The sequence below is a fragment of the Micromonospora okii genome, from assembly GCF_020884795.1.
GTDB classification, from domain to species: domain Bacteria; phylum Actinomycetota; class Actinomycetes; order Mycobacteriales; family Micromonosporaceae; genus Micromonospora; species Micromonospora okii.
In genome coordinates this window covers 208,280-265,950 of the sequence record NZ_BBZF01000012.1, presented here as the reverse complement: position 1 = coordinate 265,950, position 57,671 = coordinate 208,280, and the positions used below count along the sequence as shown (strand labels likewise).

Genomic DNA, 57,671 nt, shown 5'->3' with positions numbered 1-57,671 from the left:
CGTACGGGCTGTCGTGGCCGATCACCTCGGCGGCGGCGGTGCGGATCAGGTCGACCAGCAGCCGGGTCTGCTCGGCGGTGGTGAGGTCGGCGAGCCGCTTGCGCAGGCCGGTGAGGGCCTCGTCGCCGCCGTCGACCGCCGTATCGGTGCCGGCGTGCAGGGCCGCCACCTCGGGCAGGTCGCCGATCAGCGGCCGGGGGCGGGCGGAGGCGAAGACGGGGGCGAAGCGCGCCCAGTCGACGTCGGCGACGGTGAGCACCGCGTCGTCGCCGGTGATCGCGGCGCGCAGCGCGGCCATCGCCGGCTCCCGGTCGAGCAGCGTGACGCCGCGCCGGCTCATCGCCACGGCGTGCTCGTCGCTGACCATGCCGCCGCCGGCCCACGGCCCCCAGTTGACCGTGACCACCCGGGCCCGGCCGGCGGGCCGGGACTGCGCGAGCGCGTCGAGGAAGGCGTTGCCGGCGGCGTACGCGCCGTGGTCGCCGACGCCCCACGCGGCGGCGATGGAGGAGAAGTGGACGACCAGCTCCAGGTCGTCGGGGTCGAGCAGCTCGTCCAGGTGACGGGCCCCGGCGATCTTGCCGGAGACCACGTCGGCGAGTTCGTCGGCGGTGACCGCGGCGACCGGGTTGAGGCGGCCGACGCCGGCGGCGTGCACCACGGCGCGCACGGTCTCGCCGTCGCGGCGCAGCCCGGCGGCGAGGGCCGCGACGGCGTCGCGGTTGGTCAGGTCGCAGGCGGCGACCGTGGCGTGCGCGCCGAGGTCGGCCAGCTCGGCGAGGGTGTCGGCGACGCCGGGGGCGTCCGCGCCGCGCCGGCTGACCAGGATCAGCCGGCGGGTGCCGTGCCGGGCGAGCCAGGCGGCGGCGTACCGGCCGATGGCGCCGGTGCCGCCGGTGACGAGCACCGTCTCGGGGGCCCGCCAGTCGGGGACGTCGGAGGCGCGGGCGGCCCGGGTCAGCCGGCGCAGGTGCGTCCCGGCGGGCCGGACGGCGAGCTGGTCCTCGGCGTCGTTGGTCAGCGCCCGCAGCAGGTGTTCCCCGGCGGCGTCGTCCAGTTCGGCCGGCAGGTCGAGCAGGCCGCCCCGGTGCGCGGGGTGCTCCAGCGCGGTGACCAGGCCGAGCCCCCAGGTGGTGGCCTGGGCGGGGTGGGCGACCGGGTCGCCGGGGCCGGTGCTGACGGCCTGCCGGGTCAGCAGCCACAGCGGCCCGGCGGGCGCGGCGGCGGTGACGGCCTGGATCAGGGCGAGGTTGCCGGTGAGCCCGGCGGGCACGTGCGGGTGGTCGGGGTGGGGGCGCTCGTCCAGGGCGAGCAGCGACACGATCCGGGTGGGCTGGTCGGCGGGGAGCAGCCCGGCCAGCTCGTCCCGGGTGGCGGCGGCGGGGTCGACGGGCAGGGTCCGCACGGTGCCGCCGTGCGCGCCGAGCAGCTCGGCGATCCGCCCGGCGGTCTCCCCCGCCGCGCCGGCCGGGACGACCAGCAGCCAGTCCCCGGTGGCGGGGCCGCCGGTGAGCTGCCGCTGTGGCCAGGTGATCCGGTAGCGCCAGCCGTCGGCCAGCGCGTCGGCCTGCCGGCGGCGGTGCCACTGCGCGAGGGCGGGCAGTTGGGCGCGCAGCGGCCGGTCGGGGTCGACGCCGAAGCGGGCGGCGAGCCCGTCGCCGTCGCCGTCGGCCACGGCCCGCCAGAACGCCTCGTCGGCGGTGCCGGGCGCGGCGGCGGCCGGCGCGGCGGCGCCGACCACGTCGCCGTCGGCGACGGGCCAGAACCGCTGGCGGCGGAACGCGTACGTGGGCAGGTCGACCGGGTCGGCGGCGGGCAGCAGCGCGGCCCAGTCGACGCGCACGCCGTGGCAGTGCAGTGCGGCCAGCGCGCCGAGCAGGGTGGCGGCTTCCCCCCGGCCGGGGCGCTGCACGCCGAGGGTCAGCGGGCCGCCGTCGGCGGGCAGCGCGTCGGCGGCCAGGGCGGTGAGCACCGTGTCGGGGCCGACCTCCAGGAGGGTGCCGACGCCGAGGTCGCGCAGGTGGGTGACGGTGTCGGCGAACCGGACGGCCTCCCGCACGTGCCGCACCCAGTAGTCGGGGGTGCGGAGCAGCTCGGGGTCGGCGACCCGGCCCGTCAGGTTGGACACCAGCGGGACGGCCGGTGGGGCGTAGTCGAGCGTGGCGGCGACGGCGGCGAACTCGGCCAGCATCGGCTCCATCAGCGGGCTGTGGAAGGCGTGGCTGACGGCGAGCCGCTTGGTGCGTACGCCGAGGGCGGCGAAGTGGTCGGCCAGCTCGTCGAGCGCGTCCACCGCACCGGAGACGACCACGGCGGCGGGGCCGTTGACGGCGGCGACGGCGACCCGCCCGGCGTACGGGGCGAGGGCGTCGGCGGCCTCGGCCTCGCCGGTGGCGACGGCGAGCATCCCGCCGCCGGCCGGCAGGGCCTGCATGAGCCGGCCCCGGTTGCCGACGAGGGTGCAGGCGTCGGCCAGGGTGAGCACCCCGGCCACGTGGGCGGCGGCGATCTCGCCGACGGAGTGCCCGGCGACCAGGTCGGGGCGCACGCCCCAGCCCGCCAGGAGCCGGTGCAGCGCCACCTCGACGGCGAAGAGCCCGGCCTGGGTGAACACGGTCTGGTCGAGCAGCGCGGCCTCGTCGGTGCCGTCGGGGGCGAAGAGCACGGTCTTCAGCGGCCGGGGCAGGTGGGCGTCGAGGTGCTGGCAGACCTCGTCGAGGGCCTCGGCGAAGGCGGGGAACGCGTCGTACAGCTCGCGGCCCATGCCGGCGTGCTGGGCGCCCTGCCCGGAGAAGAGGACGGCGAGGGTGCCGCCGGGGGCGGCGACGTCCCGGGTGAGGCCCGGGTGGCCCTGCCCGGCGGCGAGGGCCCGCAGCCCGGCCACGTACGCCTCCCGGTCGGCGGCGAGCAGCACGGCGCGGTGCCGCAGGTGGGAGCGGCCGGTGGCGAGGGTGCGGGCCACGGCGGCGTCGGCGGTGGTGGCGTCGGCCGCCCAGTCGGCGAGGCGGGCCGCCTGGGCGCGCAGGGCGTCGGCGTCCGCGCCGGAGATCACCCAGGGCAGCGGCGTCGCGGCGGGCTCGTCGCCGGCCGATCCGTCGCCGCCGGTCGGCTCGTCGGCGTCGGCCGGCGGGGCCTGTTCGAGGATGAGGTGGGCGTTGGTGCCGCTCACCCCGAACGCGGAGACCGCCGCCCGGCGGGGCCGGTCCAGCTCGGGCCACGGCCGGGCCTCGGTGAGCAGGGCGACGGCGCCGGCGGCCCAGTCGACCTGCGGGGTGGGCTCGTCGACGTGCAGGGTGGGCGGCAGCAGGTCGTGCCGGAGCGCCATCACCATCTTGATGACCCCGGCGACCCCGGCGGCGGCCTGGGTGTGGCCGAGGTTCGACTTGACCGAGCCGAGCAGCAGCGGCCGGTCGGCGGGCCGGTCCTGCCCGTACGTGGCCAGCAGCGCCTGCGCCTCGATCGGGTCGCCGAGGCGGGTGCCGGTGCCGTGGCCGTCGACGGCGTCCACGTCGGCGGGCGCGAGGCGGGCGTTGGCGAGGGCCTGCCGGACGACCCGCTGCTGGGCGGGGCCGTTGGGGGCGGTGAGCCCGTTGGACGCGCCGTCGGAGTTGACCGCGCTGCCGCGCACGACGGCGAGGACGCGCCGGCCCTCCCGCCGGGCGTCGGAGAGCCGCTGGAGCAGCACCAGGCCGGCGCCCTCGCCCCAGCCGGTGCCGTCGGCCGCCGCGGCGTACGACTTGCACCGGCCGTCGGCGGCCAGCCCGCGCTGCCGGGCGAACTCCAGGAACGGGCCGGGGGTGGCCATCACCGTCACGCCGCCGGCCACGGCGCTGTCGCACTCGCCGGCCCGCAGCGCCTGCACGGCGAGGTGCAGGGCGACCAGCGACGACGAGCACGCCGTGTCGACGGTGAGGGTGGGGCCCTGGAGGCCGAAGGCGTAGGAGAGGCGGCCGGAGACGACGGCGGCGGCGTTGCCGGTGGCCTGGTAGCCCTCGGTGTCGGCCCCGGCGGCCATCAGCAGCGTGGCGTAGTCCTGCCCGTTGGTGCCGACGAAGACGCCGGTGCTGGTGTCCCGCACGTCGGCGGGGGCGATGCCGGCCCGCTCGAACAGCTCCCAGGCGGTCTCCAGTAGCAGCCGCTGCTGCGGGTCCATGACCAGCGCCTCGCGGGGCGAGACGCCGAACAGGCCGGCGTCGAAGCCGCCGGCGTCGGCGACGAAGCCGCCCTCGCGGGCGTACGCGGTGCCGGGGGTGTCGGGGTCGGGGTCGTAGATGGCGTCGAGGTCCCAGCCCCGGTCGGCGGGGAACGGGCCGACGGCGTCGCGGCCGGACGCGACCAGCCGCCAGAGGTCCTCGGGGCCGGCCACCCCGCCGGGGTAGCGGCAGCTCATGGCGACGACGGCGATCGGCTCGTCCAGGGCGGCGGCGGCCGGGGCCGGGGCGGTGGCCGCCTCGGCGACGCCGAGGACGCGGTCGGCCAGCCAGCCGGCGAGCAGCGCCGGGGTGGGCCGGTCGAAGACCAGCGTGGCGGGCAGCGCCAGCCCGACCGCCTCGCCGAGCCGGTTGCGCATCTCCACGGCGCTCAGCGAGTCGAAGCCGACCTCCCGGAACGGCCGGTCGGCGTCGATCGCCTCGGCCGAGGCGTGCCCGAGCACGGCCGCGGCGTGCACCCGGACCAGCTCCAGCAGGGTGCGGCGGCGCTCCGGCTCGGCCAGCCCGGCGAGCCGGGCGCGCAGCGGGGACGCCTCGGGCCCGTCGTCGTCGCGGGCGCGGGCGGCCAGCAGCCGGGCCACCTCGGGGATCTGTTCGACCAGCGGCCGGGGCCGGGCCAGCGCGTACGTCTGGTGGAACCGGTCCCAGGCGACGTCGGCGACGGTGAGGGCGGCCTCGTCGCGGGCGAGGGCCCGGGCGAGGACGGCGACGGCCAGCTCGGGGCGCATCGGCCGGACGCCGGAACGGAACATGTGGTCCGCGCCCTCGGTCGCCATCATGCCGCCGCCGTCCCAGGCGCCCCACGCGACCGACGTGGCGGGCAGGCCGCGCCGACGCCGGTCCTCGGCGAGGGCGTCGAGGAAGGCGTTGGCGGCGGCGTAGCCGCCCTGGAGGCCGCCGCCCCAGACGCCCGCGCCGGAGGAGAAGAGCACGAAGGCGGAGACGTCGCCGCCGAACGTCTCGTCCAGGTTGACGGCACCCGCCACCTTGGCGCGCAGGGCCTCGGCGAGCTGCGCCAGGTCGATGCCGGCGAGCGGGGCGGCGTGGGCGGCCCCGGCGGCGTGGAAGACCGCCTCGACGCGCACGCCCCGCCCGGCGAGCCCGTCGGCCAGGGCGCGCAGCGAGTCGGGGTCGGCGACGTCGCAGGCCGCCACGGTCACGGTCGCGCCGAGGGCGGTCAGCTCCGCCTCCAGCTCGGCCGCGCCCGCCGTCGCGGGGCCCTGCCGGCCGGTGAGCACCAGGTGGGACGCGCCGTCGCGGGCCAGCCAGCGGGCCACGTGCGCGCCGATCGCGCCGAGGCCGCCGGTGATCAGGACGGTGCCGGCGGGCCGCCAGCCGGGGCCGGCCGGTGAAACGTCGGCGTCGGCGCGGGCGAGCCGGCGGGCGAAGAGGCCGGAGGGGCGTACGGCGAGCTGGTCCTCGGGCCCGGCCGCGGCGAGGGCGGCGGCGAGCCGGCCCCCGGACCGGCCGTCCAGGGTGGCCGGCAGGTCGACCAGACCGCCCCAGCGGTCGGCGTGCTCCAGGGCGGCGACCCGGCCGAGGCCCCAGGCGAGGGCCTGGCGCGGGTGGTCGAGGGGGTCGGCGCGGCCGGTGGAGACGGCGCCCCGGGTGGCGCACCACAGCGGCGCGGCGATCCCGGCGTCGCCGAGGGCCTGCACGAGCGCGAGGATGCCGGCGAGGCCGGCGGGCACGACGGGCCGGTCCGGGTGGTCGGCCTCGTCGAGGGCGAGCAGGGAGAGCACGCCGGTGAGGCGGTCGGCGTCGAGGTCGGCGAGGCGGGCGGCCAGCGCGGCGCGGTCGGGGTCGCCGACGGTCAGCGTCGCCACGTCGGCCCCGGCCTCGCCGAGGGCCCGGGCGACCTGCCCCACCAGCGGGTCGTCGGCGTGCCCGGCGGGCGTCACGAGCGCCCAGGTGCCGCCGAGGCGGGCCGCCGGGACGGTCAGCGGCTGCCAGCGCACCCGGTAGCGCCAACCGTCCACGGTGGACTCGTCGCGGCGGCGCTGCCGCCAGCCGGTCAGCACGGGCAGCGCCGCGCCGAGCGCGTCGGCCTCGGTCCCGTCGACGCTCACGGCGGCGGCCAGCGCGTCGGCGTCGGCGCGCTCCACGGCGTCCCAGAACCGCCGGTCGGCGGGGTCCTCGGCGGCGGCCCGGCCGACGCGCAGCGGCGCCTCGGGCCAGTACCGCTGCCGCTGGAAGGCGTACGTGGGCAGCGGCACGGCCGGCCCGGTCGCCGTGCCGCACACGGCGGCCCAGTCCGCGTCGACGCCGCGCACGTGCAGCTCGGCGAGGGCGGCGAGCACCCGGGGCCAGCCGCCCTCGCCGGGGCGCAGGGTGTCCACGACGGCCGCCTCCCGCGCGGCGGCGTCGACGGCCTCCCGCAGGCCGGGCGCGGGCGGCCCGACCGTCAGGAAGACCCGGTGGCCGTCGGCGAGCAGGCCGCCCACGGCGCGCTCCAGGTCCCCGGCCTCGCTGAGGTTCCGGCACCAGTGCCCGGCGTCGGGCGTGACGCCCTCGGCCGGCCGCCCGTCGGACTCGGTCGTGCCGGCCTGCCGATCGTCGGGGCCGGTCCGGTCGGCCTGTCGGTCGTCGGGGCCGGCCCGCCGGCCGTCGAGGGTGGAGTGGAACGGCAGCTCGGCGGGGCGGGCGGTGATGCCGTCGAGGTCGGCCAGGAACCGCTCCCGCGCGGCCTCGGGGCCGGCGGCGAGCGCCCGGCCGCGCAGGGCGGCGATCCGGGCGCCGTCGGCCAGGGAGAGGACGCCGGCCACGCAGGCGGCGGCGATCTCGCCGTGGGCGTGCCCGACGACGGCGGCCGGCCGTACGCCGAGGGAGCGCCACAGCCGGGCCAGGGAGAGCATGACCGCCCAGCCGGCGGGCTGCGCGACGGCGGGGTCGGCCCGATCGGGCGCGCCGTCGACGCCGCGCAGCACGTCGGTCAGCGACCAGTCCACCCAGGGAGCGAGGGCGGCCTCGCACTCGGCGATCGACGCGGCGAAGACCGGGGCGGCGTCGAGCAGCTCGACGGCCGCGCGCGCGTCGGCCCCGGAGAAGACGTCGGTGCCGGGGAAGACGAGGACGGGCGCGGGGTCGGGCAGGGCCGCGCCGGTGACCACGGCGGGGGCGTCCCCGCCGTCGGCGAGGACGGCGAGGCCCCGGGCCAGCTCGGCCCGGTCCCGGCCGAGCACGACGGCCCGGTGCGGGAACGTCGCCCGGGTGGTGGCGAGGGCGTACGCGACCTGGGCCGGCTCGGTCTCGGGGTGCGCGGCGAGGTGCGCGCGCAGCCGGCGGGCCTGCTCCCCCAGCGCGGCCCGGTCGGCGGCGGAGAGCGCGAGCGGGACGGGCCCGCCGACGCCCGGCCGGAACCCGGCGGCGGTGGGCTCGGGGGCCGCCTCCAGCACGACGTGGGCGTTGGTGCCGCTGATGCCGAAGGAGGAGACGGCGGCCCGGCGGGGCCGGTCCACGTCGGGCCAGGGCGTCGGCGCGGTGGCCAGGGTGACCGCCCCGGCCGTCCAGTCGACGTGCGGGGACGGCTCGTCCACGTGCAGGGTCGGCGGCACGAGGCCGTGCCGCATGGCCAGGACCATCTTTATGATGCCGGCGACCCCGGCGGCGGCCTGGGTGTGCCCGATGTTCGACTTGACCGACCCGAGCAGCAGCGGCCGGTCGGCGGGCCGGTCCTGCCCGTACGTGGCCAGGAGCGCCTGCGCCTCGATCGGGTCGCCGAGGGTGGTGCCGGTGCCGTGGGCCTCGACGGCGTCCACGTCGGCGGGGGTGAGCCGCGCGTTGGCGAGGGCCTGCCGGATGGCCCGCTGCTGCGCCGGGCCGTTCGGGGCGGTCAGCCCGTTGGACGCGCCGTCGGAGTTGACGGCGCTGCCCCGCACCACGGCCAGGACGCGCCGGCCCTGCCGACGGGCGTCGGAGAGGCGCTGCACGAGCAGTACGCCGACGCCCTCGCCCCAGCCGGTGCCGTCGGCCGACGCGGCGAACGACTTGCACCGCCCGTCGGCCGACAGGCCGCGCTGCCGGGAGAACTCGACGAACGTGCCCGGGGTGGCCATCACGGTCACGCCGCCCGCGAGGGCCAGCTCGCACTCCCCCGACCGCAGCGCCTGCACGGCCAGGTGCAGGGCGACCAGCGACGACGAGCACGCCGTGTCCACGGTGACGGCCGGCCCCTCCAGGCCGAACGTGTACGCCACCCGGCCCGACAGCACGCTGCCCGAGGTGCCGGTGCCGATGTAGCCCTCCACCTCGGCGGGCAGGTCGAGCAGGCGGGAGGCGTAGTCGTGGTACATGACCCCGGCGAAGACGCCGGTGCGGCTGCCCCGCAGCCGGTGCGGGTCCAGCCCGGCGGACTCGAACGCCTCCCACGACGTCTCCAGCAGCAGCCGCTGCTGTGGGTCCATCGCCAGGGCCTCGCGCGGGCTGATGCCGAAGAAGGCGGGGTCGAACTCCGCGGCCCGGTGCAGGAAGCCGCCGTGTCGCGTGTACGAGGTGCCGCTGTGGTCCGGGTCCGGGTCGTACAGCGAGTCCAGGTCCCAGCCCCGGTCGGCCGGGAACTCGCTGATCCCGTCCCCGCCCGTGGCCAGCAGCTCCCACAGCTCGTCAGGGTTGTCGACGCCGCCCGGGAACCGGCAGGCCATGCCGACGATCGCGATCGGCTCGTCGAGCCCGGCGGCGGTCGCCGTCGCGGCGGCGGTGGCGGCGACGGCCCGGCCGCCGGCCAGCTCGGCGTGTACGTGCTCGGCGAGGGCGCGCGGCGTCGGGTAGTCGAAGACGAGGGTGGACGGCAGCCGCAGCCCGGTGGCCGCGTTCACCCGGTTGCGCAGGTCCACGGCGGTCAGCGAGTCGAAGCCCAGCTCGCGGAACGCCCGGTCGGGGGCCACCGCGTCGACGCCGCCGTGCCCGAGGACCTGGGCGACGAGGCCCCGGACGAGGGCGTCGACCTGGTCGCGGGCCTCCTGCGGGTCCAGCCCGGCGATCCGGTCGGCCCAGTCGCCCCGCCCCGCCTGGCGGCGCGCGGGGCCGCCGCCGAGCAGCGCGCGCAGCAGCGACGGCACCCGGCCGGCGACGACCTGCGCCCGCATCGCCGGCACGTCGATCACGGCCGGCACGAGCGCCGAACGGTCGGCGGCGAGGGCGGCGTCGAAGAGCGCCAGGCCGGTTTCGGCGCTCATCGCGGCCAGGCCGCCCCGGGCGGAGCGGGCCCGGTCGGCGTCGGAGACCGAGGCGGCCATGCCGGGGGTGTCCCACATGCCCCAGGCCAGGCTGACCGCCGGCAGCCCGGCCGCCCGGCGGTGCGCGGCGAGCGCGTCGAGGAACGCGTTCGCGGCGGCGTAGGCGGCCTGCCCCGGGGAGCCGAGGACGCCCGCGACCGAGGAGAAGAGCACGAACAGGTCGAGGTCGAGGCCACGGGTGGCCTCGTGCAGCCACCAGCCGGCGGTGGCCTTCGGGGCCAGCACGCGCGCCAGCCGCTCCGGGGTGACGGCGGTGACCACGCCGTCGTCGAGGACGCCGGCGGTGTGCACGACGCCGGCCAGCCGGCCCGGGACGCCGGCGACCAGCTCGGCGACCCGGTCGCGGTCGGTGACGTCGGCGGCGACGACGTCGACCCGCGCGCCGAGGCCGGTCAGCCGCTCGGCCAGGGCGTCCGCGCCGGGGGCGGCGGGGCCCTGCCGGGACACCAGCAGCAGCGACCGCGCCCCGTGCCCGGTGACCAGGTGCTCCGCGACCAGCGCGCCGAGCGCCCCGGTGCCGCCGGTGACCAGCACGGTGCCGTCACCGAGGGCCGACACAGCGCTGAGGACCGGCGCGGTGCCGTCGCCGAGGGCCGGCGCGGCGTTGTCGTTGCCGGCCGGCACGGTGCCGTCGGCGAGCGCCGGCCCGGCCGGGGTCGGCGGGAGGGCGGCGCGGACCAGCCGGGGGGTGAGCACCGCGTCGCCGCGCAGCGCCACCTGACCGCCGGTGGCCGCCGGGTCGGCGGCGACGCCGGCCAGCACGGCGAGGGCGGCGGCGTCCGCGTCCCGGTCGAGGTCGGCCAGGACGATGCGCTCCGGGTGCTCGGAGCGGGCCGAGCGGAGCAGGCCCCACCCGGCCGCGCCGGCCAGGTCGGTGACCTCGTCGCCGTCGCCGGCCGCCACCGCGCCCCGGGTCAGCACCACGAGGCGGGTGTCGGCGAGGGCGTCGGCGGCCAGCCACGCCTGGACGGTGGCGAGCACGGCGGAGGCGGTCGCCCGGACGGCGTCCGGCACGTCGGCGTCGGCCGGGGCGGCCACGGGCAGCACGAGGGCGCGCGGCGGGGTCGCCGCGTCGAGCACGGCCGCCACGTCGGCGTACGCGGGCAGCCAGCCCAGGCGGGGCGCGTCCGGGCCGGCGAGCAGCGCCCAGCCGGAGAGGTCGTCGACGGGGGTGACCGCCTCGGGCTGCCAGTCGACGGCGAACATGGACCGCTCGGCGACGCCGGGGGCGGACACCCCGGTCAGCTCCCGCAGCACGAGGGAGTCGACGGAGACGACGGGCGCGCCGGTGGCGTCGGCGGCGACGAGTCGCACGGCGGAGCCGGCGCGGGTCAGCCGCACCCGCAGGGCCGCCGCGCCGGCGGCGTGCACCTGCACTCCCTCGAACGCGAACGGCACGCGGGGCCCGCCGCCGGTGCCGGCGTCCAGCAGCCCGATCGGGTGCAGGGCGGCGTCGAGCAGCGCCGGGTGGACGGCGAACGCGGCGGCGTCCGCGCCGTCCTCGGGCAGGGCGACCTCGGCGTACACCTCGTCGTCGCCGGCCCAGAGCCGGCGCAGGCCCCGGAAGGCGGGGCCGTAGGTCAGGCCGCGCGCGGCGAGGGCGTCGTACCAGTCGGTGAGGTCGACCTCGGCGGCGGCGGGCGGCCACGCCCCGAGGCCGGGCTCGTCGGCGGCGGCGGGTTCCAGGACGCCCTCGGCGTGCCGCACCCAGCCGGCGTCGGGGTCGTCCTCGGGCTGGGCGTGCACGGTCACCGCGCGGGTGCCCGCCTCGTCGGCCGCGCCGACGCGCACCTGCACCCGCAGGCCCCCGGCGGCGGGCAGGGCCAGCGGCGCGGTGACGGTCAGCTCCCGTACCCGGGCCGCGCCGACCTCGTCGCCGGCCCGCACGGCCAGCTCGACCAGCGCGGTGCCGGGCAGCACGACCACGCCGCCGACCGCGTGGTCGGCCAGCCACGGGTGGGTGGCGAGGGAGAGCCGGCCGGTGAGCAGCACCATGTCCTCGCCGGCCACGGAGACCGCCGCGCCGAGCAGCGGGTGCCCGGCCGCGCCGAGGCCCGCGCCGGTGACGTCGGCGATCCGGCCGACGGGCTCCAGCCAGTACCGCTCGTGGTCGAACGCGTACGTGGGCAGGTCGATGCGGCGCGCGGCACCGGCGGAGAGGCCGGACCAGTCGACGGCGAGGCCGTCGGCGTGCAGCCGGGCCAGGGCCTCCAGGGCGGCTCGGGGCTCGGGGCGGTCCTTGCGGGACAGCGGCACCAGCACGGCCGCCGGGTCGGCGAGGCAGCCCTGCGCCATGGCGGTGAGCACGCCGCTGGGGCCCAGCTCGACGTACGTGCCGACGCCCGCCTCGGCCAGGTGCGCGACGGCGTCGGCGAAGCGGACGGCCTCGCGGACGTGCCGCACCCAGTAGCCGGGGTCGCAGAGCTCCTCGGGCCCGGCGACGCGGCCGGTCAGGTTGGACACGATCGGCACGGTCGGCGGCCGGAACGTCAGCCCCTCGGCGACGGCGGCGAACTCGGCGAGCATCGGCTCCATGAGCGCGCTGTGGAAGGCGTGGCTGACCCGCAGCCGGGAGGTCGGCGCGCCCCGGTCGGCCCAGAGCGCGGCCAGCTCGTCGATCGCCCCGGCGGCCCCGGAGACGACGACGGCGGCGGGGCCGTTGACGGCGGCGATGTCGACGGGGCCGGCGACGCCGGCCAGCGACCCGGCCACGGCCGCCTCGCCCGCGCCGACCGCGAGCATCGCCCCGCCGGCGGGCAGGGCCTGCATGAGCCGGCCCCGGGCGGCGACCAGCGCGGCGGCGTCGGGCAGGGAGAGCACCCCGGCGACGTGCGCGGCGGCCAGCTCGCCGATCGAGTGGCCGGCGAGGAGGTCGGGGACCAGCCCGAACGAGCGGGCGAGCCGGAACAGGGCCACCTCGACGGCGAAGAGCCCGGCCTGGGTGAAGACCGTCTGGTGCAGCAGCTCGGCCTCGGGCGTGCCGGCTTCGGCGAAGAGCACCTCCCGCAGCGGCCGGGGCAGGTGCGGGTCGAGGGCGGCGCAGGTCTCGTCGAGGGCGGCGGCGAAGACGGGGAACGCCTCGGCCAGCTCGCGGCCCATGCCGGCGCGCTGCGCGCCCTGGCCGGAGAAGAGGAAGGCGACCCGGCCCCGGGCGGCGGCGGTGCCGGTGACCACGGCGGGGTGCGGTTCGCCGTCGGCGAGGGCGTTCAGCCCGGCGAGCAGTTCGGCGCGGTCGGCGGCGAGCACGACGGCCCGTTGGCCCAGGTCGGCGCGGTCGAGCGCGGCGGCGGCGACGTCCACCGGGCGGGCGGAGTCGTCGGCGGCGAGGTGGTCGGCCCAGCGCCGGGCCTGCGCGGCCAGCGACCCGGCGGTACGGGCGGCCAGCGGCACGGCCACCAGCGGCGGCACGGCGACCGGGGCGACCGGTGCGGGCTCCTCGGCCGGGGGCTGCTCGACGATGACGTGGGCGTTGGTGCCGCTGATGCCGAACGACGACACCCCGGCGCGGCGCGGCCGGTCGCCCGCCGGCCAGGGGTGGGGCTCGGTGAGCAGCTCCACGGCGCCCGCGTCCCAGTCGATGTGCGGGGACGGCGCGTCGACGTGCAGGGTGCGGGGCAGCACGCCGTGCCGCATCGCCATGATCATCTTGATGATGCCGGCGGCCCCGGCGGCGGCCTGGGTGTGGCCGAGGTTCGACTTGACCGAGCCGAGCCGCAGCGGCTGCCCGCCCGCGCGGTCCTGCCCGTACGTGGCCAGCAGCGCCTGCGCCTCGATCGGGTCGCCGAGCGTGGTGCCCGTGCCGTGCGCCTCGACCACGTCCACGTCGGCCGGGGAGATCCGGGCGTTGGCCAGGGCCTGCCGGATCACCCGCTCCTGGCTGGGGCCGTTCGGGGTGGTCAGGCCGCTGCTCGCGCCGTCCTGGTTGACGGCACTGCCCCGGATCACGGCGAGGACGCGCCGGCCGTCGCGCTGCGCGTCGGAGAGCCGCTGGAGCAGCAGCACGCCCACGCCCTCGGCCCAGCCGGTGCCGTCGGCGGCAGCGGCGAACGACTTGCACCGCCCGTCGGCGGCCAGCCCGCGCTGCCGGGAGAACTCGGCGAAGACGCCGGGGGTGGAGAGCACGGTCACGCCGCCGGCCAGGGCGAAGTCGCAGTCGCGCTGGCGCAGCGCCTGCACGGCCAGGTGCACGGCGACCAGCGACGAGGAGCAGGCGGTGTCGATGGTGACGGCGGGCCCCTCCAGCCCGTACGTGTAGGCGACGCGCCCGGAGACGACGCTGCCGGAGTTGCCGGTGCCGAGGTAGCCCTCCACGCCCTCGGGCAGGTCCAGCACCCGCGAGGCGTAGTCGTGGTACATCACCCCGGCGAAGACGCCGGTGCGGCTGCCGCGCTGCCGCTGCGGGTCCAGCCCGGCGGACTCGAACGCCTCCCACGCGCTCTCCAGCAGCAGCCGCTGCTGCGGGTCCATCGCCAGGGCCTCACGCGGGCTGATGCCGAACAGGGCCGGGTCGAACTCGGTGGCGTCGTAGAGGAAGCCGCCCTTGTCCGCGTACGAGGTGCCCGGGTCGTCGGGGTCGACGGAGAAGAGCCGCTCCAGGTCCCAGCCCCGGTCGGTCGGGAAGTCGCCCACCCCGTCGCGGCCGTCGGCGACCAGCCGCCACAGGTCGTCGGGGTTGCGCACCCCGCCCGGGTACCGGCAGGCCATGCCGACGACGGCCATCGGCTCGCGGTCCTTCGCCTCCACCTCCCGCACGCGCCGCCGGGCCTCGCGCAGGTCGGCCGTGGCGCGCCGCAGGTAGTCGAGGAACTCCGCCTCAGTGGGCATCGGGCCACTCCGTCTCGTGGTCTGCGGTCCGGGGCATCGCGCTCAGGCCGTGCCGAGTTCGTCGTCGAGGAGGCTGAACAGCTCCTCGGCGCTGGCGGTGCTGAGGCTGCCGTCGGCCGGGCCGGCGTCGGCGGCGTCGTCCTCGGCGTACGTCCAGAGCGAGAGCAGCTCGCGCAGCCGGGCGGCGACGGCGGTGCGGTCGGTGTCGTCGGCGGCGACGGCCCGCATCGCGGTCTCCAGCTTGTTCAGCTCGCCGAGCACCGACAGCGCGCTGGTGCTCCGCTCGGCGAGCAGCGCGCCGCGCAGGTGAGCGACCATCGCCGTGGTGGTGGGCCGGTCGTAGATCAGCGTGGACGGCAGCCGCAGCCCGGTGGCGGCGGCGAGCCGGTTGCGGAACTCCACGGCGGTCAGCGAGTCGAAGCCCAGCTCCACGAAGCCCTTCTCCGCGTCGACGTCGCGGATCGAGGCGTACCCGAGGACGGCCGCCGCGTGGGTGCGGACCAGGTCGGAGAGCACCCGGTCCCGCTCGCCCTCGGGCGTGGCGGCGAGGGTGCCGCGCAGGGCGTCGGCCGCGTCGCCCGCCGGCACGGCCGCCGCCTGCGCGGCACCGGCCGGGCGGACCAGGCCGTGCAGCAGCCGGGGCAGCGCCGGGCCGAGCCGGCCGAGCACCGCGTGGTCGAGATTCACCGGTACGACCACCGCGTCGCCGTGGCGCAGCCCCTCGCTGAACAGCTCCATGCCCTCCTCGGCGTCGAGGGGGTGGAAGCCCGCGCGGCTCATCCGCCGCTCGTCGACGTGCCCCTGCGGCCCGCCGGGCTCGTCGGGGTTGGCCCACGGCCCCCACGCCATCGAGGTGACGGCCAGCCCGCGCGCCCGGCGGTGCTCGGCGAGCGCGTCGAGGAAGGCGTTCGCGGCGGCGTGGTTGGCCTGGCCCGGCCCGCCGAAGAGCCCGGAGGCGGAGGAGAAGAGCACGAACGCGGCCAGGTCGAGCTTCTCGGTCAGCTCGTGCAGGTGCCAGGCGGCGTCCACCTTCGGCCCGAGGACGGCGTCGAACCGGGCCGGGGTGAGCGCCGGCAGCACCCCGTCGTCGAGGACGCCGGCGGCGTGCACGACCCCGACCAGCGGCCGGTCGGCGGGGATCTCGTCGAGCAGCACGGCGAGGGAGTCCCGGTCGGTGACGTCGGCGGCGACGGCCCGCGCGGCGGCGCCGAGGGCGGTCAGCTCGGCGACGAGGCCCGCCGCGCCGGGGGCGTCGGGGCCGGCGCGGCTGACCAGCAGCAGCCGGGGCACCCCGTGCCGGGTGACCAGGTGCCGGGCGACCAGCCGGCCGATCGCGCCGAACGCGCCGGTGACAAGGACGGTGCCGGTCGACAGGTCGGGCGTGGGCCGGTCCCGCGCCGGCTCGCCGAGGCGGACCAGCCGGGGCACCCGGAGCTGCCCGGCCCGGACGGCGAGCTGCGGCTCACCGGTGGCCAGCGCCGCCGGCAGCGCCACCGGCGAGCGGGGGTCGTCGTCGAGGTCCAGCAGCACGTACCGGCCGGGGTTCTCCGACTGGGCCGCGCGGAGCAGGCCCCACGCCGTGGCGGCGGGCAGGTCGGCGATCCGCTCGTCGCCGTCGACGCTGACCGCGCCCCGGGTGACCACGACGAGCCGGGCGTCGGCCAGGGCCTCGCGGGTCAGCCAGTCCTGCGCCAGGGCCAGCGTCTCGTGGCTGACCAGGTGCGCGGCCCGCGCCGGGCTGGGCTCGTCGGGGCGCAGCCCCACGCAGGTGGCGACCACCGCGTCGGGCACGGCCGCCCCGCCGGCCACGGCCGCGACGAGGTCGTCCAGGTCCCGGTACGCCTCGATGCCCGGCCACCCGTCGGCGTCGCCGAGCACGGCGACGCGGGCGGGTCGGCCCGTCCCCGCCTCGGGGGCGACCCAGTCGAGCCGGTGCAGGGACCGGCGGGCCGCCCGGCGGGCGGCGTCGAGCTGGTCGGAGCTGATCGGCCGCAGGACGAGGGCGTCGAGGGAGGCGACGGGCACGCCGCCGGTGTCGGTGACGGTCGCCGACACGGCCTGCGCGGTCGCGGTGAGCCGGACGCGCAGCTCGCGGGCGCGGGTGGGCTGGATCGCCAGCCCGGTCCAGGAGAACGGCAGGCCGGGCCGAGCCTCCCCGGACCGCTCCGGGGCGTCCCCTGCCCGGCCAAGTGCGGCGGCGCCGATGGCGTGCAGGGCGGCGTCGAGCAGCGCCGGATGCACCGAGAACGGGGCGGCGGCGTCCCCGTCGGCGTCCAGGGCCACCTCGGCCAGGATGTCGTCGCCGTGCCGCCAGGCGGCGCGCAGCGCCCGGAAGACGGGGCCGTAGTGGTAGCCGCCCTCGGCGAGGTGCGGGTAGAGGCCGTCCAGCGGGATCGGCTCGGCGTCGGCGGGCGGCCAGGCGCCGGCCGGGGCGGCGGTCACCGGCCGGGTGGGGGCGAGCAGGCCGGCGGCGTGCCGCTGCCACTGCCGGGCGGCCTCGGGGTCGGTGCCGCCGTCGGCGCGGGAGTGGACGGTCACGGGCCGGCAGCCGTCGGCGTCGGCCGCGCCGACGCGGACCCGCAGGTCGACCCCGCCGGCGCGGGGCACGACGAGCGGCGCCTCCAGCACCAGCTCCGCGACGTGGGCGGTGTCGACGCCGCGCCCGCCCCAGGAGGCCAGCTCGACCAGGGCGGTGCCGGGCAGCAGCACCGTGCCGAGCACGGCGTGGTCGGCCAGCCACGGGTGGGTGGCCAGCGAGATCCGCCCGGTGAGCAGGAGACCCTCGTCGCCGGGCAGCTCGGCCACGGCGCTGAGCAGCGCGTGGTCCACCGCGTCGAGGCCGACGGCCGGCAGCCCGGCCCGCCCGGCGTTGCCGCGCGCCAGCCAGTACCGGTCCCGCCCGAACGGGTAGGTGGGCAGGTCGACGGTGGGTGCCGGGGCGAGCACCGCCGTCAGGTCCACGGGCAGGCCCACCGCGTGCGCGGCCGCCAGGCTAGTCAGCAGCCGCGTCGGGTCGTCCTCACCCCGCCGCAGACTGCCCAGCACGTGCCCGGCCGTGCCGAGGTCGTCCAGGATCGCCGTCACCGGCATGCTCAACACCGGATGCGCCGACACCTCCACAAACGTCGAATGACCCGCCGCTACCGCCTCACGCACCGCCGCGTCGAACCGCACCGGATTCCGCAGGTTCTCAAACCAGTACCCGCCATCCATACCGGCCGGGACAACCCACTCCCCCGTCAACGTCGACACCAACGGCGTGTGACCCGCCTGCGGCTCCAGGCCCGCCAGGTCGGCCAGCATCCGCTCCCGAATCGCCTCCACCGCCGGAGAGTGCGACGCGTAGTTGAACCGGATCGGCCGCGCCCGCACCCCCTCGCCCTTGAACCCCTCCACCAACTCGCCGACCTGCTCCGGCGGGCCGGAGACCACCACCGACGCCGGACCGTTCACCACGCCGACGACCACATCCGGGTGACCGGCCAGCCGGGCCTCGACCTCGGCGGCCGGCAGGTCCACCGCCGCCATCGCCCCCGAACCAGCAAGCGTGCCCAGGGCACGGGCCCGCAACGCCACCGCCCGCGCAGCATCATCCAGCGACAGGACGCCCGCCGCGCAGGCCGCCGCGATCTCCCCCTGCGAATGACCGATCATCACCGCCGGAGTCACACCGGCCGCCCGCCACACCTCAGCAAGGGACACACCGATCGCGAACAACACCGGCTGAAGGATCTCCACCCGGTCCAACCACGACTCGTCATCCCCGGTCAACACCGAGACGAGATCCACGTCCAGGAACGGGGCGAACGCCCGCTGACACTCCGCCAACCGCGCGTCGAACACCGGGCACCGACCCACCAGACCGGCCGCCATCCGCACCGACTGACCACCCTGACCCGGAAACACGAACACCACACCGGAGCCGTGATCGGCCGCCGTGCCCGTGACCAGGTTCGGGGCCGGCGCGGCGGCGGCCAGGGCGTCCAGGCCGGCGAGCAGGTCGTCGGCCCCTGCCCCGACCAAGGTGGCGCGCTGCTCCAGCGCGGCCCGGGTGGTGGCAAGGGACCAGGCGACCGCCGCCGGGTCGAGGTCGACGCGCTCGCGGAGGTGCCGGGCCAGCCGCTCGGCCTGGCCGCGCAGCGCCGGGGCGGAGCGGGCGGAGAGCGGCCACACCACCACGTCCGAGTTGACCAGGCCCGGTGCGGGGCCGCCGGCCGGCTCGGCCGGAGCCTCCTCGTCGGCCTGCTCGACGATGACGTGCGCGTTGGTGCCGGAGATGCCGAACGACGACACGGCCGCCCGGCGCGGCCGGTCCACCGCCGGCCAGGGCTGCGCCTCCGTCGTCAGCTCCACGGCCCCGGCGGCCCAGTCGATGTGCGGGGACGGCTCGTCGACGTGCAGGGTCGCCGGGACGACGCCCTCCCGCATCGCGAGGACCATCTTGATCACGCCCGCCACACCGGCGGCGGCCTGGGAGTGCCCGATGTTCGACTTGATCGAGCCGAGCAGCAGCGGCCCGGCGTCGCCGCGCTCCCGCCCGTACGTCGCCAGGAGCGCCTGCGCCTCGATCGGGTCACCCAGAGTCGTTCCGGTGCCGTGCGCCTCCACCACGTCCACATCCGCCGGGGAGAGCCGCGCGTCGGCCAGCGCCGCCCGGATCACCCGCTGCTGCGACGGCCCGTTCGGCGCGGTCAGCCCGTTCGACGCCCCGTCGGAGTTGACGGCCGAGCCGCGCAGCACCGCGAGGACGCGGTGGCCGTTGCGCCGGGCGTCGCTGAGCCGCTCGACCAGCAGCATCCCCACGCCCTCGGACCAGCCGGTCCCGTCGGCCGACGCCGCGAACGACTTGCACCGCCCGTCGCCGGCCAGGCCACCCTGTCGGGAGAACTCGGCGAAGGTGTCCGGGGTGGCCATCACCGCGACGCCGCCGGCCAGGGCCAGGTCGCACTCGCCCCGGCGCAGCGCCTCGCCGGCCAGATGCAGCGCGACCAGCGACGACGAGCAGGCCGTGTCCACGGTCAGCGCCGGGCCCTCCAGCCCGAGCGTGTACGCCACCCGCCCGGAGATGACGCTGTGCGCGCCCCCGGTCATCAGGTACCCCTCGGTGCCCTCCGGCACCTCGGTGAGCCCGTTGCCGTAGCCGGAGGTGGACGCGCCGACGTACACGCCGGTGCGGCTGCCCTTCAGGCCGGTCGGGTCGACCCCGGCCCGCTCCAGGGCCTCCCAGGACAGCTCCAGCGCGAGCCGCTGCTGCGGGTCCATGGCGAGGGCCTCGCGGGGCGAGATGCCGAAGAACGCCGGGTCGAACCCGGTCACGTCGTAGAGGAAGCCGCCGGCCGGGGCGTAGCCGCTGTCCGGGGCGGGGACGGCCCAGCCCCGGTCGGCGGGGAACGGGCCGATCGCGTCGACGCCGTCGCGGACCAGCCGCCACAGCTCCTCGGGGCTGCCGACGCCGCCCGGGTACCGGCAGGCCATGCCGACGACGGCGATCGGCTCGTCGTCGACGGCGGCGGCCACGGGGGCCACGGGGGCCACGGCGGGCGCGGCGGCGTCGGCCCCGAACGCGGTCTCGCGCAGGTGCCGGGCCAGCTCGGCCGGGGTGGGGTGGTCGAAGACCAGGGTGGACGGCAGGCGCAGCCCGGTGACCTCGTTGAGGCGGGTGCGGAAGTCCACGGCGGTGAGCGAGTCGAAGCCGAGGTCGGCGAACGGCCGCCCACGCAGGTCGTCGGCGGTGGCGTGGCCGAGCACCCGGGCGGTCTGCTCGTTGACGATCCGCAGCAACTCCCGCTCCTGCTCGGCCGGGGGCAGGTCGGCGAGGTGACGCAGCGCGTCGGCCGCCCCGGCGGGCGCGGCGGCGGCCTCCGCCTCGGCCTCGGCGAGCGCCCGCACCGCCGGCAGCTCCGACAGCAGGGGGCTGGGCCGGGTGAGGGTGAACGCCGGGTGGAAGCGGGACCAGTCGACGTCGGCGACGGTGACGCAGGGGGTGGGCCGCCGCACCGCCCGGTCGAGGGCGACGAGCGCCTGCTGGGGGTCGATGGTGGGCAGGCCCATCCGGTGCAGCGCCTCGGTGGCGTGGTTCTTCGCGGCCATGCCGTCGGCCCCGCCCCACGCCGTCCAGGAGACGGCGGTGGCGGTCAGCCCCCGGTCGCGGCGGTTGACGGCGAGCGCGTCGAGCAGCGAGTTGCCCGCCCCGTACGCGCACTGGCCGGCGCTGCCCCACACCCCGGAGATGGACGAGAAGAGCAGGAACGCGGCGAGCGGCCGGTCGGCGAGGGCCGCGTCGAGGTGCAGCGCGCCGAGCACCTTGCCGGCGACGACGTGGGAGAACTCGCCGAGGGTGGTGCCGGTGAGCGGGGTGAGCTGGTCGGTGCCGGCAGCGTGCACCACGGCGGTCAGCTCGGGCAGCGTGTCCAGCAGTTCGGCGACGGCCGCCGGGTCGGTCACGTCGCAGGCGGCGGCGGTGACCCGCCCGTCCGCGCCGTGGGAGTCGAGGAGGGCGGCGAGGCCGGGGGTGGCCGCGCCGCGCCGGCCGACGAGGACGACCCGGCGGGCCCCCCGGTCGAGCAGCCAGCGGGTGACGTGGCCGCCGAGCGCCCCCGTACCGCCGGTGACCAGCACGGTGCCGTCGGCCCACCGGTCGCCGTCGGCCGGGTCGGGGGCGGGGGCCGGGGCGAGCCGGCGCCCCCAGACCGCGCCGGTGCGGACGGCCACCTGGTCCTCGCCGCTGCCGCCGGCGAGGACGGCGGCAGCCCGGCGCAGCACGCCGCCGTCGACGGCGGCCGGCAGGTCGACCAGGCCGCCCCAGCGGTGCGGCTGCTCGACGGCGGCGGCCCGGCCGAGGCCCCAGACGAGGGTCTGGAGGGGGTGGTCGAGCCGGTCGGCGGGGCCGGCCTTGACCGCGCCGCTGGTGACGCACCACAGCCGCGCGGTCAGGTCGAGGTCGGTGAGGGCCTGGACCAGCACGAGGGTGGTCGCGGCGGCGACGCTGGTCCCGGGGTGCGCGGGCAGCAGTTCGTCCTGGCCGGCGACGAGGTGGAGCACCCCGGCGACCGGGTCGTCCCCGACGGCGGCGCGCAGCCGCTCGGCGAGCGCGGCCCGGTCCAGGTCGTCCGCGCCGACCCGCAGCAGCACCGGCGCGACGAAGAGCCCGACCAGGTCGTCCTCCCAGGCGGGCGCGGCGTCGGCGGGCAGCACCAACAGCCAGCGGCCCGCCGGCCGGTCCCCCTCGGCGACCGGCACGGGCTTCCACACCACCTGGTACGACCAGCCGTCCGCCACCGAGCGGTCGTACCGGTTGCGCCGCCAGGAGGCGAGCACGGGCAGCGCCGGCAGCAGCGCCGCCACGGGGTCGGCGTCGCCGCCGAGCTGGTCGCGCAGCGCGTCGACGTCGGCCTGCTCCACGGCCGCCCAGAACTCGGCGTCCGCGCCGGTCTCCCCGCCGGCCGGGGCGGGCGGGGCGACCGGCTCGGGCCAGAACCGCTGGCGCGCGAACGCGTACCCGGGCAGGCGGACCCGGCGCGGGTCGGCACCGGCGAAGAGGTGCCGCCAGCCGACGCCGACGCCGCCGACGTGCAGCTCGGCGAGGGCGGTGAGCAGGGCGGCGGGCTCGGGGCGGTCGCGGCGCAGCAGCGGCACGGCGGCTGCGGCATCGGCATCGGCGTCGGCGTCGGCGTCGGCGTCGGCGTCGGCCCCGAGGATCTCCCGGGTCAGGGCGGTGAGCACGCCGCCGGGGCCGACCTCCAGGTACGTGCCGACGCCGAGGGCGCGCAGCCGCTGCACGCCGTCGGCGAAGCGGACCGCCTCGCGGACGTGCCGCACCCAGTAGTCGGTGCGGCGGATCTCGTCGGGGTCGACGGGCTCGCCGGTCAGGTTGGACACGATGGGCAGGGTCGGCGCGCGCAGCTCCAGCCGGTCCACGACGGCGGCGAACCCGGCGAGCATCGGCTCCATGAGGGGGCTGTGGAAGGCGTGGCTGACCCGCAGCCGCTTCGTCCGTATGCCCCGGTCGGTGAAGGCCCGCTCGACCTCGGCGACCGCGTCGGCGGCCCCGGAGACGACCACGGCGGCGGGGCCGTTGACGGCAGCTACCCCGACGGGGCCGTCGACCCCGGCGAGCACGGCCTCGACCTCGTCGGCCGGGGCGGCCACCGAGAGCATCGCCCCGCCTGCGGGCAGCTCCTGCATGAGCCGGCCCCGGGCGGCGACGAGCGCGGCGGCGTCGGACAGGGTCAGCGCCCCGGCGACGTGGGCGGCGACGACCTCGCCGATGGAGTGGCCCAGCAGCATGTCGGGGGTGACGCCCCAGGACTCCAGCAGCCGGTACAGGGCCACCTCGACGGCGAAGAGCCCGGCCTGGGTCCAGCGGGTCTGGTCGAGCAGGTCGGCGTCGGGGGTGCCGGGCTCGGCGAACAGCACCTCCCGCAGCGGGCGGGGCAGGTGCGCGTCCAGCGCGGCGCAGACCTCGGCCAGGGCGCGGTCGAAGACGGGGAACGCCTCGGCCAGTTCGCGGCCCATGCCGGCGCGCTGCGCGCCCTGCCCGGAGAAGAGGAACGCGAGCTGCCCGCCGCGCGGCCCGGCCCCGGTGACCACGCCGGGGGCGGACTCGCCACCGGCCAGCGCCCGGAGGTGGCGCGACAGGTCGGCGCGGTCGGCGACAAGGACGACGGCCCGGTGGTCGAGCGCGCCCCGGGTGGTGACCGACGACCAGCCAAGGTCGGTGAGCCGAGCGGCCTCGGCGTCGGCGTCGGGATCGGCGGCGTTGTTGTTGGCGTTGGCGTTGGCGTTGGCGGCGTCGGGATCGGCGGCGGCGAACCAGTCGGCCCAGCGCGCGGCCTGGGCGGCCAGCCCGGCGGCGTCGCGGGCGGAGAGCAGCACGGGCACCAGCCCGGCGGCCTCGACCGGGGCGGGTCCGGCCGTCTCGGCCGGTGCGGCGGTGGCGGCCTCCCCCTCGCCGCTGGCCGGGGTACCGGACGCCGCTGGCGAGGCGGTGGTGTCCGGGGTCTCGGCCGGGGCCTCCTCGATGATCACGTGGGCGTTGGTGCCGCTCATCCCGAACGAGGAGACGCCCGCGCGGCGGGGCTCCTCCCCCGCCGGCCAGGGCAGCGCCTCGGTGAGCAGGGACACCGCGCCGGCCGACCAGTCCACGTGCGGGGTCGGCTCGTCGACGTGCAGGGTGGCCGGCAGGACGCCCTGTTGCAGCGCCATCACCATCTTGATGACCCCGGCGACGCCCGCCGCCGCCTGGGTGTGGCCGATGTTCGACTTGAGCGAGCCGAGCCGCAGCGGCCGGTCGGCGGGGCGGCTCTGCCCGTACGTGGCGAGCAGGGCCGTGGCCTCGATCGGGTCGCCGAGGCTGGTGCCGGTGCCGTGCGCCTCGACGGCGTCGACCTGTTCGGGGGCGAGCCGCGCGCCGGCAAGGGCCTGGAGGACCACCCGCTGCTGCGAGGGGCCGTTGGGGGCGGTGAGCCCGTTCGATGCGCCGTCGGAGTTGACGGCGCTGCCGCGTACCACGGCAAGGACGGGGTGGCCGTTGCGGCGGGCGTCGCTGAGCCGCTCGACGAGCAGCACGCCGACGCCCTCGCCCCACGCGGTGCCGTCGGCGGCCCCGGCGAACGCCTTGACCCGGCCGTCGGCGGCGAGACCGCGCTGCCGGGAGAAGCCGACGAACGCGGCCGGGGTGGACATCACGGTCGCGCCGCCGGCCAGCGCGAGGGAGCACTCGCCCCGGCGCAGGGCGTGGCAGGCCAGGTGCAGCGCGACCAGGGACGACGAGCAGGCGGTGTCGACGGAGACGGCGGGGCCCTCGACGCCGAGCACGTAGGCGATCCGGCCCGAGACGACGCTCGCGGCGGTGCCGGTGAGGACGTACCCCTCGACGCCGGGCGGGGGCGGCTGGAGCAGCGCCGCGTAGTCCTGGCCGGTGGTGCTGGCGAAGACGCCGACCTGGTGGCCGCGCAGGGTCGTCGGGTCGATGCCGGCGTGCTCGAACGCCTCCCACGAGGTTTCCAGCAGCAGCCGCTGCTGCGGGTCCATGCCCAGGGCCTCGCGCGGGGAGATGCCGAAGAACCCGGGGTCGAACTCGGTGGCCGAGTCGAGGAACCCGCCCTGCCCCACGTACGAGGTGCCGGGGTGGTCGGGGTCGGGGTGGATCAGCCGATCCAGGTCCCAGCCCCGGTCGGTGGGGAAGTCCGCGATGGCGTCGGTGCCGGCGTCCACGAGCCGCCACAGGTCCTCGGGCGAGCGCACGCCGCCCGGGAACCGGCACCCCATGCCGACGATGGCGATGGGCTCCCGGTGCGCCCCCTCCAGCTCGCCGAGTTTCCTCTTCGTCTGGTGGAGATCCGCGGTCACCCATTTCAGGTATTCCCGGAGAGTGTCTTCATTCGCCATTGCCGCCACCTCTTCGGGCCGGAAGAACCAGGCGACCCAATACCGTCCAGGGACGCCTCAAGCCGCAAAAACCAGAGCCCATTAACCGACCAGAAATTGCCAGACAAACAGCACTGCAGCACAGACCAGGCACTACGTACCGGAGGAAGGTATTTGGCCCCGGACAGCGCTGCCAACCCCTAGCGGGCCCCTACCCCTGCCCCTAGGAGCAGGGCCGCAGGCTGGGACAAGACGCACCCCGGACGGGCACCCGCCGACGCCCGCCGACCGGGGGTCAGGCTGGCGCGAGACCCGCCCCGGCGCGCTTCGCCGATTTCGTCGACAAAACGTGCCCGCCGGCATTTCCCCTGCGGCACGGTATCGATGCGCGATATTGTGCGGTGAGGCATTCGGCCCAATGCTTCGAGCACAAGCCGCGCTGTCCAACCCGTCACCCGATCCCGAGGTCCGCGGCGAGCCGGGCCACGTCCGCCGGGACCGGCCCGTGGCGCGTCAGGTCGGCGATCAGCGTACGGGCGACCGGCCGTAACCGGACCTCGGCCGGTGCGGTCCGGTCCGCGTCGACCAGGGCGCGTCCGGCCGCGAGCGGGTCGCCGGCCTGGAGGTACGCGCGGGTGACGTCGAGCAGGTACGCCGCCCGGTGCTCGGCGGGTAACCGTCGCCAGTGGTCCGTGCCGACGACCCGTTCGTGCAGCACCACCGCCTCGCCGCCGGCACCCACCTCGACGGCGGCGGCCACCCGGGCCAGCTCGACTGCTGTGGGGCCGAAACTGGTCCCGTGCCGGTCGTGATCCCCGCCGGTCTCGTCGGCGATCCGGGCCGCCTGGTCGACCAGTTCCCGTGCGCTGCGTTCGTCGCCGAATCCGGCGGCGGCCAGGGCGGCCTGGACCAGCAACGTTCCGTGTAGCGCCGGGTCCCGGGGCGGGTCGGCGCGCCGCACCGTGGGGGCGATGCGGTGCGCGGCGGCGATCGTAACGGCCAGGGCCGGTCGGGGGCGGCCGAGGGCGCGCAGGGCCTGCCCCAGCGGCACGGCGGCCGCCGCCACCCGCAGCGGGTCGCCGGTGGAGGCGGACATGGCCCGGTCGGCGGCCAGCCAGCCGAGGTCGCCCTCACCGAGTTTCACCAGCACCGACGACGTGATCCGGTACGCCTGCACCAGCAGCTCCGCCGCGCCGTCCCCGGCCCCGCCGCCTGGGCAGGCGTGGGTGTGTTGGATGTCGCCGAGCAGCCCCGGCAGCATCCGCAGCAGTTGGGGGTAGTCGGCGTGCTGGTAGGTCAGCCAGGCGTGCCGTACCCGCCGACCCAGCTCGCCGACCGGCGGTGCCGCCTGCACCTGCGGCCCGGTCAGGGCGGTGTCGTAGCGGTCGAGGGCGGCGCGCACCCCGTCGACGCCGTGCGCGGCGGCGCGGGCGGCCTGCGACGGTAGGGCGTCGCGGCCGAGCAGCGCCACCGGGTCCACGCGCAGCACCTCGGCGAGGTCCTGGATGACGGTGTACCGGTCGAGGGCGCGGACACCCCGCTCGACCTTGTCGACCCAGCTCTTCGACTTGCCGAGCCGGTCGGCCAGCATCTGCTGGGTCATCCGCCGCCGGGTCCGCAGCCGGGCGATTCGGCGACCTATCGGCAGCTCATTGGTAGTCACGACGCCACCGCCGGTCGGGTACGGCCCGGGTGGTCTCCTCGGCCGGTATCCGCTCCGCCTCCGCCAGCTCCAGCAGGCGCTGCCGGGCGGCCTCCTGCTCGGCGGCCTCGGCCTGCTCGCTGCGAAGCCGCGCCGCGCTCTTGTCAGTCCTGCCCATATCTGCCTGCCTTTCAGGTTGAAGACGTACCGCCGGGTCCTGGGTGGCCCACATCTCCAACGGTCTGGTGCACCAGCCGACGATCCGGTCAGCGATGTCGGCAGCGCTCATGCCGGTGATGTCCGCGTGGGCGTCCGGGAGGTACGAGGTCATGTAGCGGACGAGGGTCCGAATGTTGCACTGGCACAGCTCCTTGAGCTGCCGCTTGCGGGTCAGGCACGGCCACGGCTCGCCGCAGACCAGGCAGTTCCAGTCCGGCCGCGACGGGCCGTGCAGCGCCGGGTAGTCAGTCATCGCCCGGTCCGTCTCCCGGCCGACGGTGGCAGCCCTGCCGGCGGGGCGAGTAGGGCGGCCACATGGGCGGGCGTCGGTACTCAGCCCGGGGCCGCTGCGCCGAGGGATCGGGACGCCAGCGCTGCGCGCGCAACTCTGCTGCGGCGTCCCGGTGGTGGCGGGCCTCGTCCCGGGCGGCGACGATCTCCCGGTAGAGGACGTCCAGGTCAGCCTCGACCCGACGCAGGAACCTGCGGACCGCCTCGGGGTCGAAGCCACGCCGACCAAACCGGGTCAGCGGGAAGTCCTGCCACCGGACGTCGGCGGGTGTCAGCAGGCTCCGGCGGGACTGGTAGACCGCGCCGCCCTCAGTGCCCTTGGCAGAGGGGCCGTCCCCCACCGGCTCGGCGGGTTCGTCTGTGCTGGGCTCCATGTGCCTCCGTTCTGGCTCAAACACCGCGCCTCCTCATCACCGGTGCCACGTTGCGAGGCGGCGCGCTACCGGTCTTGCGTCGTTGAATCTGCAGGCCGACGATTTGCACGAAGACCTCCCGCCGAGCCAGCGCGTTACCGGTCGCCAGATCGATGGAGTAGCCGGTCAGCCACACCCAGCCGAAGTACGTCGGCTTGTCGCCCACCGACGTCACCCGCAGCCACAAGGCGCGATCCCCGGCGAACTGCACGGACGCCCGGCCGTCGATCAACACCAGGTCACCCGGCATCGGCACCCCCGGCCGGGGCGGTGCAGGTGTGCGGGGAAGCGGGGCGGGCGGGCCATTCACGGGCCGTCGTTCGGGTCGCGGTCCCGCACCAGCGCCCACCCCGGGACAGCCTCAGCAGAGCGCCGAGCGACCGGAGCCCGCGCAGTCCAGGCAGGACCGCCGGGCCAGGCAAAGGAGTCCTTCCTGCCCTGCGCCAATCCCGGGATGGCAGTGCGGGCAAGGGCGTACTTCCGGCCCCCGCCAGAGGAGAGTTCGCAGTTAGTCGATACGGTAAGTCCCGTCACGAATACAGGTTGTGATGCAAGCCGCTCAGTGACCCGGAAAAACCTTCCGGGGTCGCAGCCGACCGAGGGGAGACAGTAAGCCGGTGAACGGGATGACTAACCACCTGACCATCGGCGAGCGTGTCGCCTGGTATCGCTACCGGCGCGGCCTGTCCCAGGAAGTCCTAGCCGGACTCGTCGGCCGTACCGCCGACTGGCTCGGCAAGATCGAGAACAACCGGATCGAGCTGGACCGACTCTCCGTCATCAAGTCCCTCGCCGAAGTCCTGGACGTCTCCCTCGGCAACCTGCTCGGCGAACCCTCACTGCTCGACTGGACCGGCGACAGCGGCACCAAGACCGTCCCCACGCTCCGCGCCGCCCTAATGAACTACCGCGCCCTCGGCCCGATCGGCGGCCGCATGAACGCAGAGCCGTCGAGCGTCGCCGTGCTCAGAAAAGAGGTAGGCGACCTCTGGGACGCTTACCAAGATTCCCGATTCGGCTACGTCATCGCTCGCCTTCCCGACCTGCTACACCGGGCCCAGGCCGCCGCTGATTACCACGACGGCGACGACCAGGAACAAGCCCGACGGCTGCTCGGCTTGGCGTACCAACTCACCGCCACCCAGCTCACCAAACTCGGCGAGAACGACCTCGCCTGGATCGCCTCCGACCGAGGCTTGGCCGCCGTCCGGCCCACCGGCGATCCGCTCATCACCGGCTCCCTGTTCCGCTCCGTCAGTCATGCCTTGCACGCCACCGGTCGCTACACCGAAGCCGTACGCCTCACCGAAGACGCCGCCAGCTACCTTGAGCCCCATCTCAAGCACGCCACACCAGCACTGTTCTCCGTCTTCGGAACCTTGTTCCTGTCCGGCTCGATGGCCGCCGCGCGATCTAACGACGCCGCCACCACCCGTGCCTTTCTCGCCGCCGCAGACCACGCCGCCGGCCAGCTCGGCGCGGACGCCAACCACCTCTGGACGGCGTTCGGTCCGACCAACGTCGCCATCCACCGCGTTGCCACCGCCGCCGAACTGGGAGACCTGCAAGTCGCTATCGACCTCGGCCCGCGCGTCGACACCACCGGCCTACCGATGGAACGCCGGGTACGACACGCCCTCGAAGTCGCCCGCGCCTACAGCTCGTGGAACCGCGTCGACGACGCCCAAGCCGTCCTACTCAACGCCGAACAGATGGCACCCGAGCAGGTCCGCCACCACTTCCTCAGCCGACAACTCGTCCTCACCTGGATCCGCCGACAGCGAGGCAAACCCTCCGCTCAACTGATCGGCCTGGCCCGGAGGCTCAAGGTGCTCGACTGAACCCAGCCCATCTAGGCTGCCCTGGTGACGGCCAACGAGATGCCACCCATGGCAACCCCACGTGTCGCCGCTGGCGCCCTCTTCTTCGACGACGAAGGCAGCGTGCTTCTCGTACACCCGAGCTACAAGGAACACTGGGACATCCCCGGCGGCTACGTCGAGCCCGGCGAGTCACCACGTGCGGCATGCCTGCGCGAGGTCCGGGAGGAACTCGGCCTCGTGCCCGCGCTCGGACCAATGCTGGTCGTCGACTGGGCACCCGCTGAGCATGAGGGCGACAAGCTCCTCTTCATCTTCGACGGCGGATCCCTCGATGCCGAGCAGGAGCGAGACATCTGCTTCGCAGACGGTGAACTCACCGAGTGGCGCTACGTGGAGGCAGAGTCCTTGCAGCAGCACTGCCCGCCCCGGCTCGTACGTAGGATCCAGACTGCGATTGCTGCCCGGAGTGGCGGCGTTTCCGCGTATACCGAACACGGCAGCGCTGTTTAGCGCACAGTTTGGATACTCGATCAAGGCGTCCCTGAGCGGGCCGCATACGCCACCGCCCGGGGCGCGTGACGGCAGCGCGCTGTCAATCTGTGGCACGCCTCACGCCTGGCGACCGGCGCGGACAGGGCCCTGGCCGCCTACCGGCGGCCGGGCGGAAAGTCAGCCAGCCCGCAAACCACGCCCCGCCCCGCGCATCACCCTGGGTCCGTGAAGGGAACCGGTGTTCCGGACTGACCGGGACCATGCGACAGCCTTTACCTTCCGTCTCTTCTACGCTCGCGACGAATCGCCGCAGGCCCATTGACGGTTGTCGGTGAGTTGCCGAACGGAATCCGCCGGGCCGCTCAGGGTCCGGTGTGGGAAAGGGGTGGGGGTAGGAGAAGGGGCGGAGGATCGGGGCGGGGTTGGGGTTAGAGCTGCCTCCGGCGGGGGCCAGACGACTCCGGGAAGGAGTTGCCGAACGGTTGCGGTCCTGGGTGGTTGCGGTGGGATGCCAGCCCGCCAGCCACCGACCCCAGGCAAGCCGAGCGGGCCAGGGCCAGGGCCAAGGCGACAAGGCCGTTCGTCCGGTAGGCGGTCCACCTTGTCGCCCTGGCCCTGGCCCGCTCCACGAAGTATGGGTCGGCGGCGGGATGGCAAGAGGAGGCTAAGCCTCGGAATCTTCTTCCGCAGCTTCCTCAACAGCTTCGACACTCGAAAGAAATACGTGATGCCGATCATCCTCAGCTAAGTATGTGAGGAAGGCTTCTCGGATCTTCTGTGATTCGGTGTAGTAGGTTCTGAAGGCTTGGGAGGCGGCTCTCGCGAGGTCAGGCGTAGGCGGGATAGGAATCTTGATTTCCCGGTAGCGAGGCCCGACATCTTCTCGGTTTGTCTGCATAAAGATGACTCGGCCCCACTGGCGGCGGACGGCCTTCAGCGTCATAGCCCAGAGAAGGTAGAAGTTGTCGAACGGCGCATCATCCGCAGCGCGAAGGACAAGCATCTCCTTTGTAAGGACCACACGCTCTTGGCCGGGCATGAGCACGGCAAACTCGCCGATGTTCTTAGACGTTCGAATTGGCGTGATCAAGTCCCAAGCTTGCAAGCCAGAGTCAAGGCCGCCCCAGAAGCGTTCGGCGACGACACTGGACACACGATTGCTCGGATTGATGTTGACAAGGCCGGCCCGAATATCACTGACCTTGATGTATGGAACTTCACCCGTGCGGAGGTCGGCTGATGGGCTACCATGGCCGGCGCTGGCCCTCACCCAGCGCTTAGTAGTGAGCTCACCCAGCGATGCGCTCGACCACCCCTCAAATTCGTCACCTTCGAGTAGGGCCTCGAACTCCCGCTGCGGTCGTTCGTCGAAGTAGACCGGCACAGCGGTGAAGGGCTCGCCATGACTACGGCTAATCCATTGTCGAGTATCCTCGGCACTAGGCGAGAGGCCCGCCAAGAGCCTGTCTACGTCGTCGGCCATGCGGTCATCAATAACGTCCGTCCGTTGTCCCGTCTCGGGATCAACAACGTACAGTTCTTCGCCGTCTTTATTGATGCCGCAGGTTGGAGCGTAGGAGACGAAGACCTCGCCATCGCGAAACCAAGCTGGCTTGTGCACCACGCCGGCTACCTCTTTTCCAGAACGTAGAAGTTCGTTTTTGCCCGGCAGAACCCCTGGAACGCCTCCATTGGAATATTCACCACGCCGCGCAGGATGAACCTTTCCTCTAGCCATGCGGTGAACCAGCGGTACGAGGACGAGAAGAAGTAGGTTTCGGGGAGAATGATTCCGAGGCGCCCGCCCGTCATGAGTAGCTGATGAGCGCGCTCAACGAACACCAGCCCGATCTCCAGGTCCCTGTGCTCGCGGCCTCCCGCCTTGGTTACCGTGTAGCCGTTGCGCTTGCCGTCATTCTTTGCCACTTTGAGGTTCTTGCCGAAGGGTGGATTCGTGATGACGACCGAAAAGGTGCCGTCTTGCACCGAGGGAGGAAGGTGTGGGTAGTCTCGCTGCCAACGATCCTTCAGGAGGGTGTCCCCGACGTGGATGTGGGCTGAACCGTCGCCAAGGATCACCATCACGGCGCGTGCCAACTTGACGTTGATGGAGTCCTTGTCGACGCCGAAGACATGCCGGTGAGCCCACGTCCTTGCTGCGCCAGGGTTAGTGCCGACCCCCATCTTGCTAATACTCCTGAAGGCCTCGACCAGGAAGCCGCCAGTTCCGCAGGCCGGGTCGATGATTTTGTCTCCCGGTCGGATGTCCATCAGACGCACAGCGCTCGCGATTACTCTTTGAGGAGTGAAGTACTGGCCCTCGCCAGCCTTTAGGTTCGCTCTGCGGAACACCTGAAAGGCCGAGGAAACTGCTTCGGTGCCGACCTCTAGAAGGTTCAGGTTACTGAGCTCGTACACAGCCGCTTGGATCGTGTGGTCATCCAGGAAAAGGCCAGGCTCGTTGTCGTTTGCGAAGACGTCTCCATTTTTAATGCGGAGCTGTTCGAACTGACTTCGGATTTTCCTAGCGGTAGCCTGCTCGGAGGCGGAAAGCTGGAATGAAAGGGTTTCGTGGGGCTCGAAGGATCCCTGTGTGTCCGAGTCGAGCTTGAGCAGGAGAAGATTGCACAGCTGGTTTAGCTGTCCGTCGGATCGGGTCGATTTGCTGTCCCGAGCAACGATGGCATCGAGTAGTCGCCTGAAGACAGCCTTGAGGCTTCCGGCGTCAGGGATCACGAGGTCGCCGAAGGTTAGCGGCTTCTCGCTGGGCTGCTCGAAATTATCGCCGGGCCGAGGAATTCCGCTGTTCCTGCGATGCTGAAAGGTGCCGTCCGCTCGCTTTTGAACGGTGAGGGATTCGCTGCCATTGCTCCAGTAGCCGACCCGGGCTCTTGGCTCCCTGGCCAGGTAGATCTCAAGCTGTGAGGCACCTTCCGACAGGGTTGGCGCCTTGAACTCGCAGATCGCTAGTAGGTGCTCCCACTGCCCTGCTGTGCTCACATCATCGAAGATCGCCAAGTCGACGGGCCAGCCCGCGAACGATCGTCCCGCCTCACGCTTGGCAGCGTCGTGCGGTGACTGCGGCACTCTCCACTCGGGTTGCCACTGAAGCTGCGACTGATCCCATCCTGCTGCAATCAGCGCTTCGATCGTTGGGACTCGGACCCGTACGTGCTCCGGTCCGCCTAGCGCCCCTCTGGGCTGTTTCGCTTCTGGTGCCACGAGCAGGAAGCTTACCGAGTTAGGCGACGCCTGACAGCCCAGGCTCATCGGCATTCCCGTCGCGTTCCCGTAGAGCCCCGTAGAGCACTCGATCGGACTGGAGTCACGGAGCGCAACTAGAGCGTCCCTGACTGCGTTCCCGCAGCTAACAAGGGACACGTGCGCGGCCCGGACCGCCCCCGGTCGGGGGCCGCTCTGCTACGCCCGGGGGTGGTGAGGTACGGTGTGCGAACCGACGCGGGGTGGAGCAGCTCGGTAGCTCGCTGGGCTCATAACCCAGAGGTCGCAGGTTCAAATCCTGTCCCCGCTACAAATTGGACGGCCCTGAGGAAATCCTCGGGGCTGTTTCGCGTTCCCGACCAGGGGACAAAGAGATCGGCGAGCTCCGGCGCCGGTCACGGCGACCGGGACACGGTCCGGCCAGCCACAGCCCGTTCATCGCCGTGGCCGGCCCCGCAGCCTCGCCCACCTCACTTCCCGTCGGGGCCGCCGAGTTCGCGCCGGATGAAGTCGAAGATCTCGGCGTCGGTCGCGTCGTCCAGGGTCTGCGCGACCGGCTTCTCCTCGACCGCCGCCACCCGCTCGTCGCCCCACCGGGCGACGAACGCCTGGAGCTGCACCATCAGCTTCTGCCGGGTCAGCCGGTCCGGCGTGCCGGCGGCGAAGACGGCGTCCATCCGCTCCAGCTCGGCCAGCAGCGGGGCCGCCGTCGCGCCGTCGTCCACGAGCTGGTCCCGCAGGTGCCGGGCGAGCGCCACCGGGGTCGGGTGGTCGAAGACCACGCTGGCGGTCAGCCGGACCCCGCTGGCGGCGCGCAGCCGGTTGCGCAGCTCCACCGCCGTCATCGAGTCGAAGCCGACCTCCCGGAACGCCCGGTCCGGCTCCAGCGCCCTGCCGTCGGCGTGGCCCAGCACGCCGGCCGCCTGCACGCAGACCAGGTCGACGAGGATCGCCTCGCGCTCGGCCGCGCTCAGCGGCCGCAGCCGCTCCCGCAGCGCCGCCGCCGCCTCGTCGTCCGCCGGCCGGGGGGCGTCCTCGGCGGGCAGCGCCTCGTGCGCCTGCGGGATCTCGGTCAGCAGCGGGCTGGGGCGCAAAGCGGCGAAGGACGGCGCGAAGCGGTCCCAGCGCACGTCCGCGACCACGACCGACGCCTCGTCGCCGATCGCCCCGGCCAGCGCCTCCACGGCCAGCTCCGGCGGCAGGCCCACCAGACCCCGGCGGCGCAACTGTTCCAGCTCGGGCGACGCCTCGTCGGCCTGCCACGGCCCCCACGCCACGTCGGTGGCGGGGAGCCCGCCGTGCCGGCGGTTCGCCGCGAGGGCGTGCAGCAGCGCGTCGCCGGCCGCCTGGCCGCAGCGGCCGCCCGCCCCCCACACCCCGGAGATGGAGGTGCAGAGCACGAACGCGTCGACCGGCCGGTGGGCCAGCTCGTCGGCGTACCGGGGGATGTCGCCCACGGTCGCGTCGAGGTCGGCGGCCAGGCCCGCGACGGTCAGCTCCGCCAGCGGCACCGACGCGGTCTCCGCCGGGACGTGCACCACCGCCGTCACCGGCCGGTGCTCGGCGGCGAGCTGCTCCATCAGGTCCCCCAGCTTGCCCGCCGCCGGTTCCCGCACCGGCAGCACCTCCGCGCCCCGCCGGGCGAGCCAGGCCCCGGTGTGCCGGGCCAGCTCGCCCGCGCCGCCGGTGAGCACCACGGTCCCGTGCGGCGTGTACCCGCGTCCGGTGGCCGCCGGGCGGGCGGCGTCCCGGACCAGCCGGCGGCTGTGCGTGCCGGACGCCCGTACCGCGAGCTGGTCCTCCCCCTCGGTGTTGGTCAACGCGGTGACCAGCGCCGCGTACGCCGCCCCGTCCGGGGCGTCCGGCAGGTCCACGACGCCGCCGACGTGCCGGGGGTGTTCCAGGGCCGCGACCATGCCGAGGCCCCAGGTGGTGGCCTGCGTGGGGTGGGCGACCGGCTCCTCGCCGACGGCGACGGCGCCGGTGGTGGCCAGCCAGAGCGGCACGGCCGGGCCGCTGCGCAGGGCGTGCGCCTGCACCAGCAGCAGGTTCGCCGCCAGGCCGGTCGGCAGGGCGGTCCACTCCGGGTGCGGGGCCTCGTCCAGCGCCAGCAGGGAGAGCAGCGCCGTCGGGTGGTGCTCCGCGGCGAGCCGGTCGAGGTCGGCGGCGAGGCCGTCGCGGGTGACCGAGACCGGGTCGACCGTCAGGACCCGCACGGTCGCGCCGCGCGCGGTGAGCGCGGCGACGATCCCGTCCGGGGCCTGCTGGCGGGGGGCCACCACCAGCCACGCGCCGGGGTCGGCGGCGGTCAGCGGCCGGGGCCGCCAGGTGACCCGGTACCGCCACCCGTCGAGCGTGCCGTCGCGGTGCCGGCGGTGCCGCCACGCGTCCAGCTCCGGCAGCACCTCGCGCAGCGGCTGGTCCGGGTCGATGCCCAGCCGGCCCAGGTCCCCGTCGGTGACCGCCCGCCAGAACTCGTCGTCGACCCCGTCGGTTGCCGGGGCGGCGGACGCGGTCAGCGTCGGCCAGTACCGCTGCGGCTGGAACGCGTACGTGGGCAGCTCCGGCAGCTCGCGGGCGGCCGGGCGCGGCCCGGCCAGCGCGCCGAGCACCGCCGCCCAGTCCACGCCCCGCCCGCCGACGTGCAGGGTCGCGAGGGCGGTGAGCAGGGCCGTCGGCTCGTCCGCGCCGGCCCGCAGCGCCGCCACGGCCGCGCCGTCCTCCTCGTCGGGGAGCAGGTCGGCGGTCAGCGCGGTCAGCACGCCCCGGGGGCCCAGCTCCAGGAACGTCTCCGCCCCGGCGGCGCGCAGCGCGGCCACGCCGTCGGCGAACCGGACGGCCTCCCGCGCGTGCCGCACCCAGTAGCCGGGGGTGCGGATCTCGTCCGGGTCCGCGACCGCGCCGGTCACGTTCGACACCACCGGCAGCAGCGGGGCGGCGAACGTCAGGCCGTCGAGGACCGAGCGGAACTCGGCGAGCATCGGCTCCGTCAGCGGGCTGTGGAAGGCGTGGCTGACGGCGAGGCGGCGGGTCCGCACGCCCCGCTCCCGCCACACCCGCTCGACGGCGTCCAGGGCGTCGACCGCCCCGGAGACCACCACGGCGGCGGGGCCGTTCACGGCCGCGATCCCGAGCCGGTCGGCCAGCCCCCCGATCGAGGCCCGCACGTCGGTCTCCGGCGCGGCGACCGCCAGCATCCCGCCGCCGGCCGGCAGCGCCTGCATCAGCCGGCCCCGCGCCGCCACCAGCGCGCACGCGTCGTCCAGGGAGAGCACCCCGGCGACGTGCGCGGCGGCGACCTCGCCGATCGAGTGGCCGGCGACCTGGTCGGGGACCACGCCGAACGACTCGACCAGCCGGAACAGCGCCACCTCGACGGCGAAGAGGCCGGCCTGGGTGAAGACCGTCTCGTCCAGCAGCTCCGCCTCGGTGCTGCCCTCGTCGGCGAAGAGCACCGGCCGCAGCGGGCGCGGCAGCAGCCCGTCCAGCCGGGCGCAGACCTCGTCCAGCGCGGCGGCGAAGGCGGGGAATACGCCGTACAGCTCCCGGCCCATGCCGGCGCGCTGCGCGCCCTGGCCGGAGAAGAGGACCGCGAGGCCGCCCGGGCGACGCCGGGCCGTGACCAGCGCGGGGTGCGGCTCGCCCGCCGCGAGCGCCCGCAGCGCCGCCGACCGGGCCGGCCCGTCGGCCGCGACGACGACCGCCCGGTGGCCGAGGTCGGCCCGGGCCGCGACGAGACCCCACGCGATCCGGGCGGGGTCGTCGGCCCCGACAGACAGGTGATCGGCCAGCCGGCCCGCCTGGCCGCGCAGCCCGGCCGCGTCGGCAGCCGAGACCAGCCACGGTACGGGCGTCCGCTCCGCCCGCTGCGCCGCCTCGACCTGCCCGAGCGCGGACGATGCGGGCGGCTCCGGCGCGGGGGCCTCCTCCAGGATCACGTGGGCGTTGGTGCCGCTGATGCCGAACGAGGAGACGCCGGCCCGGCGCAGCCGCTCCGTCGCGCTCCACGGCCGGGGCTCGGTGAGCAGCGCCACCGCCCCCGACGACCAGTCCACGTGCGGGGTGGGGGCGTCGACGTGCAGGGTCGCCGGCAGCGTCCCGTGCTGCAACGCCAGCACCATCTTGATCAGGCTTGCGGCGCCCGCCGCCGCCTGGGTGTGCCCGATGTTCGACTTCACCGAGCCCAGCCAGAGCGGCCGCTCCGCCGGTCGCCCACGCCCGTACGTCGCCTGCAACGCCTGCGCCTCGATCGGGTCGCCGAGCGTCGTGCCCGTGCCGTGCGCCTCGACCGCGTCGACGTCGTCGGGCGTGAGGCCGGCGTTGGTCAGCGCCTGCCGGATCACCCGCTGCTGCGCGGGCCCGTTCGGGGCGGTCAGCCCGTTGGACGCGCCGTCCTGGTTGACGGCGCTGCCCCGCACCACGGCGAGGACGCGGTTGCCGTCGCGCCGCGCGTCGGAGAGGCGTTGCAGCAGCAGGACGCCGACGCCCTCGCCCCACCCGGTGCCGTCCGCGCCCGCGCCGAACGCCTTGACCCGCCCGTCGGCGGCGAGGCCGCGCTGCCGGGAGAACTCCAGGAACGCCCCCGGCGTCGCCATAACGGTCACGCCGCCGGCCAACGCGAGGTCGCACTCCCCGGAGCGCAGGGCCTGCGCGGCCAGGTGCAGCGCCACCAGCGACGACGAGCACGCCGTGTCGACGGTGACCGCCGGGCCGTGCAGGCCGAACGAGTACGCGAGCCGCCCCGACACCACCGACGCGCCGTTGCCGGTGGCCTGGTAGCCCTCCACCTCGGCGCGGGCGCCCAGCAGCAGGGTCGCGTAGTCCTGGCCGTTGGTGCCCATGAAGACGCCGGTGGCCGAGCCGCGTACCCGCTGGGGGTCGATGCCGGCCCGCTCGAAGACCTCCCAGGTGGTGTGCAGCAGCAGCCGCTGCTGCGGGTCCATGGCGAGGGCCTCGCGCGGGTTGATGCCGAAGAACGCGGCGTCGAAGCCGGCCACGTCGTCGAGGAAGCCGCCGCTGCGGGTGTGGCTGGTGCCCACCCGCTCCGGGTCGGAGTCGAAGAGGGCGTCGAGGTCCCAGCCCCGGTCGGTCGGCATCGGCGAGACCGCGTCGACGCCGTCGGCCAGCAGCCGCCACAGTTCCTGCGGGGAGGAGACCCCGCCGGGGAAGCGGCAGGCCATCGACACGATCGCGATGGGGTCGTCCACCGCCGGGCGGGTCACGACCACGTCGGCCGCCGGGCCGTCGTCGGCCGTGCCGGCCACCAGTCCGGTACGCAGGAAGCCGGCCAGTTCCGCCGCCGACGGGTGGTCGAAGACCACGGTCGACGGCAGGCTCAGCCCGGTGGCCCGGCCCAGCCGGTCGCGCAACTGCACGGCGGCGAGGGAGTCGAAGCCGAGTTCCCGGAACGCCCGCCCGGCCGGCACCTGCTCGACGGAGGTGTGGCCGAGCACGGCCGCCGCCTCGGCGCGTACCAGGTCGACCAGCAGCGTCTCCTGGTTGGCGGGCGGCAGCGCGGCGAGTCGGGCCCGCAGCCCGTCCGTGGCGGCCTCGGGCTCGGGCCGCCGCTCCCCGGCCGAGGCCGGGGCGAGCCGGTCGAACAGGTGGCTCGGCCGCGCCGCGGTGAACGCCGCGACGAACGTGCCCCAGTCGACGTCGGCGATCACCGGCACCGCCTCGGGGGCGTTCACCCAGCGGCCCAGGGCCGCGACGGCGGCGTCCGGCTCAAGGGGGGTGAAGCCACGGCGGCGCAGCCCGTCGGCGGTCTCCCCGGCGGCCATGCCGTCCGACGCCCACGGCCCGTAGGCGAGGGCGGTCGCGGGCAGGCCGGCGGCCCGGCGGGCGGCGACGAGGGCATCGAGCAGGGCGTTTCCGGCCGCGTAGCCGGCCTGCCCGCCGCCGCCCCAGACGCCGGCCACCGAGGAGAACACGACGAACGCGTCGAGGTTCCGGTCCTGGCAGGCGGCGTCCAGGTGCACGGCTCCGAGCACCTTGCCGGCGAGGGTCCGCGCCAGGTCGGCGGGGGTCGCCTCGTACGCGGGAACGGCCTCGCCGGCCGCGCCGGCGGTGTGCACCACGGCGGTGAGCCCCGGCAGGTCGCCGACCAGCGCGGAGACGGCGTCGGCGTCGGCGACGTCGCAGGCGACGATCCGAACCGAGCCGAGCGTCAGCTCGGCGAGGAGGTCGGCCGCGCCGGGGGCGTCGGGGCCCCGCCGGGAGGCGAGGACCACCTCGGCGGCCCCGTTGGCCAGCAGCCAGCGGGCCACGTGCCCGCCCAGCGCGCCGGTGCCGCCGGTGACCAGCACCGTGCCCGACGGCCGCCAGCCGTCGCCGGCGGGCGGCTCGGCGGGGACGAGCCGGCGGCCGAACACGTTGCTGCGGCGGACGGCCACCTGGTCGAGGGTGCCGTCGGCGAGCACCGCGACGAGCGCGGCGCGGGTGCTCGCGTCGGCGCGGGCGGGCAGGTCGATCAGCCCGCCCCAACGGTCCGGCTGTTCGAGGGCGACGGCCCGGCCCAGGCCCCAGGCCAGGGCCGCCCAGACGTCGCCGGCCCGCTCGCCGGCCGCCACCGGCAGAGCGGCCCGGCTCAGCGCCCACACCCGACCGGGCAGGCCGGTGTCGGTCAACGCCTGGGCGAGGGTGAGCAGCACCGCCGTGCCGGCGGGAAGCCCCGGCGCGTCGGGGAGGGACTGGTCCCGCCGGGGCAGGACGCACAGCACGCCCGCCCAGCCGTCGGCACCGACGCGGCGAAGACGCTCGCCCAGCGCGACCCGGCCGAGGGACGGCGACACGGTCAGCGTGTCCACGGCCGCGCCGGCCCCGGCGAGCGTCTTCGCCACGCCCGCGTCGGCACCGCCGCCGACGGTGACGACGAGCCACCGGCCGGACAGCCCGGCGGCCGGGGCCGGCCGCACCGGCTCCCAACCGATCCGGTACGACCACGCGTCCAGCGCCGTGTCCCGGGTGCGGGCCCGACGCCAGTGCGTCAGCGCGGGCAGGGCCGAGGCGAGCGCGTCCAGGTCGGCGTCGCCGCCGAGCCGGTCGGCGAGGGCGGTGAGGTCGCCGCGCTCGACGGCGTCCCAGAACTCGGCGTCGCCGCTGTCGACGACGGGCCGGGGGCGCGGCGCGGCCTCGGGCCAGTACCGCTGGTGCTGGAAGGCGTAGGTGGGCAGGTCGACCCGGCGCGCCCCGGTCCCGTCGAACCACTGCGTCCAGGTGACGGGGATGCCGTTGACGTGCAGCTCCGCCAGGGATGCCAGCAGTGCGTGGGCCTCGGGCCGGTCCCGGCGCTGGGCGGCGACGGCGAGCGCGCCCTCGTCGCCGGTCAGAATGTCGGCGGCCATCGCGGTCAGGACGCTCTGCGGCCCGATCTCCAGGAACGTGTCGACACCCGCGCCCCGCAGCGCGGCGACCCCGTCGGCGAAGCGCACGGCCTCGCGGACGTGCCGCACCCAGTAGTCGGGGGTGCGGAGGTCGTCGGCGTCGGCGAGCGCGCCGGTCACGTTCGACACGATCGGCAGCAGCGGCGCGGCGAACGTCAACCCGTCGAGGACGGCGCGGAACTCGTCCAGCATCGGCTCCATCAGCGGGCTGTGGAATGCGTGGCTGACGGTCAGTCTGCGAGTCCGCGCACCCCGCTCCCGCCAGGTTCGCTCGACCTCGTCCAGGGCGTCGACGGCCCCGGAGACGACCACCGAGGTCGGGCCGTTCACGGCGGCGATGCCCACCCGGTCGGTCAGCCCGGCGATGGACTCGGCGACCTGGGCCTCGGCGGCGGCGACCGCGAGCATTCCGCCGCCGACCGGCAGCGCCTGCATCAACCGACCGCGCGCCGCCACGAGCCGACACGCATCCGCCAGGGAGAGCATCCCGGCCACGTGCGCGGCGGTGACCTCACCGATCGAGTGCCCGCCGACGAAGTCCGGCACGATCCCGAACGATTCGACGAGCCGGAACAGCGCCACCTCGACCGCGAACAATCCCGCCTGCGTGAAGACGGTCTGGTCGATCAGCCCCGCCCCGTCGGCGAACAGCACCGGCTGCAACGGCTGCGGCAGCAGCGGATCGAGCTGCGCGCACACCTCGTCCAACGCGGACGCGAACACCGGGAACTCGGCGTACAACTCCCGGCCCATCCCCGCGCGCTGCGCGCCCTGACCGGAGAACAGCACCGCGAGTTGACCGCGTTCGGCGGCGGTGCCGGTGATCACGGTGCCGGTGGGCTCGCGCCCGTCGAGGGCCCAGAGCACGGCGAGCAGGTCGTCCCGGTTCGAGATCAGGGCGACTGCCCGCTGCTCCAGGGCGGGGCGGGTGGCCACCGACGACCACGCCACGTCGACCGGGGACAGCCCTTCGTCGGCCAGCCAGCGCGCCCACCGCCCGGCCTGCCCCGCGAGCGCGGCGTCGGTTCGGGCCGAGAGCAGCACCGGCACCACCGGCGGGACGGCCCGTTCGACCGTCTCGCCCTCGATCACGTCTGCGGGCGGCTGCTCGATGATGACGTGCGCGTTCGTGCCGGAGATCCCGAACGACGACACCGCCGCCCGGCGGGGCCGGTCCACCGCCGGCCACGGCGTCGCCTCCGTCGCCAGGGCCACGGCCCCGGCGGTCCAGTCGACGTGCGGGGACGGCTCGTCCACGTGCAGCGTCGACGGCACCACACCGTGCCGCATCGCCATGATCATCTTGATGACACCGGCCACCCCGGCAGCGGCCTGCGTGTGCCCGATGTTCGACTTGACCGAGCCGAGCAGCAGCGGCCGATCGACCGGCCGGTCCTGCCCGTAGGTGGCCAAAATCGCCTGCGCCTCGATGGGGTCACCCAACGTCGTGCCCGTGCCGTGCGCCTCCACGGCGTCCACGTCCACGGTCGCCAACCGCGCGTTGGCCAGGGCCTGCCGGATCACCCGCTGCTGCGACGGACCATTCGGCGCCGTCAACCCGTTCGACGCACCGTCCTGGTTCACGGCGCTGCCCCGCACCACGGCGAGGACGCGGTGCCCGTTGCGTCGGGCGTCGCTCAACCGCTCGACCAGCAGCATCCCCACGCCCTCGGACCAGCCGGTCCCGTCGGCGGCGGCGGCGAACGACTTGCACCGCCCGTCGGTCGACAGCCCGCGCTGCCGGGAGAACTCGATGAACGTCCCCGGCGTCGCCATCACCGTCACGCCACCGGCCAGAGCCAGGTCACACTCCCCCGACCGCAACGCCTGCGCCGCGAGGTGCAGCGCCACGAGAGACGACGAGCAGGCCGTGTCCACGGTGACCGCCGGCCCTTCCAGGCCGAACGTGTACGCCACCCGACCCGACAGCACGCTGCCCGACGTGCCGGTACCGACGTACCCCTCCACCTCGGCGGGCAGGTCGATCAGGCGCGTCGCGTAGTCGTGGTACATGACGCCCGCGAAGACGCCGGTTCGGCTGCCCCGCACCCGCGCGGGGTCCACCCCGGCCGACTCGAACGTCTCCCACGACGCCTCCAGCAACAACCGCTGCTGCGGGTCCATCGCCAGGGCCTCGCGCGGGGAGATGCCGAAGAAGCCGGGGTCGAACTCGCCGGCCTCGTACAGGAAGCCGCCCTGCCGCGCGTACGACGTGCCGCTGCTGTTCGGGTCCGGGTCGAACAGCGACCCCAGGTCCCAGCCCCGGTCGGCGGGGAACTCACCGATTCCGTCGCCTCCCTCGGCCAGCAATGCCCAGAGCTGCTCGGGGCTGGACACCCCGCCCGGGTAGCGGCAGGCCATGCCCACGATCGCGATGGGCTCGTCGGTGCCCGCCGCCGCGCTGGCGACCAGGTCCGCCGCCGTCTGGCGTACGCCGGCCAGCTCGGACCACAGGTGTTCGGCGAGCACGGCCGGGGTCGGGTAGTCGAACACCAGCGTCGAGGCCAACCGCAGCCCCGTCGCCGCGTTGACCCGGTTCCGCAGGTCCACCGACGTCAACGAGTCGAAACCCAACTCACGGAACGCCCGATCGGCCGGGACCGACTCCGCACCGCCACGCCCGAGCACCTGCGCGACGAGCCCCCGGAGCAGGAGCGCCACCTGGGCGCGGCCCTCGTCCTCGGGGAGCCCGGTCAGCCGCTCGGCCCAACCGCCACCGCCCTGCCCCGCCTGGCGGCGGGTCGTGGTCGTGCCGACCAGGGCGCGCAGCATCGGAGGCACGAGGCCCCCGGAGGAGGCGGCGGCCCGCAGCGCCGGGAGGTCGACCACCGCCGGGACCAGGACGGCCTGTTCCCCGCCCAGTGCGGCGTCGAACAGCTCCAGGCCGGTCTCGACGTTCATCGGCGGGAGGCCCGCCCGCGCCGACCGCGCCCGATCCGTCGCCTCCAGGGACGCCGCCATGCCGGCCGCGTCCCACATCCCCCACGCCAAGGAGACCGCCGGCAGGCCCAACCGCCGCCGGTACGCCGCCAACCCGTCCAGGAACGCGTTCCCCGCCGCGTAAGCACCCTGACCCGGAGAACCCAACACACCCGCCACCGACGAGAACACCACGAACAGGTCCAGATCCAGACCCGCCGTCGCCTCGTGCAACCACCAACCCGCCGACACCTTCGGCGCCAACACCCCCGCCAACCGCTCCGGAGTGATCGACGAAACCACTCCGTCGTCCAGAACACCGGCCGTGTGCACCACACCCGCCAGGCGACCCACCGAAGTGATACCAGCGACCAGCGCAGCAACCTGCTCCCGATCCGTCACATCGCAGGCCATCACCCGCGCCGACGCACCCAGACCCGACAACCGCTCCACCAACACGCCCACACCCTCGGCAGCCGCACCCCGCCGGGACACCAGCACCAGCGACCGAACGCCATAAGCGCACACCAGATGCTCGGCAACGAGCGCACCCAACGCACCCGTACCGCCGGTCACCACCACCGTGCCCTCACCCACCACCAACGGCTCCGACACCACCGCAGCCCGCACCAGACGCGGCACGAACACCCGCCCCGCGCGCACGGCGACCTGGGCTTCGGTGCCCGCGCCGGCCACGGCCGCGAGCAGGGACGGCACGGAAGTTCCGGCGTCGCCGTCCAGGTCGGCGAGGACGATGCGACCGGGGTGTTCGGACTGGGCGGACCGCAGGAGACCCCACACGGCCGCGCCCGCCAGGTCGGTCACCGGGTCGTCGTCCCCGGCGGCCACCGCGCCCCGGGTCACGACCACCAGCCGCGAGTCGGCCAGCGTCTCGGCGGCCAGCCACTCCCGCACCACGTTCAGCGCGCCGGTCGTCGCCGCCCGGACCGCGCCCGGCAGGTCGCCGTCCGGTTCCGGTGCGCCGAGGACCGGCAACACCAAGGCCGGCGGTACGGCCGCGCCGGCCCCGACGGCGGCCAGCACCGCCGCCAGATCCGGGTACGCGGACAGGCCCGCGAGCCCAGCCGTCCCGTCGCCCAGCACCGCCCAGCCGGACGCGTCACCGGCCGGGGTCACCTCCTCGGCCTGCCAGCTCACCTCGAACAGGGAACGCGCAGCGGCGCTCGGCGCGGCGACCCCGGTCAGCTCCCGCAACACCAGCGAGTCCACGGAGACGACCGGAGCACCCGATCCGTCCACCGCCACCAGACGAACCCCGGAACCCGCACGGCTCAACCGCACCCGCAACACCGACGCACCCGAGGCGTGCACCTGCACACCCTCGAAGGCGAACGGCACCCGAGGCCCGTCACCCTCCCCGCCCAGCAGCAGCCCGACCGGGTGCAGGGCGGCGTCCAGCAGCGCCGGATGCACCCCGAACGCGGACACGTCCGTCGCTTCGTCCGGCAGGACGATTTCGGCGTACACCTCGCCGTCGCCGGTCCACGCCCGACGCAGGCCCCGGAACACCGGCCCGTACACGAGGCCGTGCCCGGCAAGCGCCTCGTACCAACCGTCGAGATCCACCTCCGACGCGCCGGCCGGCGGCCAGTCGCCCGTCACCACCGGCTCGTCCGGGGAGGACGGCTCCAGGATGCCGTCCGCGTGCCGGACCCAGCCCGCCTCGGGGTCGTCGTCCCGGCGCGAGTAGACGGCGACCGCACGCTGCGGGGAGCCCGCCGGGGCGGCCTCCACCCGCACCTGAATCCGCACGCCTCCCGTGGCGGGGATGGTCAGCGGAGCGGCCACGGTCAGCTCGCGGAGGCGGGAGGCGCCCACCTCGTCGCCGGCCCGCACCGCCAACTCCACGAGGGCCGTGCCCGGAACCAGCGTCACCCCAGAAACCACGTGGTCGGCCAGCCACGGGTGCGTGGCCAGCGACAGCCGACCGGTCAGCACCACCTCGCCGTCGCCGGCCAGGTCGACGGCCGCGCCGAGCAGCGGGTGCCCGGCGTCGCCAAGCCCCGCCCCCGACACGTCCCCGACCCTGCGGCGCCCCGTCCCGGGCCAGTACCGCTGGTGCTGGAAGGCGTAGGTGGGCAGGTCGACCCGGCGCGCCCCGGTCCCGTCGAACCACTGCGCCCAGGTGACCGCGGCACCGTTGACGTGCAGCTCCGCCAGGGCGGCCAGCAGCGCCTGCGCCTCGGGCCGGTCCTTGCGCTGCGTGGCGACGGCGAGCGTGCTCTCGTCGTCGGGCAGAATGTCGGCGGCCATCGCGGTCAGGACGCTCTGCGGCCCGATCTCCAGGAACGTGTCGACACCGGCGCTCAGCAGCGCGGCGACCCCGTCGGCGAAGCGCACAGCCTCACGGACGTGCCGCACCCAGTAGTCAGGCGTGCGGATCTCCTCGGCGTCAGCCAACGCGCCGGTCACGTTCGACACGACCGGCACCAGCGGTGCCTGGAACGCCAGCCCCGCCAGGACCACGCGGAACTCGTCCAGCATCGGCTCCATCAACGGGCTGTGGAACGCGTGACTCACCGTCAACCGACGAGTCCGCGCACCCCGCTCCCGCCACACCCGCTCGACCTCGCCCAGCGCGTCAACGGCACCGGAGACCACCACGGCCGACGGGCCGTTCACGGCCGCGACGCCCACCCGGTCGGCCAGCCCGTCGAGGGAGGCCAGCACGTCGGCCTCCGACGCGGCAACCGCCAACATCCCGCCACCGGCCGGCAGCGCCTGCATCAGCCGGCCGCGCGCCGCGACGAGCTGGCATGCGTCGGACAGGGACAGCACCCCCGCCACATGGGCGGCGGTGATCTCACCGATCGAGTGCCCGCCGACGAAGTCCGGCACGATCCCGAACGACTCCACCAGCCGGAACAACGCCACCTCGACCGCAAACAGCCCCGCCTGCGTGAACACCGTCTGATCGATCAACCCCGCCTCATCAGCGATCAACACCGACTTCAACGGCTGCGGCAGCAACGGGTCGAGCCCGACGCACACCTCGTCCACGGCGGACGCGAACACCGGGAACGCCTCGTACAGCTCCCGGCCCATGCCCGCGCGCTGCGCGCCCTGACCCGAGAAGAGCAGGGCGAGTTGGCCCCGCTGCCCGGCGGCACCGGTGACGACCGCTCCCGAGGGCTCGCCCTCGGCCAGGGCGGTCAGCGCGGCGAGCAGGTCGTCGCGGCCGGTGGCGGTCACTACGGCCCGCCGCTCCAGAGCGGGGCGGGTGGTCACCGACGACCACGCCACGTCGACCGGGGACAGCCCCTCGTCGGCCAGCCAGCGCGCCCACCGGCCTGCCTGCCCCGCGAGCGCGGCACCGGTCCGGGCAGACAGCAGCACCGGCACCACCGGCGGGACGGCCCGCTCGACCGTCTCGCCCTCGATCACCTCTGCGGGCGGCTGCTCGATGATGACGTGCGCGTTCGTGCCGGAGATGCCGAACGACGACACCGCCGCCCGGCGCGGCCGATCCACCGCCGGCCACGGCGTCGTCTCCGTCGCCAGTGAAACGGCCCCCGCCGACCAGTCGATGTGCGGGGACGGCTCGTCCACGTGCAGAGTCGACGGCACCACACCATGCCGCATCGCCATGATCATCTTGATCACACCCGCCACCCCGGCAGCAGCCTGCGTGTGCCCGATGTTCGACTTCACCGACCCCAACAGCAACGGCCGATCAACCGGCCGGTCCTGCCCATACGTCGCCAGCAACGCCTGCGCCTCGATGGGGTCACCCAGCGTCGTGCCCGTGCCGTGCGCCTCCACCGCATCCACGTCGACCGTGGTCAGCCGGGCGTTCGCGAGCGCCTGCCGGATGACGCGCTGCTGCGACGGACCGTTCGGCGCCGTCAACCCATTCGACGCACCGTCCTGGTTCACGGCACTGCCCCGCACCACGGCCAGGATCCGCCGACCCTCCCGCCGAGCATCCGACAGCCGCTGCACCAGCAGCACACCCACACCCTCGGACCAACCCGTCCCATCGGCGGAGGCGGCGAACGACTTGCACCGCCCGTCGGCCGACAGACCGCGCTGCCGGGAGAACTCGATGAACGTCCCCGGCGTCGCCATCACCGTCACACCACCGGCCAGAGCCAGGTCACACTCCCCCGACCGCAACGCCTGCCCCGCCAGATGCAACGCCACCAACGACGACGAACACGCCGTGTCCACGGTGACCGCCGGCCCCTCCAGGCCGAACGTGTACGCCACCCGACCCGACAGGACGCTGCCGGAGTTGCCGGTGCCGACGTAGCCCTCGGCGTCCGGCGGCAGGTCGGCCAGCCGGGAGGCGTAGTCGTGGTACATCACGCCCGCGAAGACGCCGGTTCGGCTGCCCCGCACCCGCGCCGGGTCCAGCCCCGCCGACTCGAACGTCTCCCACGACGCCTCCAGCAGCAGCCGCTGCTGCGGGTCCATCGCGACCGCCTCGCGCGGCGAGATGCCGAAGAAGTCCGGGTCGAAGTTCGCGGCGTCGTGCAGGAAACCCCCGTGCCGCGTGTACGTCGTACCGCTGCGGTCCGGGTCCGGGTCGAACAGCGACTCCAGGTCCCAACCCCGATCGGCCGGGAACTCGGAGATGCCGTCGCCACCGGCGGCGAGCAACGCCCAGAGCTGTTCGGGGCTGGACACCCCGCCCGGGTAGCGGCAGGCCATGCCCACGATGGCGATCGGCTCGTCGGTGCTGCCGGTTCGCGCCGTCGACCGGCGGGCGGTGAGCTGACCGGAGACCTGCTCGTAGAGGTGTTCGGCGAGCACGGCCGGGGTCGGGTAGTCGAACACCAACGTGGAGGCCAGCCGCAGCCCCGTCGCCGCGTTGACCCGGTTCCGCAGGTCCACCGACGTCAACGAGTCGAAACCCAACTCACGGAACGCCCGATCCACCGGAACCGACTCCGCACCACCATGCCCCAACACCTGCGCCACCAGACCCCGCACCAGCAGGTCCACCTGCGCGCGGGCCTCGTCGGGAGCCAGGTGCGCGAGCTGGTCGGCCCAGTCGCCGCCGTGCCCGGCCTGCCGCCGGGTGACCGTCGCGCCGACCAGGGTCCGCAGCACCGCCGGTGCCTGTGCGCCGGGCGCGAGCGCGGCCCGCATCGCGGGTACGTCGAGCACGGCCGGCACCAGCACCGGCCGGGCCGAGCCGAGCGCGGCGTCGAACAACTCCAGCCCCACCTCGGGGCTCATCGGCGGGAGACCCGCCCGCGCCGACCGACCCCGATCCGCCTCACCGATCGACGCCGCCATACCGGCCGCGTCCCACATCCCCCACGCCAACGACACCGCCGGCAACCCCACCCGCCGTCGGTACACCGCCAGCCCATCCAGGAACGCATTCCCCGCCGCGTAAGCACCCTGACCCGGAGAACCCAACACACCCGCCACCGACGAGAACACCACGAACAGATCCAGACCCAGACCCGCCGTCGCCTCGTGCAACCACCAACCCGCCGACACCTTCGGCGCCAACACCCCCGCCAACCGCTCCGGACTGATCGACGACAACACCCCGTCATCCAGAACACCAGCGGTGTGCACCACACCCGCCAGGCGACCAGCCGAGGTCACCTCGGCCACGAGCCCGGCCACCTGCTCCCGATCCGTCACGTCACAGGCCACCACCTGCGCCGACGCACCCAGACCCGACAACCGCTCCACCAACACGCCCACACCCTCGGCACCCGGCCCCCGCCGAGACACCAGCACCAACGACCGCACCCCGTACACACGCACCAGATGCTCGGCAACGAGCGCACCCAACGCACCCGTACCACCGGTCACCACCACCGTGCCCTCACCCACCACCAACGGCTCCGACACCACCGCAGCCCGCACCAGACGCGGCACGAACACCCGCCCCGCGCGCACGGCGACCTGGCCGCCGCTGGCCGACGCCTCGGCGGCAACCCGGGCGAGCAGGCCCAGGGCCTCCGCGTCGAGGTCGCCCGCGACGTCGGCAAGGACGATCCGGCCCGGGTGCTCGGACTGGGCCGAACGGAGCAGCCCCCACACGGCCGCCCCCGCCAGGTCGGTCACCGGGTCGTCGTCCCCGGCGGCGACCGCGCCCCGGGTCACCACGACGAGCTTCGAGTCCGCGAGCTGGTCGGCCGCCAGCCACTCCTGCACCACGGCCAAGACGGCGGTGGCGGTCGCGTGCACGGCGTCCGGAACGGCTGCGGAGTCCGGGGCGGCCACGGGCAGCAGCAGCGTGCGCGGCGCGTCGGCCCGGCCGGCGTCCACCGCCTCAATCAGCTCCCCGATCCCGTCGTACGCGGACAGGCCCGCGAGGCCGTCGCCGCCCAGCACCGCCCAGCCGGACGTGTCGCCGGCCGGGTACGCCTCCTCGGCCTGCCAAGCAAGCTCGAACAGCGAACGCGCGGCGACGCTCGGCGCGGCCACCCCGGTCAGCTCCCGCAACACCAGCGAGTCCACGGAGACGACCGGCGCACCCGACCCGTCGACGGCCACGACACACACGCCCGAGCCCGCCCGGGTCAGCCGCACCCGCAGCACCGACGCACCCGAGGCGTGCACCTGCACACCCTCGAAGGCGAACGGCACCCGAGGCCCGCCACCCTCCCCGGCCAGCAGCAGCCCGACCGGGTGCAGGGCAGCGTCCAGCAGCGCCGGGTGCACCCCGAACCGCGCGCCCTCCCCCGCCGCGTCCTCCGGCAGGGCCACCTCGGCGTACACCTCGCCGTCGCCGGCCCACGCCCGGCGCAGGCCCCGGAACACCGGCCCGTACGCCAGGCCGTGCCCGGCAAGCGCCTCGTACCAGCCGTCGAGATCCACCTCCGACGCGCCGGCCGGCGGCCACGCGCCGACGCGCGGCTCGTCGGACCACGCCGGCTCCAGGACGCCGTCCGCGTGCCGGACCCACTCGGCGGCCGGGTCGCCCTCGACCTGGGAGTGCAGTGCCACGGCCCGCGCCCCCGACGCGTCGGCCGCGCCGACCCGCACCTGTACGCGCAGCCCGCCGGCCTCGGGCAGCACCATCGGCGCGGCCACGGTCAGCTCGCGGAGCCGGGAGAGGCCCACCTCGTCGCCGGCCCGCACCGCCAGCTCCACGAGGGCCGTGCCCGGAATCAGCGTCACGCCGGAAACCTCGTGGTCGGCCAGCCACGGGTGCGTGGCCAGCGACAGCCGGCCGCTCAGCACCACCATGTCCTCGCCGGCGACGGTGACCGCTGCGCCGAGCAGGGGGTGCCCTGCCGCGCCGAGGCCGGCGCCGGAGACGTCGCCTGCGCGCGCCCGGCCGATGCCGAGCCAGTAGTGCTCGTGCTGGAACGCGTATGTGGGCAGGTCGACCCGGCGCGCCCCGGTCCCGTCGAACCACTGCGCCCAGGTCACCGCGACCCCGTTGACGTGCAGCTCCGCCAGGGCGGCCAGCAGCGCCTGCGCCTCGGACCGGTCCCGACGCTGCACGGCGACCACGACGGCCGCGTCCTCGGCCGGCAGCGCGTCGGCCGCCATCGCCGCCAGGACGCTCTGCGGCCCGATCTCCAGGAACGTGTCGACACCCGCGCCGCGCAACGCGCCCACCCCGTCGGCGAAGCGCACGGCCTCACGCACGTGCCGCACCCAGTACTCCGGGGTGCACATCTCGTCGGCCTCGGCCAACGCGCCGGTCACGTTGGACACGACCGGCACCAGCGGTGCCTGGAACGCCAACCCCGCCAGGACCACGCGGAACTCGTCCAGCATCGGCTCCATCAGCGGACTGTGGAACGCGTGACTCACCGTCAACCGACGAGTCCGCGCACCCCGCTCCCGCCACACCCGCTCGACCTCATCGAGGGCGTCGACGGCACCGGAGACCACCACGGCCGACGGACCGTTCACGGCCGCGACGCCAACCCGGTCGAGCCCTTCGATCGAGGCCAACACGTCGGCCTCCGACGCGGCCACCGCCAACATCCCGCCACCGGCCGGCAGCGCCTGCATCAACCGACCCCGCGCCGCCACCAACGCACACGCATCGGCAAGCGACAACACCCCCGCCACGTGCGCGGCCGTGACCTCACCGATCGAGTGCCCACCGACGAAGTCCGGCACCACACCGAACGACTCCACCAGCCGGAACAACGCCACCTCGACCGCGAACAACCCGGCCTGCGTGAACACCGTCTGGTCGATCAACCCCGCCTCGTCAGCGAACAACACCGACTTCAACGGCTGCGGCAGCAACGGATCGAGCTGCGCACACACCTCGTCCAACGCCGACGCGAACACCGGGAACGCCTCGTACAGCTCACGGCCCATGCCCGCCCGCTGCGCGCCCTGACCCGAGAAGAGCAGGGCGAGCGGGCCGCGTGTGGCCTGCGTACCCGTGGCGACGCCGCCGGACGGCGAGCCGGCGGCCAGGGCGCGCAGCCCGGCCACCAGGCCCTCGCGATCGGTCGCGGCCACGACGGCGCGGTGCTCCAGCACGGCCCGGGACGTCACCGACGAGAACGCCACGTCGAGCGGGCGCAGGTCCGGTTCGGCGGCGAGCCACCCGGCCCAGCGATCCGCCTGCGCGGCGAGCGCGGCGTCGGAGCGGGCGGAGAGCAGCACCGGCACGACCGGCGGGACGACCCGCTCGGTGACCTCGCCGTCGATCACGGCGGCCGGCGGCTGCTCGATGATGACGTGCGCGTTGGTGCCGCTGACCCCGAACGAGGACACGGCGGCGCGACGGGGCCGGCCGGTCTCGGGCCAGGGCCGGGCCTCGGTGAGCAGTTCCACCGCGCCGGCGGACCAGTCGACGTGCGGGGACGGCTCGTCCACGTGCAGGGTCGACGGCACCACACCATGCCGCATCGCCATGATCATCTTAATCACGCCCGCCACCCCGGCAGCAGCCTGCGTGTGCCCGATGTTCGACTTGACCGACCCCAACAGCAACGGCCGATCGACCGGCCGGTCCTGCCCGTACGTCGCCAACAACGCCTGTGCCTCGATCGGATCACCCAGCGTCGTTCCCGTGCCGTGCGCCTCCACCGCGTCCACGTCCACCGTCGTCAACCGCGCATTCGCCAGCGCCTGCCGGATAACACGCTGCTGCGACGGACCATTCGGCGCCGTCAGGCCGTTCGACGCACCGTCCTGGTTCACGGCGCTACCCCGCACCACCGCCAGGATCCGGCGGCCCTCCCGCCGCGCATCCGAGAGCCGCTGCACCAGCAGCACACCCACACCCTCGGACCAACCCGTCCCGTCAGCGGAGGCGGCAAACGACTTGCACCGCCCGTCGGACGACAGACCCCGCTGCCGGGAGAACTCGATGAACGTCCCCGGCGTCGCCATGACCGTCACACCACCGGCCAGAGCCAGGTCGCACTCCCCCGACCGCAACGCCTGCGCCGCGAGGTGCAGCGCCACGAGGGACGACGAGCACGCCGTGTCGACGGTGACCGCCGGCCCCTCCAGGCCGAACGTGTACGCCACCCGACCGGAGACCACGCTGCCGGAGTTGCCGGTGCCGATGTAGCCCTCCAGGCCCTCGGGCAGCTCCTGCACCTGCGAGGCGTAGTCGTGGTACATGACGCCCGCGAACACACCGGTTCGGCTGCCCCGCACCCGCGCGGGGTCTACTCCGGCCGACTCGAACGTCTCCCACGACGCCTCCAGCAGCAGCCGCTGCTGCGGGTCCATCGCGACCGCCTCGCGCGGCGAGATGCCGAAGAACGCGGGGTCGAACTCGGCCGCCCCGGTCAGGAAGCCGCCGTGCCGGGCGTACGAGGTGCCCGGGTGGTCGGGGTCGGGGTGGAACAGGTTCGCCAGGTCCCAGCCCCGGTCGGCGGGGAACTCGCCGATGCCCTCGCCCCCGGCGGCCAGCAGTTCCCAGAGTTGCTCGGGGCTGGACACCCCGCCCGGGTAGCGGCAGGCCATGCCGACGATGGCGATGGGCTCGTCCATCCCGGCGCTCGCGGCGACCGCCTCGGCGGGGCCGTCGGTGGTGCCGGTGAGCTGCTCGCGCACGTGCTCCGCGAGGGCGGCCGGGGTCGGGTAGTCGAAGACCAGCGTGGAGGCCAACCGCAGCCCCGTCGCCGCGTTGACCCGATTCCGCAGGTCCACCGACGTCAACGAGTCGAAACCCAACTCACGGAACGCCCGATCCACCGGCACCGACTCCGCACCACCGTGGCCGAGCACCTGCGCCACCAGGCCCCGCACCAGCAGGTCCACCTGGGCGCGGGCCTCGTCGGGGGCGAGCGCGGCGAGGCGGCGCGCCCAGCCACCGGCCGCGCCGCCGCCGGCCTGCCGCCGGGAGGTCACGGTCCCGACGAGGGCGCGCAGCATCGGCGGCACGCCGGTGGCGGCGGCCGAGGCGCGCAGGGCGGACACGTCGACGACGGCCGGGACGAGGGCGGGGGCGTCGGCGGCGACGGCCGCGTCGAGGAGCGCGAGGCCGACGGGCGCGGTGATCAGGCCGAGGCCGGAGCGGGTGACCCGGGACCGGTCGGTCGCGCCGAGGGTGGCGGCCATGCCGTCGGTGTCCCACATGCCCCAGGCCAGGGAGTGCGCGGGCAGGCCGGCCGCCCCGCGCCGGCCGGCGAGGGCGTCGAGGAAGCTGTTCGCCGCCGCGTACGCGCCCTGGCCCGGGGAGCCGAGGACGCCGGCGATGGAGGAGAAGACCACGAACAGGTCGAGGTCCAGGTCGGCGGTGGCCTCGTGCAGCCACCAGGCGGCGTCGACCTTGGGGGCGAGCACCCGGGCCAGCCGGTCGGGGTCGATGCCGGTGACGACGGCGTCGTCGAGGACGCCGGCGGTGTGCACCACCCCGGCGAGCCGGTCGGCGTCGGTGAGCCGCCCGACGAGGGCGCGCAGGGCGTCGCGGTCGGTGACGTCGCAGGCGAGCACGTCCACCCGCGCGCCGAGGCCGGTCAGCTCGGCGGCCAGGTCGGCCGCGCCGGCGGCGTCGGACCCGCGTCGGCTGACCAGTGCGAGGGAGTCCACGCCCCACTCGGCGACGAGGTGCCGGGCGACGAGCGCGCCGAGGGCGCCGGTGCCGCCGGTGACGAGGACGGTGCCGCCGCGAAGGCGCGGGGCGGGCGCGGGTGGGGCGTCGGCACGTACCAGGCGGGGGGTGAGGGCCGCGGTGCCGCGCACGGCGAGCTGCGCCGCGGCCGGGTCGTCGACGGCGGTCGCGGCCAGCGCGACGGCGGGCGCGTCGAGGTCCCGGTCGAGGTCGGCCAGGACGATCCGGCCGGGGTGCTCGGACTGGGCGGAGCGCACGAGGCCCCAGACGGCCGCGCCGGCCAGGTCCTCGGCCGGGTCGGCGTCGGCGGCCCGGACCGCGTTGCGGGTGACGACCACGAGGCGCGTGTCGGCGAGGTCGTCGGCGGCGAGCCACGCCCGCACGGCGGCGAGCACGGCGGTGGTGGCCGCGCGGACCGCCGCCGGCAGCTCCTGCGCCGGCAGGTCGGCGGGGGTGGCGGGCACGGGCAGCAGGAGCAGCGGCGGTACGTCGGCGGCGGCGACCAGCTCGGCGACCCCGGGGTACGCGGGGGTGTCGGGCAGCGCGGGGTTGGCCGCCCCCAGCAGGGCGGCCCGGGGCGCGGTGGCGGGGGTGAGGGGCTCGGCCCGCCAGGCGACGCGGAACAGCGACCGGGCGGCGATGGTGGCGGCCGACGGGTCGACGCCGGTCGTCTCGCGCAGGACGAGGGAGTCGATCGACACGACGGGGCGGTCGGTGTCGTCGACGGCGAGCAGCCGCACGCCGGAGCCGTTGCGGGTGAGCCGGACCCGGAGGGTGTCCGCGCCGACGGCGTGCACCTGGACGCCCGCGAAGGCGAACGCCGCCCGGGGGCCGGCGGGCCCGTCGTCGCCGGGCAGCAGGGCGGTGGGGTGCAGGGCGGCGTCGAGCAGGGCGGGGTGCACGCCGAAGCCGGCGGTGCCGTCCCCGGGGCCGGCGGGCAGGGCCACCTCGGCGTAGACGGCGTCGCCGGCCGTCCACGCCCGCCGCAGGCCCTGGAAGACGGGCCCGTAGGTCATGCCGTGGCCGGCGAGGGCGTCGTACCAGCCGGTGAGGTCGGCCGGGTCGGCGTCGGCCGGGGGCCACGCGCCGAGGCCGGCGTCGTCGGCCGGGTCGGCGGCGGTGAGCACGCCCTCGGCGTGCCGCACCCAGTCGCCGTCCGGGTCGTGTTCGGGCTGGGAGTGCACGGTGACGTTCCGCCAGCCGGCCTCGTCGCGCGGGCCGACCCGGACCTGGACGCGGGTGCCGCCGGTGGCGGGCAGGGCCAGCGGGGCGGCGATGGTCAGCTCCCGCACCCGGCAGGGGCCGAACTCGTCGCCGGCCCGCAGCACCAGCTCGACCAGGGCGGTGCCGGGGACGACGACCGCGCCGGCCACCACGTGGTCGGCCAGCCAGGGCTGGGCGGCGACGGAGAGCCGGCCGGTGAGCACGGCCCCGTCCTCGCCGGCCAGCCGGACGGCGGCGGCGAGCAGCGGGTGCCCGGCCGCGCCGAGGCCCGCGCCGGAGACGTCCGAGGCGCGGCCGGCGGGCCGCAGCCAGAACCGCTCCCCCGCGAAGGCGTACGTCGGCAGGTCGACCCGGGTGGGGGCGGCGTCGGCGAACAGGGGGGCCCAGTCGACCGTCCCGCCGCCGGTGAAGAGCTCGGCGAGGCCGGCGAGGAGGGCGCGCGGCTCGGCGCGGTCGCGGCGCTGCACCGGCACGGCGAGGACGCCCTCGCCGGTGAGGGTCTCACGGACCAGGGCGGTGAGCACCGCGCCGGGGCCGATCTCCACGAAGGTGTCGACGCCGGCGGCGCGCAGGGCGGCCACCCCGTCGGCGAAGCGGACGGCCTCGCGGACGTGCCGCACCCAGTGGTCGGGGGTGCGCAGCGCGGCGGGGTCGGCGAGCGCGCCGGTCACGTTCGACACGACCGGCACCAGCGGCGCGTGGAAGGTCAGCCCGTCGAGCACGGCGCGGAACTCGTCGAGCATCGGCTCCATCAGGGGGCTGTGGAACGCGTGGCTGACGGTCAGCCGCCGGGTCCGCACACCCCGCTCCTGCCAGAGCCGCTCGATGTCGTCCAATGCGTCGACCGCACCGGAGACGACCACGGCCGACGGGCCGTTCACGGCCGCGACGCCGACCCGGTCGGTCAGGCCCTCGATCGAGGCAAGCACGTCGGCCTCCGGCGCGGCCACCGCGAGCATCCCGCCGCCGGCCGGCAGCGCCTGCATCAGGCGGCCCCGCGCCGCGACGAGCGCGCACGCGTCGGTCAGGGAGAGCACGCCCGCGACGTGCGCGGCGGTGACCTCACCGATCGAGTGGCCGCCGACGTAGTCCGGCACCACGCCGAACGACTCCACGAGGCGGAACAGGGCCACCTCGACCGCGAACAGCCCCGCCTGCGTGAAGACGGTCTGGTCGATCGACCCCGCCTCGTCGGCGAAGAGCACCGGCCGCAACGGCCGGGGCAGCAGCGGGTCGAGCTGCGCGCACACCTCGTCCAGCGCCGAGGCGAAGACGGGGAAGGCGTCGTACAGCTCGCGGCCCATGCCGGCGCGCTGCGCGCCCTGGCCGGAGAAGAGAAGGGCGAGTGGCCCCCGGTCGGTGGCGCGGCCGGTGACCACGGCGTCGGTGGGCTCGCCGGCGGCGAGGGCGCGCAGGCCGGCGGCCAGGCCGGCGTGGTCGGCGGCGAGGAGCACCGCGCGGTGTTCGAGGGCGGGGCGGGCGGTCAGCGACGTCCAGCCGGCGTCGACCAGCCGGGGCAGGTCGCCTCCGTCGAAGCGGTCGGCCCAGCGGCGGGCCTGGCGGGGCAGGCCGCCCTCGCCCCGGGCGGAGAGCAGCACCGGCACCAGCGGCGGCGCGGCCGGCGCGACCAGCTCGCCGGGGATGACGTCCGCCGGCGGCTGCTCGATGATCACGTGGGCGTTGGTGCCGCTGACGCCGAACGAGGAGACGGCGGCCCGGCGCGGCCGGTCCACGGCCGGCCAGGGCCGGGCCTCGGTGAGCAGCTCCACCGCCCCGGCCGACCAGTCGACGTGCGGGGTGGGCTCGTCCACGTGCAGGGTGCGCGGCAGCGTGCCGTGCCGCAGCGCCTGCACCATCTTGATCACCCCGGCGACGCCGGCGGCGGCCTGGGTGTGGCCGATGTTCGACTTGATCGAGCCGAGCCAGAGGGGACGGTCGGCGGGGCGGTCCTGCCCGTACGTCGCGAGGAGCGCCTGCGCCTCGATCGGGTCGCCGAGGACGGTGGCGGTGCCGTGGGCCTCGACGGCGTCCACGTCGGCCGCCGTGAGGCCGGCGTTGGTGAGGGCCTGCCGGATGACGCGCTGCTGCGACGGGCCGTTGGGGGCGGTGAGCCCGTTGGACGCGCCGTCCTGGTTGACGGCGGAGCCGCGCACCACGGCCAGGACGCGGTGGCCGCGTCGCCGGGCGTCGGCCAGCCGCTCGACGAGCAGCACGCCGACGCCCTCGCCCCAGCCGGTGCCGTCGGCGGCGGCGGCGAACGACCGGCACCGCCCGTCGGCGGCGAGGCCGCCCTGCCGGGTGAACTCGACGAACGCGCCGGGGGTGACCATCACGTTCACGCCGCCGGCCACGGCGAGGTCGCACTCCCCCGACCGCAGCGACTGCACGGCCAGGTGCAGGGCCACCAGGGACGACGAGCAGGCGGT

The 57,671-nt window shown here is 75.6% G+C and carries 11 protein-coding genes and 1 tRNA gene (1 of these 12 cut by a window edge); 3 read left to right on the top strand and 9 right to left on the bottom strand.

Going from position 1 to position 57,671, the window contains the following annotated elements; genetic code table 11:
- The 6 genes from LPU43_RS00835 to LPU43_RS00810 all read right to left on the bottom strand — a co-directional run.
- Positions 1 to 14,269, bottom strand: the 5' portion of a protein-coding gene (locus LPU43_RS00835) for a type I polyketide synthase (RefSeq protein ID WP_229397814.1). It extends 425 nt beyond the left edge of the window; 14,269 of the gene's 14,694 nt are visible here — the first part of the coding sequence; it begins with the start codon at positions 14,267 to 14,269; its stop codon lies off the left edge, out of view.
- A 42-nt stretch (positions 14,270 to 14,311) separates the two neighbouring features.
- On the bottom strand, positions 14,312 to 24,667 hold the full coding sequence (locus LPU43_RS00830) for a type I polyketide synthase (protein WP_373321626.1): 10,356 nt from the start codon (positions 24,665 to 24,667) through the stop codon (positions 14,312 to 14,314).
- Between the two features lie 421 nt (positions 24,668 to 25,088).
- Positions 25,089 to 26,300, bottom strand: coding sequence for a helix-turn-helix domain-containing protein (locus LPU43_RS00825; RefSeq protein WP_229397810.1), 1,212 nt, complete (start codon positions 26,298 to 26,300; stop codon positions 25,089 to 25,091).
- Positions 26,287 to 26,751, bottom strand: a complete 465-nt coding sequence (locus LPU43_RS00820) for a hypothetical protein (RefSeq protein WP_229397808.1) — start codon at positions 26,749 to 26,751, stop codon at positions 26,287 to 26,289. The genes LPU43_RS00825 and LPU43_RS00820 overlap by 14 nt, the downstream gene beginning before the upstream one ends.
- A complete protein-coding gene (locus LPU43_RS00815) occupies positions 26,744 to 27,163 on the bottom strand; it encodes a DivIVA domain-containing protein (RefSeq protein ID WP_229397806.1) in 420 nt (139 codons plus the stop codon). Before LPU43_RS00815 ends, LPU43_RS00820 begins: the two co-directional genes overlap by 8 nt.
- Positions 27,164 to 27,179: 16 nt before the next feature.
- Complete coding sequence (locus LPU43_RS00810; protein WP_306416104.1) at positions 27,180 to 27,437, bottom strand: hypothetical protein; 258 nt, start codon at positions 27,435 to 27,437, stop codon at positions 27,180 to 27,182.
- 391 nt (positions 27,438 to 27,828) lie between these two features.
- Here LPU43_RS00810 and LPU43_RS00805 point away from each other — a divergent pair, with 391 nt between their 5' ends.
- Positions 27,829 to 29,043: a helix-turn-helix domain-containing protein gene (locus LPU43_RS00805; protein WP_229398578.1), complete on the top strand. Its 1,215-nt coding sequence runs from the start codon at positions 27,829 to 27,831 to the stop codon at positions 29,041 to 29,043.
- A gap of 24 nt (positions 29,044 to 29,067) precedes the next feature.
- Positions 29,068 to 29,535 carry an NUDIX domain-containing protein gene (locus tag LPU43_RS00800; RefSeq protein ID WP_229397802.1) on the top strand — a complete coding sequence of 156 codons (468 nt, stop codon included), beginning with the start codon at positions 29,068 to 29,070 and terminating at the stop codon, positions 29,533 to 29,535.
- Between the two features lie 646 nt (positions 29,536 to 30,181).
- Here the strand turns inward: LPU43_RS00800 and LPU43_RS00795 are convergent.
- Both LPU43_RS00795 and LPU43_RS00790 read right to left on the bottom strand, forming a co-directional pair.
- A complete protein-coding gene (locus LPU43_RS00795) occupies positions 30,182 to 31,141 on the bottom strand; it encodes a restriction endonuclease subunit S domain-containing protein (RefSeq protein ID WP_229397800.1) in 960 nt (319 codons plus the stop codon).
- Between the two features lie 5 nt (positions 31,142 to 31,146).
- The gene (locus tag LPU43_RS00790; RefSeq protein ID WP_229397798.1) at positions 31,147 to 32,787 is read right to left on the bottom strand and encodes an HsdM family class I SAM-dependent methyltransferase; all 1,641 of its coding nucleotides are present in this window, start codon (positions 32,785 to 32,787) and stop codon (positions 31,147 to 31,149) included.
- 188 nt (positions 32,788 to 32,975) lie between these two features.
- Between LPU43_RS00790 and LPU43_RS00785 the strand changes: the two genes are divergently transcribed.
- Positions 32,976 to 33,049, top strand: a tRNA-Met gene (locus LPU43_RS00785).
- Positions 33,050 to 33,209: 160 nt separating this feature from the next.
- On the opposite strand, the gene LPU43_RS00780 is transcribed toward LPU43_RS00785, so the two are convergent.
- Positions 33,210 to 57,671: type I polyketide synthase (locus tag LPU43_RS00780; protein WP_229397796.1), on the bottom strand; the 24,462-nt coding region annotated here is incomplete at its 5' end.

Excerpts from the sequence above, each read along its gene's own strand:
- LPU43_RS00820 (WP_229397808.1), bottom strand. The coding sequence starts at position 26,751 with ATGACTGACTACCCGGCGCTGCACGGCCCGTCGCGGCCGGACTGGAAC.
- LPU43_RS00815 (WP_229397806.1), bottom strand. The coding sequence starts at position 27,163 with ATGGAGCCCAGCACAGACGAACCCGCCGAGCCGGTGGGGGACGGCCCC.
- LPU43_RS00805 (WP_229398578.1), top strand. The coding sequence starts at position 27,829 with ATGACTAACCACCTGACCATCGGCGAGCGTGTCGCCTGGTATCGCTAC.
- LPU43_RS00790 (WP_229397798.1), bottom strand. The coding sequence starts at position 32,787 with ATGAGCCTGGGCTGTCAGGCGTCGCCTAACTCGGTAAGCTTCCTGCTC.